This window comes from Pseudomonas sp. Pseu.R1 (genome assembly GCF_045764065.1).
GTDB lineage: Bacteria > Pseudomonadota > Gammaproteobacteria > Pseudomonadales > Pseudomonadaceae > Aquipseudomonas.
In genome coordinates this window covers 1,249,324-1,306,142 of record NZ_JBJGEE020000001.1, presented here as the reverse complement: position 1 = coordinate 1,306,142, position 56,819 = coordinate 1,249,324, and the positions used below count along the sequence as shown (strand labels likewise).

Below are 56,819 nucleotides of genomic sequence, written 5' to 3'. Positions count from 1 at the left end.
GCCGCGCTCAAGGTCGTCGAGTACGGTGAACACGCCGATACGCGCCAGCCCGGCACCTAATCTGGCCATTTGCGCCAACGCCTCGCCGCTGTTGCACTCCAGGGTGCCTGAAACCTTGAGGGCGAAATCCTGACCATAGCGGCGAAACGGCCAGTCCGGGTTGGCCCGACGAAAGTTGAAGCGCAAGCAGTTGTGTTGGGCCAGATCTTCAGGTGTTTGCGGCGTACCGTGGCGCTCCAGGTACTCGGGCGAGGCCACGATGACCTGGCCTGTTTCGCCGATGCAGCGCGCGGTCAGTGGGCTGTCTGGCAAGTAGCCAAAGCGTATGGCGACATCGGCCTGACCGCCGAGAATGTCGACGAGTTCATCGCCCAATGTCAGGTCCACCAGAATTTCCGGGTAGCGGGCACTGAACGCCGCCACCAGCGGCACAATGGCCAGTCGTCCATGGGCCACCGAGGCGCTGACCCGCAGCCGGCCCCGTGGCACGCCTTGATTGGTGATGGCCTCTTCGACTTCGTCCATGTCCGCGAGGATGCGCCGGGCCGCGCGTAAGTAGGCTTCGCCTTCTGCGGTGAGGGTGATTGCCCGGGTTGTGCGCAGCAACAGGCGGGTGCCGATGCGCTGTTCGGTACGGGCGATGATGCGGCTGACCGCCGACGGCGTCAGGCCCAGTGTGCGGGCCGCCGCTGACAGGCTGCCCGCTTTCGCCACGCTGGCGAACACCTCCATTTCTCCCGATCTGCCGTTGAAGTCCATTTGTGCCTCGAACGCAAAGGTGCTTGTACCGAAAGCGGTCTACCGCTCTGTTGGACCGGATCGTAGCATTTGCGGCATAGATAAGGAGCCTCTCATGCGAATCAATCCACCCCTTGTTGCACTCTCCATCGGCGCCTTTGGCATCGGTGTGACCGAGTTCGCGCCCATGGGCATGTTGCCCAGTATTGCGGCGGACCTCGGCGTTTCCATTCCCTCCGCCGGACTGCTGGTCAGCGCCTATGCGCTGGGCGTGCTGATCGGCGCACCGTTAATGACCCTGGCCACCGGGAAGATTCCGCGGCGTTACCTGTTGATCGGCCTGATGGCGATTTTCACCCTCGGCAACCTGATGTCCGCGATGGCGACCAGTTACGAAAGCCTGCTCATCGCCCGGATCGTGACCTCCCTCAACCACGGGGCGTTTTTCGGCATCGGTTCGATTGTCGCGGCCAGTGTCGTACCGCCCGAGAAACGGGCAGGGGCGGTGGCGGCGATGTTCATGGGGTTGACGCTGGCGACCATCGGCGGTGTGCCACTGGCCAGTTGGTTCGGCGAAATGCTCGGCTGGCGTACGGCATTCTGGGGCATTGCCGGGCTGGGCTTCGTGGCGATGGCCTCGCTGTGGTTCGCCTTGCCCAACTTGCCACTGCCCAAGAGTGACGGTGCGTTGGCGGAAATCCGCGTGCTGGGGCGCGGCCCGGTGTTGGCGGCGTTGTTGCTGACGGTGGTGGGTTCGGGGGCGATGTTTACCGTGTTCACTTACATCGCACCGATTCTGCAAAATGAAACCCACGCCTCGACGACCTTCATTACTGCGATGCTGGTGCTGTTTGGCATTGGCCTGACGCTGGGCAACATGTGGGGCGGCAAGGCGGCCGACCGTTCGGTGGACCGCACGCTGATTGTCTCGCTGTCGATTCTGATCGCGGTCTTGCTGGCGTTCTCGGTGCTCATGCAATGGCCGCTGCCCACGGCTCTGGGGATCCTGATCTGGGGCATAGCCAGCTTTGCCCTGGTGCCGCCCTTGCAGATGCGTGTAATGGAGGCCGCGAAGGAAGCGCCGAATCTGGCGTCGGCGGTGAACATCGGTGCGTTTAACTTCGGTAACGCCATCGGCGCGGCGTTGGGCGGTGCAGTGATCAATGCGGGGCTGGGTTATCCGGCGATCTCCCTGGCAGGCGCGGCGATGGCCGGTTTGGGACTGTTGATGGTGCTCGGCTTCGCGTGGCGTTCGCGGATGGGATCTGCACAGATGGACGTGGTTGCCGATCATTAAGCCAGTGAAGGCGCGCTCGCAAGCTCCAGTTGGCTTCTACAGAGACCGAGTCAATCTTGAAACGCCGACGCCGAGCTTTTGCTTTTGATCTTCTAACGCAATAGCCATTCCTCGCGTGCCCACGGAGCGGCGCCGAAGTGAGGGAACCCGGCGTAGCCGGGCCAAACCAGGCGCAAGTGGCTTTGCCTACTTTCCCCGTAAGGAAAGTAGGTCGCCCGAGGGGGGGAAACCCTCAGTCTCTACATTCCGAATAACGGATCTGCCCCGAGTTTCAGCGTCGCTGTCTTTGACAAGCATGGTCCTGAGTTCGGGGACTGATCCGTTCGCGAGGGTGACGCTGACTCACCTTCCGTTCAGCTTCGCGTTGCTTGTGATCGCAATGGTGTTGTCGCTGGTTCTCGGGCGCTACGGTATTTCCATTGGCGAGTTGATCCGGTTCGCCGCGACAGGGCCGGGCGGTGCGGCGACGTCGACATGGTGCTCAAGACCCAAGCGTTTTATCACCGGTTTTTCGATTATTCGCTGACGACGGCTGACGCTCAACGCATCCTCGCCGGCCTGCCACCCGGCTAGCAGGCGACTTGATTGATGAACACGCCTCACTACTTCATGCGCTGAATCGTTTCAATGCCACGGTTTCTTTTTGTATAAGATCGCTCGCGATTGTATCGAAAAGGAAACAATGGGTTGAATCATGCGAGTGACGTGCGCTTCGAGTGCAACGGGTGTGGCCGCTGTTGCCAGAACCATCACATACCGCTGACCCTCGACGAGTCTGAACGTTGGGTCAGTGACGGTGGGCAGATCGTCATTCTGGTCGACGGGTTTCTCGAAGACAGTCATGGCTTCGACAGCGTGCAGGGCACTCACCTGATGAGGCGTTCACGGGCTGTTCACAGTGGCACGTTACGCCCCAGAGTGATGGTGACGTTCGCAGCGCACAATCCGGGGCGTTGTCGCTACCTTCAAGATGACAACCGCTGCGGGCAATACGAAAGCCGTCCGCTGGTGTGCCGGATCTATCCCGCTGAAATCAATCCGTCCATTGCCTTGAACCCTGCTGGCAAGGACTGTCCTCCTGAGGTGTGGGGGGATGGCCCTCTGCTGATCCATCGTGAGCGTGGCGTTGACCCCTCGGTGAACGCATTGATCGAACAATCCCGTCAGGCGGATCGCGATGACATCGCTCTCAAGGTCGCGATCTGCGAACGGCTGGGTATCCACGTCAGTGCCATTCGCGGCAATGGTTTCACCGCTTGGCTGCCGGATGGCCAACAGTGGTTGCAGGCGCTCGCCAGCGTGGGCGAGGAGGCCGAACCTCAGGTTCAGTGGGCGTTCGAGGTCTCGGGTGAGCACCTGGCCGGAGCGTTGAGCGGACTCGGCCTGCGTCTCGGCGACAGCGCCAGCCATTCAGGTGCGTTTATCGGGCTGGCCTGAATTCGGCAAGTTGACGTATCGCGATGTCATCATTTGGACACTTTTGGCGCGTACCACTGTCACTGGCTTATCGAATTCGAAACAAGGACATGATTGGCGCATGAAGGTAATGGACGCCCAGACGGCAAAGCGTAAAGGAATGAAACGTCGCGCAACCGTCATCTACCGACAGGAAGGTCAGATTCTGTTCGTGCGCAAGCGACGGTCGAAATGGAACCTGCCTGGCGGTCGTATCGAACGCGATGAAACGCCGTTGCAGGCCGCTCTGCGCGAGATGTCCGAAGAGACCGGGATTTCGCTCGGTGAACTGGTGTATGTCACCGAATACCGTGAAAACGACGTCATTCATTTTCTGTTCGAGGCACAGGCCAACGCGCAGAAGAAGCCCCGCCCGTGTAACGAAATCGACCGATGCCGATGGATCAAGCCCAAGGACGTCGCCAAGCGCAATGTCCGAAGTCCCATCAAGACCATCCTGAAACGCTGCGCCTGACTCGATACACATTTCGTTTCATGAGCCAGATCGTTAACATGCCTTCGCGGTTGTATGATGACGCCGCTCTTTTCCCCTGACATGGTATTTCGGCGTGACCACGTACCGGTCAACACCCCAGACAAGGACGTTTTCGATGCCCTCATCACTCGACGTGCTGCGTAACCAGATTCTGGATGCAGGCCCTGTGCTCAAGACCCTCGATACCGAGATGGAAAAGATCGAGTTCGACCCCCTTGTTCCCGCCAGCGTCGATGCGGCCAATCGCAAGGTGGGGCAGATGATCGAGGCGTTGCTGTCGGACTTCAAAGGCAATCCGATCCTCGAACCGCTGGCCGTAGAATTGAAATCACAGTATCTGGAAGGTATCGAAGAGCAAGTCGCGGCGGCCCGAGCGGCCGCCTGACCCTGATGCGGTCACGTCATGAGGTGGCGTGACCGTTTCACTGCACTGGAATTACATGAGGGGCTTCAAGCCTTGCTTTTAGCCGATCAGCAAAGGCGATTGCCTCTTGCATGCAGCGAAACGCTACCGGGTAGTCGTTAAGCATCACCAGCCAGTCCGAGCCGCACACCGCTTTTTCGATTTTGATGACCATGATCGCCCTCCGTCCAATCAGTCGATATTCACCGAAGAAAATCTGACCACTCAACGATGGTGGACTGTCGCCACGCGAAACAGCGTAGCGCGGTTGTCCAGTTTTCTCTGGCTGAAGTGACGATAGGCCCTCGTCGAACGCGAGTTGATCCGCATCAGGTAATTCCAACACCCGGCGTGCACGCCACGATCATTAAGTTGTCACTTAGGGTCATTGAGCGTGACCGTTGGGGTGTTTAATGTCTGCGTCATGAACGGGACTATGCTTGTAGTCCCTGATGAATCGACGGGCACCCAAGAGTGCTCGCGCCTTCCGTGATGACGTTCGATGGAGTGTTTATGGCCGCCGCTCACTACCCGCATTTGCTGGCTCCGCTGGATCTGGGATTTACCACGCTGCGTAACCGTACCCTGATGGGGTCGATGCACACCGGTCTTGAAGAAAAACCGGGTGGCTTCGAGCGCATGGCCGCGTATTTCGCCGAGCGGGCGCGCGGTGGGGTAGGGCTTATGGTCACGGGCGGCATCGCGCCTAACGCCGAAGGCGGTGTGTATTCCGGAGCGGCCAAGCTCACCACGCCGGAGGAAGCGGACAACCATCGTATCGTGACCAAGGCCGTGCATGAGGCTGGTGGCAAAATCTGCATGCAGATCCTTCACGCCGGTCGTTATGCCTACAGCCCCAAGCAGGTCGCGCCGAGCGCCATTCAGGCGCCGATCAACCCGTTCAAGCCCAAGGAGTTGGACGAGGAAGGCATCGAGAAGCAGATTCAGGATTTCGTGACCTGCGCCACCCTGGCCCAGACCGCCGAATACGACGGCGTGGAAATCATGGGGTCCGAAGGCTATTTCATTAACCAGTTTCTGGTCGCGCACACCAACCACCGCACCGACCGTTGGGGCGGCAGCTACGAAAATCGCATGCGCCTGCCGGTGGAGATCGTGCGTCGAGTGCGCGAAGCCGTGGGGCCGAATTTCATCATCATCTATCGCTTGTCGATGCTTGATCTGGTCGAGGGCGGCAGCACCTGGGAAGAAGTGGTGCAACTGGCCAAGGCCATCGAACAAGCGGGCGCGACGATCATCAACACCGGCATCGGCTGGCACGAAGCCCGAATTCCGACCATTGCCACCAAAGTCCCGCGCGCGGCGTTTGCCAAGGTTACGGCGAAGATGCGCGGCTCGGTGTCGATTCCGCTGATTACCACCAACCGCATCAATACTCCGGAAGTGGCCGAACAGGTGCTGGCCGAAGGCGACGCCGACATGGTGTCCATGGCGCGTCCGTTCCTGGCCGATGCCGATTTCGTCAATAAGGCTGCGGCCGGTCGTGCCGATGAAATCAACACCTGCATCGGCTGCAACCAGGCCTGTCTGGACCATACCTTCGGCGGCAAGCTCACCAGTTGCCTGGTCAATCCACGCGCTTGTCATGAGACGGAGCTGAATTACCTGCCGGTCAAACAGATCAAGAAAATCGCCGTGGTCGGCGCAGGCCCGGCCGGTCTGGCGGCGGCAACCGTGGCCGCCGAGCGTGGGCATGAGGTGACGCTGTTCGATTCGGCCAGTGAAATCGGCGGGCAGTTCAACGTCGCCAAGCGCGTTCCGGGCAAGGAGGAGTTTTACGAGACCCTGCGTTACTTCGGCCGCAAGGTGCAGACCACGGGGGTCGACCTGCGTTTGAACACCCGCGTGAGCGTCGAGGATCTGGCAGGCAAGGGCTATGACGAAGTGATTCTGGCCACCGGCATTGCGCCTCGGGTTCCCGCGATTCCGGGGATCGAAAACCCCAAGGTGCTGAGCTATCTGGACGTGATTCTGCAACGTAAGCCGGTGGGCAAGTCGGTGGCGGTGATTGGCGCGGGCGGGATCGGTTTTGACGTGTCCGAGCTCCTCGTTCATCAGGGCGTGGCCACCAGTCTGGATCGCGATGCGTTCTGGGAGGAATGGGGCATCGACGGCGCTCTGATCGCTCGCGGAGGGGTAGCGGGGGTAAAACCTCATCCTCACGCCCCGGCGCGTCAGGTGTTCCTGTTGCAGCGCAAAACCTCCAAAGTGGGCGACGGGCTGGGCAAGACCACCGGCTGGATCCATCGCACGGGGCTGAAAAACAAACACGTGCAAATGCTCAACAGCGTTGAATACCTGAAGATCGACGACGCCGGGCTGCACATTCGCATTGGCGCCGAGGGTGAAGAGAAAGTGCTGCCGGTGGACAACGTGGTGATTTGCGCAGGTCAGGATCCGTTGCGCGAACTGTACGATGGCTTGCAAGCGGCGGGGCAGAGTGTGCACCTGATCGGCGGTGCCGACGTGGCCGCCGAACTGGACGCCAAGCGCGCGATCAACCAAGGCTCGCGGCTGGCGGCGGAGTTGTAAGCTGCCCCAGCGACGACAATACCCCCGTTTGTGGGAGCGAATTCATTCGCGATGCGTCGGTACATTCGATAAAGATGTGTCGTTCGTGCCGCCGCTTCGCGAATGAATTCGCTCCCACAGAGTAGACGCCACGCATGCAGCAGCGATTTCGAAGACGCCACCGCCTGTAGCCGTCCGGCGGTGGTAAGCTTCGCCCCTCCTGCGGTCTGTGACTGATTCATGCTCCCCCCAGCCCCCCTCCAACTCCTCAACCTTCCCTGGCTCACCGCGTCGGCCATCGACGTCGCCGTCCTGCGTCTGGACCTCATCGACCCGCTGATCAGCGGCAACAAATGGTTCAAGCTCTCTCATCATCTCGATCAGGCCAAGCGAATCGGCGCCCAGGGTGTGATCAGTCTGGGCGGTACGCACTCCAATCACCTGCACGCGCTGGCCGCGGCGGGGCAGCGCTTTGGTTTTGAGACGGTCGGCCTGCTACGCGGCAACCCCGTGCAAACCCCGACCGTGCGCGACCTCGACGCCTTTGGCATGGAACTGCACTGGCTCGGTTACGCGGGGTATCGCGCGCGCCATGAAGCGGATTTCTGGAGGCCGTGGCAGACGCGTTATCCCCATCTGTACCCGATCCCCGAGGGCGGTGGCGGGCTGGACGGGGCGTTGGGCTGCGCCGACATCGTGCGTCAGGCTCAAGCACAGCTTGGCGCATTGGGATGGGATGACTATCACGGCTGGTGGCTGGCCTGCGGAACGGGCACCACGCTGGCCGGGCTGGTGCTGGCAGAGGAGGGGCGGCGCAAGGTATTTGGAGCGATGGCTGTGCCGCAAGGGCATGGGGTGGCCGAAAATGTGTCAGGCATCCTGAGGGCCGGGGTTGATGAGCGCTATGAGTTACTCGACGCCAGTCGCGGCGGTTTTGCGAAAACCGACGCTCAATTGCTTGAGTTCATAGCGGCCAGTGAAACGCAAAGCGGAATCCCCCTTGAGCCTCTCTACACCGGCAAGGCGTTGCTGGCGTTGAAGCAGGCGGTTGCGTCAGGCCGGATTAACTCAGGTACCCGGCTGATCTTCGTGCACACGGGTGGGCTTCAGGGGAGACGGGCCGTCTCTCCTCGTAACAGAACGGCTTGATCGCCGCGTTGATCTTCCGTAGCAGTCCGGCTTGCCAACGGTGGCGGATTTGAAGTCGCTGCCGACGGCAAGCCGGACTGCTAAAGACGCTGTGTGCGCCATCCTTTTTTCTTTGGCACGAATCCTGCGGACCCGACGCCCCGACAGGTCGGTCCTGAGTATGTCGACGACACTTCTGGAGTAAGGCAGCTCAGGCGCTGTACCGATAATCGGATCCTTCATACGCGCGCCGAGGTTTGCATGACCACTCCAGCCATTGAGCAGGTTGACCCTGCCACATTGAGAAAAGTCATCGTTGCGGCCAGCATCGGCAATTTCGTCGAGTGGTTTGACTTCGCGGTGTACGGCTTTCTTGCCACCACCATCGCCCAAGAGTTTTTCCCCAGCGGCGATGCCAGCGCGGCGCTTCTGAAAACGTTCGCGGTCTTCGCGGTGGCTTTCGCCTTTCGCCCGTTGGGCGGTCTGTTTTTCGGCATGCTGGGTGACAAGATCGGGCGCAAGCGCACGCTGGCCTTCACCATTCTGCTGATGGCAGGGGCGACCACCCTCATCGGCCTGCTACCGGCCTACGCCGCGATTGGCGTGACTGCACCGATCCTGCTCACCATCATCCGCTGTGCTCAGGGTTTCTCGGCAGGCGGAGAGTACGCCGGGGCCTGCGCCTATCTGATGGAGCATGCGCCCAGGGGCAAACGTGCGTGGTATGGCAGTTTCGTGCCGGTGTCGACCTTTGCGGCCTTCGCTTCGGCGGCGATTTTCGCCTATGCGCTGGAGTCTCCATTGTCAGCCGAGGCCATGAGCACCTGGGGCTGGCGCTTGCCGTTCCTGGTCGCCGCGCCGTTGGGGCTGGTCGGGCTTTACCTGCGGTGGAAACTGGACGAAACCCCGGCCTTTCAGGCAGTGGAAGAAGACCACGCTGTTGCCCATTCGCCACTGAAGGACACGCTTCGTCACCACGGCGGCGCGATCCTGGCGCTGGGTGCGTTCATCTCGCTGACGGCCTTGTCGTTCTATATGTTCACCACTTACTTCGCGACGTACCTGCAAGTGGCGGGGGGGCTGAACCGCGCAACGGCGCTATTGGTGTCGCTGATCGCGTTGCTGTTCGCTGCGGCGATGTGTCCGGTGGCGGGTGCGTTTTCCGACAAGGTCGGGCGTCGGGCGACAGTGATCACGGCCTGCGTCCTGCTGGCCGTAATGGTCTATCCCTCGTTTCTCATGGCCAGCTCTGGGTCGTTCACCGGTTCCATCATCGGCGTGATGTTGCTGGCAACCGGCGCGGTGCTGTGCAACGTGGTGACCGCCGCCCTGTTGTCCGAGACCTTTCCGACCCGCACTCGTTACACCGCGTCGGCAATCACCTACAACATGGCGTACACCATTTTTGGCGGGACCGCGCCGTTGATGGCGACCTGGCTGATCGGTTTGACCGGCAGCAACCTGGCCCCGGCGTTCTACCTGATTGCCATTGCTCTATTGGGGTTGGTCGGTGGGCTGGCGCTGCGCGAAACGTCGAAAGTGTCGCTCGATGAGGTGGATGGCACGTTGGGGCAGCGCCAGGCGATGCACCCTGCCGCGTAATACCGATAACTGTGGGAGCCGCCTTGGTGGCGAATGCGGAGTATCAATCACGTTGTAATCGGCTGGCACACCGCATTCGCCACCAAGGCGGTTCCCACGGGTCACGTAAAACTCGATAGCAACCTCACTATTTTGTATCAGGCCATGGCAAACCTGCCCCAAAAAATGGCACATTGACGACCCCCGTGTGTCGCCGACATTTCTTGTAACTAACTCGTGCGCGGCACATCAATTGTTCGATGGAAGAACCTGATGGCCGTCACCAGCCCTTCGACCGCGACCTCCGCGGCCCCTCAAACCAGTCCGCTGGTCATGCGCATCATCGGCGCCGTGGCGTTGGCGCACCTGCTCAATGACATGATCCAGTCGATCCTGCCGTCGATCTATCCGATGCTCAAAGCCGCTTACGGCCTGAGCTTCACGCAGGTTGGCCTGATCACGCTGACGTTCCAGATCACCGCCTCGCTGCTCCAGCCCTGGGTCGGTTACTACACGGATCGCCACCCTAATCCGCTGGTGTTGCCGGTCGGCTCGTTGTGCATTCTGGCGGGCGTCGTGATGCTGGCTACAGTGGGCAGCTTTCCGCTGATCCTGCTGGCAGCCGGTCTGATCGGAATTGGCTCCTCGACCTTTCACCCGGAGGCTTCGCGTATCGCGCGGCTGGCCTCTGGCGGTCGCTTTGGGTTGGCGCAATCGAGCTTTCAGGTGGGCGGCAACAGCGGTTCGGCCATTGGGCCGTTGCTGGCGGCCGCGATCATCATCCCGTTCGGTCAAGGCCATATCGCTTATTTCGCCCTTGTCGCGCTGTTTTCGTCCGGCCTGCTGTACGCCATCAGCCGCTGGTACAAAACGCACCTGGCGCTGTTCAAACTCAAAGCGGGCAAAGCCGCGACCCACGGTCTGTCCAAAGGCCGGGTGACGAGCGCCCTGGTGGTGCTGGCCTTGCTGGTGTTCTCCAAATATTTCTACATGGCCAGCTTCACCAGCTATTTCACCTTCTTCCTGATCGACAAATTCCAGTTGAGCGTGGCCAGCTCGCAACTGCACCTGTTCATGTTCTTGGCAGCCGTCGCGGCGGGCACGTTCTTTGGCGGCCCGATTGGCGACAAGATCGGACGCAAGGCGGTGATCTGGTTCTCGATCCTCGGTGTGGCGCCGTTCACCATCGCGCTGCCCTACGCTGACCTGTTCTGGACCAGCGTGCTGAGCGTGATCATCGGCTTCATTCTCGCCTCGGCGTTTTCCGCCATTGTGGTTTACGCGCAAGAGTTGGTGCCGGGCAACGTGGGCATGATCGCCGGGATCTTCTTCGGCCTGATGTTCGGCTTCGGTGGTATTGGCGCTGCATTGTTGGGTCATCTCGCGGATCTTCACGGCATCGTGTTTGTCTACACCCTGTGTTCCTACCTCCCGCTGCTGGGCATATTGGCGATTCTACTTCCCAAGACAAAACATTGATGCTGACAGCGGTACTCATCTTTCTGGTCACCATTACGTTGGTGATCTGGCAACCCAAGGGGCTGGGCGTCGGCTGGAGTGCGACGTTCGGCGCGGTGCTGGCGCTGATATTCGGGGTCGTGCATTTAGCCGACATCCCGCAGGTCTGGCACATCATCTGGAATGCCACGGGCACCTTCATCGCGCTGATCATCATCAGCCTGTTGCTGGATGAGGCCGGTTTCTTCAACTGGGCTGCGCTGCACGTGGCACGTTGGGGCAAGGGGAGAGGGCGCCGACTGTTCGCGTTCATCGTGCTGCTCGGGGCGTTAGTGTCGGCGCTGTTCGCCAACGATGGCGCGGCGCTGATCCTCACGCCCATCGTCATGTCGATGCTGCTGGCGCTGCGTTTTTCCCCCGCGACCACCCTTGCGTTCGTCATGGCCGCAGGCTTCATCGCTGACACCGCGAGCCTGCCGCTGGTGGTGTCGAACCTGGTCAACATCGTCTCGGCGGACTATTTCGGCATTGGCTTCAATCGTTACGCGTCAGTGATGGTGCCGGTCAATCTGGTGAGCGTCGCCGCAACACTGGCCGTGCTGATGCTGTTCTTCCGTCGTGACATTCCCAAGACGTTCGATGCCGCGCAACTGGCCGATCCAGCCTCGGCCATTCACGACCGCGCGACGTTCATGGCCGGTTGGTGGGTGTTGGTCATTCTGTTGATCGGCTGCTTTGCGCTGGAGCCGCTGGGGATTCCGATCAGCGCGATTTCGGCGGTGTGCGCGGCGATCCTGCTGGGCATCGCTGCCAAAGGTCACAAAATATCGACGCGCAAGGTGATGAAAGAGGCGCCCTGGCAGATCGTGATTTTCTCGTTGGGCATGTATCTGGTGGTCTACGGACTGCGCAACGAAGGCATGACCACGTATCTGGCCGGATGGCTGAACCATTTCGCCGAGTACGGCCTGTGGGGCGCGGCGATGGGCACGGGAGTGCTGACCGCGCTGTTGTCATCGGTGATGAACAACCTGCCGACGGTGTTGATCGGGCTGCTCTCCATCGACGCCAGCCAGGCCCACGGACCGCTTCAGGAAGCGATGATCTACGCCAACGTCATCGGCAGCGATCTGGGGCCGAAGATCACTCCGATTGGCAGTCTGGCCACCTTGCTGTGGCTTCACGTGCTGGCGCGCAAGGGCGTGAGCATCGGTTGGGGTTACTACTTCCGCGTCGGCATCGTGCTGACCTTGCCGGTGCTCTTGATCACGCTGGCGGCGTTAGTGTTGCGATTGAGCTTCTGACTTCGTCGGTGTTCACCCACTCGGGCCAGCGATCCGACACCAGAAACACCCGCTCGGCCTCTTCCCAATCGCCATCACGGGTTTCAGTCAGCCGAACCAGCAACTGCGCGCGTTCTGCCGGATCAAGCTGCGTCAGCCAGCCTTGCAGGGTCTCCCGGCTCCACGGTGTGTCGACGCGAGCCGGCCCCAGCCATTGGGTGCGAGGCACCCACTGCCAGTGCTCGTTCGGGCGCTCGGCGATGAATGCGGGCCAGTCCTTTTGCGCCAGCCATTGCCCTTTCGGATGATCTGAATGCGTCCCTGTCGGCGAGGTCTGCGGGCCACGAAATGGGTAGAGCAGGTAGCCGCCGAGCCAGACATGGGCCTGAACCTCTTCTATTCCCAAGGCTGCCAGCGCCTGACGGGTTTCGGGGCGCGCGGACATCGGCAACTGATGCTCATTGAGGTGAGCCAACTTTGAACCCAGTGTGTCCTGTGACCCAGGTCCCAACCAATTCAGCGGGTCATGACCGTCAGCCTCCAACGGCCCCAGATAGAACTTGATCGCCAGCTCCAGATGATGAACGCCATCCTTGTCCCGAAGCAGCATGTCCAGTTCGCCCAGCGTGTGATTTTCAACCCGAATCGGCAGATTGGCGGCGATGAGTTCGACCCCTGGGGCGTGGTGGATTGCGAACTGCCACAAGCGCTCGTAATACAGGCCCAGACGGCGAATTGAACTGCGCGCCAGCCATTCGCTGAGCGGGTCGGAATCTTGATCCAGTTGACGAAGAAAGCTTTCCAGCGCGTGAGGATTGTCCACCCAGTCACTGGCGCTCAGGGGATGACGCTGTTGCCATTGGGTCTCAGCCAGCATCGGCGGCGAAAGCATGACCCACGCCAGATCCCGCACCCGGGGGGTGTGAAGTTGGCGGGGAAGGGCGGCGAGGGTCGGGAAAGGAGTCATGAGCGCAGGATAGCAGCGCAGTCGGATATGCATGCAATCCCCCTGTAGCAGTCCGGCTTGCCGGCGGCAGCGATTGTACTGTCCCTGCCGTCGGCAAGCCGGACTGCTACAGGGAGGGGGGCGTCTACAGGTTCATTTGCCGCTATCGACCCCATCGCCCATAATCGCGTTCTTTACCGGCACGAACCCCGCAGGAGCCTCATGGAGCAGTTTCGCAATATCGGCATCATTGGTCGTCTGGGCAGCTCCCAAGTGCTCGAGACCGTCCGCCGACTCAAGAAATTCCTGATCTCGCGGCACCTGCATGTGATCCTCGAAGAAGCCATCGCCGAGGTCCTGCCCGGCCACGGTCTGCAAACCTCCTCGCGCAAGATGCTGGGCGAGGTCTGCGATCTGGTCATCGTGGTCGGTGGCGACGGCAGCCTGTTGGGCGCGGCCCGTGCGCTGGCCAAACACCATGTGCCGGTGCTGGGGATCAACCGTGGCAGCCTCGGCTTTCTGACCGACATCCGCCCTGACGAGCTGGAAGTGAAGGTCGCCGAGGTGCTCGACGGCCACTACCTGGTGGAAAACCGCTTCCTGTTGCAAGCCGAAGTGCGTCGTCACGGCGAGGCCATTGGTCAGGGCGATGCCCTGAACGACGTGGTGCTGCACCCCGGCAAGTCCACGCGGATGATCGAATTCGAGATCTACATCGACGGCCAGTTCGTCTGCAGCCAGAAGGCCGACGGCCTGATCGTCGCGACCCCGACCGGCTCCACGGCCTATGCGCTATCGGCGGGTGGCCCGATCATGCACCCCAAACTGGACGCCATCGTCATCGTGCCGATGTACCCGCACACGCTGTCGGGTCGTCCGATTGTCGTCGACGGAAACAGTGAGCTGAAAATCGTTGTCTCAAAGGACATGACGATTTACCCACAGGTCTCCTGCGATGGACAAAACCACTTCACCTGCGCGCCGGGTGACACCGTGACCGTGAAGAAGAAACCGCAAAAACTGCGTCTGATTCACCCCCTCGATCACAACTATTACGAAGTCTGCCGGACCAAACTCGGTTGGGGCAGTCGGCTCGGCGGCGGGGGCGACTGATGCTCGATCCCGCGCGTGGCTACGATTTGATCGGTGACGTGCATGGTTGTGCCCAGACCCTTGAGCACTTGCTCGACGCCCTTGGTTACCGGTTTCAGGCGGGCGTGTGGCGCCACCCCGAGCGCATTGCCCTGTTTCTGGGCGACATCATCGACCGCGGCCCGCGTATTCGCGAGGCGCTGCACATCGTGCATGACATGGTGGTGGCCGGTCAGGCGTTCTGCATCATGGGCAACCATGAATTCAACGCACTGGGCTGGGCCACCCCGGCGCCACCGGAAAGTGGCAAGCAATTCGTGCGCGAACACACGCCACGTCATGCGCGCTTGCTGGGTGAAACCCTGGCGCAGTTCGAGCAGCATCCCGGTGACTGGAACGACTTTCTCAAGTGGTTCTACGAGCTGCCGCTGTTCATTGACGCCGAGCGTTTTCGTCTGGTGCACGCCTGCTGGGATGCCAGCCTGATCGAACCGCTGCGCAGCGCCCATGGTGACGGCCGCGTCGATCAGCATTTCGTGCAGGCCTCGGCAGTGCCGGGCAGCTTCGCCAGTGCCGTGTTCGACCGCCTCCTGCGCGGCACCGACATGCGCCTGCCCCATGGCATGACGCTGACCGGCGGTGACGGCCTGACCCGCGCCTCGTTCCGCACCAAGTTCTGGGAAGACGACCCGCAGACCTACGGCGATGTGGTGTTCCAGCCCGACGCCTTGCCGGAGCCGGTGGCCAAGCGGCCCCTGTCGGATTCCGAAAAAAACGCCTTGTTGCGCTATGGCGCCGACCAGCCGCTGCTGTTTGTCGGCCATTACTGGCGCAGCGGCGTTCCCGCGCCGATTCGTCCGAACCTGGCCTGTCTGGATTACAGCGCGGTGCTCTACGGCAAACTCGTGGCCTACCGGCTGGATCAGGAAACCATCATCGACCCGGCCAAGTTCGTCTGGGTCGACGTCAAGCGGCCGGACGTGCGGACGTGATGCGCATGACAGCACCGTATTTTTTGATGTTGAGGAACCCCCATGGATGATTCGACGTTCGACCAACTGGAGGCCGCGCTGCAAGCGGCCCCCGGCAACGTCGCACTGCTGACACTGTTGCTCGACGCCAGCGTCGAGCGCGCTGAACACGAGCGCGGCTTGAAGTTGCTGCCCGACGATCTGGAACAATGGCCATCGGCCCCGGCGCTCAAGCTGGCTGCCGCCAAACTGTGCCTGGCGGCGGGCGATGCAGCGCGGGCTTTGCAACTGGCCGAGGGAAGCGATGCGCAAACACGGCTGTTCAAGGCGCGTATTCTGGCCGATCTGGATCGCTTGAAAGAGGCGCAGGTCGAGTACCGCGCCGCCATCGAAGCCAATCCGGCACTGGAAGACGTGGTGTTCTGGCGTCGCCTCAACGTGTCGGTGGCCGAGGTGCCTCGGGCCGACGGGCGCCCGCGTTTGCGGGTGATCTCCAACGACGACACCGATCAGACCGAAGTGACGCGGCTGTTGGAACCGAACAACGAGACCGTGACCTTCAGCGACATCGGCGGTCTGGAAGACCTGAAAAAGACCATTCACAAGAAAATCATCCTGCCGTACCAGAAGCCCGGCCTGTTCCAGCGCTTTCGCAAGAAGGTCGGTGGCGGCGTGCTGCTCTACGGGCCGCCCGGCTGTGGCAAGACCCTACTGGCCCGCGCGACGGCAGGGGAGTGCAACGCCACGTTCTTCAACATCGCCATCTCCGACGTGCTGGACATGTACATCGGCGAATCCGAACGCAAACTCCATGCGCTGTTCGAGCAGGCGCGGGCGAAGGCGCCTGCGGTGATGTTTTTCGACGAAGTCGAGGCGTTGGGCGGCAAGCGGTCCAACACCCGTGAATCGACGTCGTCCAAGCTGGTCAGCCAGTTCCTCTCGGAAATGGACGGCTTCACGCAGGACAACAAAGGTGTGCTGATCCTGGCGGCGACCAACGTGCCGTGGTCGGTGGATTCGGCGTTTCGTCGTCCCGGCCGTTTCGACCGCGTGCTGTTCGTGCCGCCACCGGATCGCGAAGCGCGGGAAAGCATGCTGCGCATGATGATGAAGGACCGGCCCATGGCTGACGACATCGACTTCGGCTATCTGGCGAAAAACACCTCGGGTTTTTCCGGCGCCGACCTTGGCGAACTGGTGGACACCGCTGCGGACGAGGCCATCGAGGAGTCGCTGACCAGTGGCAGTGAACGGGTGATCTGTGATGCCCATTTCAAAGCCGCGTTGAAAGAAGTGCGGGCGACCACCCTGGAATGGCTCACCACGGCGCGCAACTACGCGCGCTACGCCAACGAAGGCAATCAGTACGATGAAGTACTGGCCTTCCTCGACAAGCACGGGAAGGGGCGCTGATGGCGCGTTATGGCGGATACCGCATCGAAGATGAGCCACGCCCCGGTCCTTTGGCCAAATGGGCGGTGTCTCCGTTCTGGCCGCTGCTGGGCATGATGCTCGGCGGCGCCTGGTTGGGCCTGCCCTGGTTCGTGTTCAATTCCATTGCTGTCGGCAGCCCGACCCGCGTGCGCGAATGGTGCCTGGCAGGCGCGGCGCTGGTGGGCAGCGTGATCATCGGCTGGGCACTGATGCAATTGGCGGGCTCGGGCTACCTGGCCACTCAGGCGCAGGTGCAGTACGCCCTGTTGGTGCTGGTGGTGTGGAAGCTGACCATCGGCTACCTGCTGTATATGCAGCAAAACCAGACCATCGAGATTTATCAGTATTACGGTGGCGAACTGAACCGCTTCGGTCTGCCGTTGGCACTGATCGGTGGCTTCGTGCTCAAGGGCGCGGTCGTGAAGTTTTTGCCTTACACCCTCTGGTATCTGGTGGTGAGCTGATGAATACCGACTATCTGCTGCAACTGGCTTACCAGCGTCTACAGGCCGATCACAACGACGGGGCCATCGACGCCCTGCGCCAATTGCTGGCCAACGACCCTGACTCGGCGGAGGCCCACGCACTGCTGGCCATCTGTTTGATGAACATGCGTCGCGTCCACGCCGCGCGCCGAGAGGTGCAGCTCGCGCTGGCAACTGACGCCCAACTGCCGCTGGCTCACTACGCGGCGGCGCAAGTGGCCATCGCCCAGCGTAAGTTCAAACTGGCGGAGGAACATTTGGCGCAGTTGCTCGATCTGGAACCCCTCAACCCGCTGAACCATCGTTGCAAGGCCGAGCTGTATCAGTTGACCGGGCGTTTATCTCAAAGCCGCGAGCCGCTGGAAAAGGCACTGGAACTGGCGCCAGACGACGCTGCCAATCTGGTGGCCATGGCGCAATTTCACCGCGCCAGCGGCAACTGGGGGCAAGCGCATGCGTTTGCCCGTCAGGCGTTGCAGGCATCCCCCGGTCATCCCGGTGCGGTCATCGTGATGGGGCATCTGCTGTTGCGCGAAGGGGACATCAGCGGCGCCCGGGAACACGCGATCTGGGCGTTGCAGGAAAATGCCAACAACGTTGCAGCGCTGCACCTGCTGACGGCGGTGAAAGCCCGCAGCAACCTGTTTCTCGGTGCCTGGTGGCGGTTCAATAGCTGGATGAACGAGCGCAGCGCGACCCGTGCGATCATTTTGCTGCTGGTCATGTTCGTGACCTACCGCGTGGTGGTCATCACCCTCACGGCTCAGGGGCATCCGCAATTGGCGCAACTGATCGACTGGCTGTGGCTGGCCTTCGCCGCCTATACCTTCGCCGCCCCCCAGATATTCCGGCGTTTGCTGGAAAAAGAACTGGTGCAGGTCAAACTGTCGAAGGAATTCTGACGAACTGGCATCCTGCCCAGTTTCGAATGGTCATAATTGCGCTCATTGAATCAGCGACATTTATCAGAGGTTGTTCACATGGCATCTTTTTCGGACATGATCGAAAACATCACACCGGACATCTACGAAAGCCTGAAGCTGGCTGTGGAAATCGGCAAATGGTCCGATGGCCGTAAGCTGACCCAGGAGCAACGCGAGCTGTCCTTGCAGGCGCTGATTGCCTGGGAAGTGCGCAACGTGCCGGAAGAGCAGCGCATCGGCTACATGGGGCCGCAGGAATGCGCGTCCAAATCGGCGCCGATCCCCAATATCCTGTTCAAGTCGGATGCCATCCATTGATCGAGATTGGCCGAGGCTCCGTTAATAAAATGTCTGCGCGGCTCGATGCGGCGCAGGTGCAATATGCGTTTCGTCTGGGTGAGTCGGAAATTCCGGTCAACCCGCTGATCGGCAAGACCGTGCGCCTGGAGTACCTGGGTGCGATCCATTGCAGCCACTGCGGGCGACGCACCAAGACCAGCTTCAGTCAGGGCTATTGCTACCCGTGCATGCAGAAACTGGCGCAGTGCGACGTGTGCATCATGAGCCCGGAGAAATGCCATCACGACGAGGGCACCTGCCGTGAACCGGCGTGGGGCGAGCAGTTCTGCATGACGGATCATGTGGTCTACCTGGCCAACTCGTCGGGCGTGAAAGTGGGCATTACTCGCGCCACGCAATTGCCGACCCGCTGGCTCGATCAGGGTGCCAGTCAGGCGCTGCCGATCGTGCGGGTCGCCACGCGCCAGCAGTCCGGGTTCGTCGAAGACCTGTTTCGCAGTCAGGTGGCCGACCGCACCAACTGGCGCGCGCTGCTTAAAGGCGATGCGCCAGCGGTTGACCTGAGCGCCATTCGTCAGCAATTGTTCGCGTCTTGCGCCGACGGCCTGGTCGCGTTGCAGCAGCGCTTCGGCTTGCAGGCCATTCAGTTGCTCAATGACGTCGAACCGATCGAGATCCGTTATCCAGTCGAGGCGTATCCGACCAAGGTCGTCAGCTTCAACCTGGACAAGGACCCCATTGCCGAGGGCACGTTGCTGGGCATCAAGGGCCAGTACCTGATCTTCGACACTGGCGTGATCAATATTCGTAAGTACACGGCGTATCAGCTCGCCGTGCATCACTAAGGACAGCATCATGCGCACCGAACAGCCGAAAATGATCTACCTGAAGGATTACCAGGCGCCTGAGTACCTCATCGACGAGACGCACCTGACCTTCGAATTGTTCGACGACCACACCCTGGTGCACGCGCAATTGGTCATGCGTCGCAACCCTGAGCGTGGAGCTGGTTTGCCACCGCTGGTGCTCGACGGCCAGTTGCTGGAGCTGCTGTCGGTCAAACTGGCCGACGTGGACCTGACCCCGGGTGACTATGAACTGACCCCGGACAGCCTGACCGTCCAGCCCAAGTCCGAGAGCTTCACCCTCGATACCAGCGTGAAGATCCACCCGGAAACCAACACCGCGCTGGAAGGCCTGTACAAATCCAGCGGCATGTTCTGCACCCAGTGCGAGGCCGAGGGCTTCCGCAAGATCACCTATTACCTCGACCGCCCGGACGTGATGAGCAGCTTCACCACGACCGTGATTGCCGACAAGCAGGACTTCCCGATCCTGCTGTCCAACGGCAACCCGGTTGACCACGGCCCTGAAGGCGAAGACCGCCACTGGATCACCTGGGAGGACCCGTTCAAGAAGCCTGCCTACCTCTTCGCATTGGTGGCCGGTGACCTGTGGTGCATCGAAGACACCTTCATCACCATGACAGAGCGCAAGGTGACCCTGCGCATCTACGTCGAGCAGGAAAACATCGACAAATGCCAGCACGCCATGGACAGCCTGAAGAAATCCATGCGCTGGGATGAAGAGGTCTACGGTCGTGAGTACGACCTGGACATCTTCATGATCGTGGCGGTCAACGACTTCAACATGGGCGCCATGGAGAACAAAGGCCTCAACATCTTCAACTCCAGCGCTGTGCTGGCTCGCGCCGAAACCGCGACCGACGCCGCGCATCAGCGGGTCGAGGCCATCGTCGCCCACGAATACTTCCACAACTGGTCGGGCAACCGCGTGACCTGCCGCGACTGGTTCCAGCTGTCGCTCAAGGAAGGCTTCACGGTATTCCGCGACGCCGGTTTCTCCGCTGACATGAACTCGGCCACGGTCAAGCGCATTCAGGATGTGGCCTACCTGCGTACCCACCAGTTCGCCGAAGACGCTGGCCCCATGGCCCATGCCGTGCGCCCGGACAGCTTCATCGAGATCTCCAACTTCTACACCCTGACCGTGTACGAAAAGGGCTCGGAAGTGGTCGGCATGATCCACACCCTGCTGGGGGCCGAGGGCTTCCGCAAGGGTAGTGACCTGTATTTCGAGCGCCACGATGGCCAGGCCGTGACCTGCGACGACTTCGTCAAAGCCATGGAGGACGCCAACGGCGTTGACCTGACCCAGTTCAAGCGCTGGTACTCGCAGGCCGGTACGCCGCGTCTGGCGGTGACCGAGTCTTACGACGCCGCTGCCAATACCTACAGCCTGACCTTCCGCCAGACCGCGCCGACCACGCCGGGCCAGCCGGGGGACGAGAAAAAGCCGTTCGTGATCCCGGTGGCGCTGGGCCTGTTGAACCAACAGGGTCAGGAAATGCCGCTGCGCTTGCAGGGCGAATCTGCTGCTGTGGGCACTTCCCGCGTCATCGCCGTGAACGAAGCCGAGCAGACCTTCACCTTCGTGGACGTGGCCGAACAGCCGCTGCCGTCGCTGCTGCGGGGCTTCTCGGCGCCGGTCAAGCTGAGCTTCCCGTACAACCGCGACCAACTGATGTTCCTGATGCAGCACGACAGCGATGGCTTCAATCGCTGGGATGCCGGTCAGCAACTGTCGGTTCAGGTGTTGCAGGAACTGATTGCTCAACACCAGAAGGGCGAGCCATTGGTGCTGGATCAGCGTCTGATCACCGCATTGGGCACCGTGCTGGCCGACGACAGTCTGGATCAGGCCATGGTCGCCGAAATGCTCTCGCTGCCGGGTGAGGCTTACCTCACTGAAATCAGCGAAGTGGCCGATGTCGATGCCATCCATGCCGCTCGCGAGTTCGCCCGTCTGCAACTGGCCAACAGCCTGAGCGACGCGCTGTGGAAGCGTTATCAGGCCAACCGCGACGTGTCGAAGAACACAGCTTACGTGGCCGAGTCCGAGCACTTCGCCCGCCGTGCGCTGCAAAACATCGCGCTGTCTTACCTGATGCTCACCGGCAAGCCGGAAGTCTTGGCGGCGGCCATCGAACAATTCGACAGCGCCGACAACATGACCGAGCGCCTGACCGCGCTGGCGGTCCTGGTCAACTCGCCGTTCGAGGATGAGAAGGCCAAGGCCTTGGCGGTGTTCGCCGAACACTTCAAAGACAACGCGCTGGTCATGGATCAGTGGTTCAGCGTGCAGGCCGGCAGCACCTTGCCGGGCGGCCTTGAGCGCGTGAAGGCGTTGATGCAGCATCCGGCGTTCACGATGAAGAACCCGAATAAGGTGCGTGCGCTGATCGGTGCCTTCGCCGGGCAGAACCTGATCAACTTCCATGCGGCGGACGGCTCGGGCTATCGCTTCCTGGCGGACCTGGTCATCGAACTGAACGGCTTCAACCCGCAGATCGCCTCTCGCCAACTGGCCCCGCTGACCCGCTGGCGCAAGTACGACGACAAGCGCCAGGGCCTGATGAAAGGCGAGCTGGAGCGCATTCGTGCGTCCGGCCAACTGTCGCCGGACGTGTATGAAGTGGTGAGCAAAAGCCTGGCGTAATCACTGTCGGGCTTTAAAGAAGGGCCGTCCGTGCGAGCGGGCGGCCCTTTTTTGTGCCCCGCATGTCCCCGAGGGAGAGGGTGGTCGATACACCAATCCTTGTAGGAGCGCACGAGCCGATCGCGGCCTCGCGGGGCTCGTTCGCTCCTACGGAGAGCCTTCGTCTAATTGCAGTCCGGACTGTCGTAGGCCATTTCCCATGTCTCGCGTTTAGCTTTCACGCAGGATCATGGGATCCGACTGGCAGAAGCGTCCCGCCTCAACATTCATCCTTTCTCCGCTTGCTGAGTCGGCAAGTATCTCCTCAAACGAAAGGTGTGAAATTGCTCATGAAGGGACGGATAACGCTGGTGCTGCTGGGAATGGTCGCGGTAGGGCAGGAAGCTGCGGCGCAGGCGCATCTGACAAACGAGCAACGATTTCAGGTGGGCAGTGTAGAGATGAGCCTGGGTGTAGGGCTGCTGAATGGCAAATCCCATGAGAAGGTGTACGACGAAGGCGAGAAGCTCAGTCAACTGAAGTGGGACCTCAAGCAGGTGCCCACCTTACATCTGGGGCTGGCGTACTACCCGCTGAACTGGCTGTCTCTGGAGGCGCGCGGCTGGACGCAAATCGCCAAGGGCAACGGGCATATGAAGGACTACGATTGGATGAATGGGGAGGACGAGGACTGGACTCACTATTCTGATCACCCCGATACCCGTGTGCAGAAAGCCTGGCAGGCGGAGGTCGGTGCAACCGCATGGGCGTTGAAGCTCGAGAACCTGGCGCTGGGCGTCATGCTGGGTTATCAACGCAGCGAGTTGGGCTGGCGGTCTCGTGGAGGACGGTTCAACTATTCCTCGGACGACGGATTTCGTGATCTTGTCGGTCAGTTTCCAGCCGGGTTGAAAACGATCACCTACGAACAGACCTACCAAACCCCGTACGTCGGGCTGGTGGCACTCTACACTTGGCGCGACTGGACCCTGGAAGGCCGGTTCAAACACAGCCAGTGGGTCAAGGCCAGCGATTACGACCAGCATCACCTGCGTAACCTGACGTTCGCCGGTAATAACGGCAACAGTGGACGCATGCAAAGCCTGGCGGTGGGCCTGGGCTGGCAAATCAATCCGGCTTTCTCCATCGAGGCCGACGTCGATTATCAGGTGTATGCCGAGGCCAAGGGGAGCATGCGGGTCAACGACTTAAGCAGCGGCGAAACGAGGTATTACAGTGGCGATGTGGGTTCGCAATCCTCCAGAACCGTGGTGTCGAGCTTGGCGGTGAATTACCGGTTTTGAATTCGCTCCCACAGGTTTCAACCGCTTAGGGCCTTGAGTACGATCGATCCGTCACTCACCGCGATACACACACCCACTGGTGCAGGTCTCGTGGATACGAATGGCCGACAGCTCAGGCAGCAGTGGCTTCAATTCATTCCAGATCCACTTCACCAAAACCTCGCTGGTCGGGTTTTCCAGACCGGGGATGTCGTTGAGGTAGTTGTGATCCAGACGCTCATACAGCGGCTTGAAAATGGTCTTGATTTCGGAGAAATCGCGGATCCAGCCGGTGTGCGGATCAGGTTCGCCCTGCAGGTAGATGGCCACTTTGAACGAGTGGCCATGCAGACGACCGCACTTGTGGCCTTCCGGGACGTGGGGCAGGCGGTGGGCGGATTCGAAGGTAAATTCTTTGAAGATTTCCACGGTATTCAGGGCCTTGAAAGGTGGCGATCGCCAGGGCGAAAAAATGCAGGTGGCGAGTTTATCAGCATTGGCCGCGCAACGGGCAGGCGGAACCTGACCGCTCGGTTAAAACACGCTGTTAGATCAGCGGTTCAAGACGGTCGGCCAGGCGGCCACTGTCGGCCAGCTCCAGAAATTCGTCGCCCATGCGTCGACTCTCTTCCATTGCGGTTCGCCAGTACTGTTGACGCGCGCTGTCCTGACCCATGAAGCGCTTGAAATCGCTGCGGTCCGGCAGCTTGCCGTGGGGCAGCGCAGCCAGATAATCCCGTGACGGGGCCAGCAGCAGGACGTCCTGCAAGCGACCCTGATCGCCGCGCCGCCAAGGCAGGGCCTTGTCGAACCAACCGGGGATGACTTTGTCGGTAAAGTGCGGGTAGAGCACGATGTCGCTGCCGCTGTAGGGCAGGTCCAGGTGGTAATCCAGCAGGCCGCCGTCGCGAAACGTGCCGGGGCCGACGCCAGGGATGTCCATGACGCCTTGCATCACCATCGGAATGGAACCTGAAGCCAGCAGCGACTGACGCAAGTTGGCGGTGTCCAGTGGCAGACAGCGGGAGGGAAAATCCGTCAACGCGGACAGCGGGGGCGCTTGCCGTGCGTCGTGCATGATCAGGCGCTCGAAATGCCGCGACAGGCGGGAGCGGCTCAGAAGGTTGTTGGCGATCACCGAGCCAAGGCCCAGGCCCAGCCCGCCGCGATGATCCCGCGCCAGCAGGCCGTGGCTTTTGACGATCATGATGTTGAGGCGATAAAGGGGGTGGCTGAGCACGCTGGCGTCGCGGCCTTGCAACAGGTCGTCGAGCATTTTCGTGCAGCTCTGGCTGACTTCAGCCATGGTCACGCCCTTGGCAAAACTCTGCTCGTTGTAGAGCCGCCCCAACAGCTCGATGCCGGCCACGGGATCGGGAAGGCAGGCGCTGGCGAAGCGCCAAGAGCCAATGGACGCGCCAATCAGCGCACGCTCGCGAGGCGCACGCGGCAGCCAGTCACCGAACAGCGCCAGGTCCAGCCCCTGAATCCCCAATGCTTTTGGCCCGCCTGCTGCACCGGGGATGATGCCGACATCGGCCGGTGACAGCCCGCGCTCGCGAATTCGCGTCATGGCGCGTTTGCCCGCCTTGAGGGTCAGGGCGGGGCGTTTGATCTGAATGGCGGTCATGAAAGCTCCGGGGATAAACGACGGCAGATTATAGCCGCAGACCAGAAAATGAAGCGGCGCCTGTGATGATGGCATCTAGCCAGAAAATTCAGCTTCAATTAAGTTCGAGCGTTTATCGTAAGTCCCGTCAACCCAACGAATGAAACGGAGACTTCCCATGAACACATTCACTGTCTTTTTTGCCGCTTCTGCCCTGCTCGCCACAGCCGGTTACGCTCAGGCCCGGGATCTTGGCCCCGATGAGGCGCTGCGTCTGCGAGATGCGGGTACTATTCAGTCTTTCGAGAAACTCAACGCAGCGGCGCTGGTCAAGCACCCGAATGCCACCATCACCGAAACGGAGCTGGAACAGGAATATGGCAAATACGTTTATCAGGTCGAGCTGCGCGATGCCAAGGGCGTCGAGTGGGACGTCGAACTGGACGCCGTTAACGGGCAAGTGCTCAAAGACCACCAGGACACCTGATGATCACGCCTAAACGTCCCGGCGAGCGCTTCGTCTATGGCCTGCTGGCCACGTCCGCTGTCTTGCTCTGCACCGTGTGTGTCGCGCGTGATCTGGATCAGGACGAAGCGCTCAAATTGCGTCAGCAAGGTGTGATTCTGCCGTTGGAGCAGTTCATCGAGCAGGCGCTGGGGCGTTACCCCGGCTCGAAGCTTCTGGAAGCCGAACTGGAAGAAAAACACGATGTGCTGGTCTACGAAATCGAGTTGCTGACCCACGATCACGTGGTTCGCGAATTGAAGTTCGATGCGAAGGACAGTCGCCTGCTCGAAGACAAGGAAGATGATTGATGCGGCTGTTATTGGTTGAAGACAACGTGCCCCTGGCGGACGAGCTGGTCAGTGCCTTGAGCCAGGGGTACGCCGTCGATTGGCTTGCGGATGGGCGCGACGCGATTCACCAGGGGGCGAGCGAGCCTTACGATCTCATCGTACTGGACCTCGGTTTGCCGGGGGTGCCCGGCCTTGAGGTGCTACAAAAGTGGCGTGCGGACGGCCTGTCGACTCCGGTTCTGGTGTTGACCGCCCGCGGTTCCTGGGCCGAACGGATCGAAGGCCTGAAGGCCGGTGCCGACGATTACCTGACCAAGCCCTTTCACCCGGAAGAACTGCAATTGCGCATTCAGGCGTTGTTGCGTCGCGCACGGGGGTTGGCCAACCAGCCGAAACTCGAAGCTGCCGGGCTGCATCTGGATGAGGGGCGGCAGTGCGTCACCCGTGATGGCGAAGACATTCAACTGACGGCCGCTGAATTCCGTCTGTTGCGCTACTTCATGTTGCACCCTGAGCAGATTCTCTCCAAAAGCCATCTGGCCGAGCATTTGTACGACGGCGAAAACGAGCGCGATTCCAACGTCATCGAAGTGCACGTGAACCACCTGCGGCGCAAGCTGGGGCGTGCCGTGGTGGAGACCCGTCGTGGTCAAGGTTATCGGTTTGGCGGGAGTGGCGGGTGAGGTCGATCCAGAGACGTTTGAGCCTGGGACTGATCAGCGTCTTGCTGATCATCGGTCTGGTGCTGGCACAGATCAGCCTGTGGCTGTTCGAAGTCGGCCTGCAACGCTATCTGGAATCCGGACTGCGCAATGACGCCGAATCGCTCTTGGTGGCCATCGTTCGCGGCCCGGCCGGGCTGCAACTGGACGAACGCCGGCTTTCGTCGGGCTATCAACGCCCTTATTCGGGTCATTATTTTCGAATTGATTTCGACGACGGTCACTGGCGTTCGCGTTCGTTATGGGATCTTGAACTGCCACAACCTGACGAAGCCGGCCTGCACGCCGATCTGAAACTGGCGAAAACCCGACAGTCGTTGTTGCTGCTGCATGCCGAGTACCGCAAGTTCGGTCAGACGATTGCCATCACCGTCGCACAGGATTACACACCCGTAAAAGCCAGCTTCGCTCTGGTGCAGCGCATCGGACTGGCGTTGGGGCTGGCGGGGTTGATTCTGATTCTGATACTGCAACGTGTCACGGTCCGGCGCGCCTTGCGCCCATTGGATCGGGCGCGGGAGCAGATTCAGCAATTGCAACAGGGCCAGCGTTCGCACCTCGATGAAGAGGTGCCGCTTGAGCTGGAACCGTTGGTGGCGCAGATCAACCATTTGCTGGCCCACACCGAAGACAGCCTCAAGCGCTCGCGCAACGCGTTGGGCAATTTGGGCCACGCGCTAAAGACCCCGCTCGCGGTGCTGATGAGTCTGGCTCAAGGTCAGAAGCTGGCGCAGCATCCACAACTTCAGGCCACGCTGCGTGACCAGTTGCAGCAGATTCAGCAGCGTCTGGAGCGTGAGTTGAATCGCGCGCGATTGTCAGGGGATGCCTTGCCTGGCGTGCGATTCGACTGCGACGCCGAGTTGCCGGTGTTGTTTTCCACTGTGCAGATGATCCATGGCGAACATCTGGAGCTGAACAATCATGTCGGTCAGGGCCTCGTCTTGCCGTGGGACCGCGAAGACCTGCTCGAACTGCTCGGCAACTTGCTGGATAACGCCTGTAAATGGGCCGACAGCGCGGTGTGCCTGAACATCTCTCAAACGCCTGAGGGCTATTGCCTGCTGATCGACGACGACGGCCCCGGTATTCCCGAGTCACAACGTGAAGACGTGCTCGGTCGCGGCAATCGGCTGGATGAACAGGTGACAGGTCATGGCCTTGGGCTGGGTATCGTCAAGGACATCGTCGAGTCCTGGGATGGGCGCATTCAACTGCTGGACAGTCCGCTGGGCGGGTTGCAGGTGCGTATCGATCTACCCGAAAGACAACGACCGCATTAATGACATCGGCCTTTTCTCTTTTCTTGTAGCCGTGCTGCTACGACCAGCGGCCAGGATTGTGATCGAACCCTCAACTTTCGCGCTGCCGCGCCGTTAACCGATAAGGAGCCCATCGAGGCAACGCACACAATAATAAAGGGTCACGATACCTATGCGGCTAAATCTGAAAGCCAAAGTCCTGTCGCTCGCCGTGCTACCGGTGTTGCTGTTCGCGCTGATCATCAGTGTCAGCACGGTCGTCATGCTGCGCCAGCAGGCGGATCGGGAAGTCGAAGAAACCCGCCAGCACCTGCTCTCGGAAGCCAAGGCCACGTTGCAAAGCTACGTCGCAGTGGCCATGGGCACCATCAAGCCGTTGTACGACGCGTCGGCACCGGGCGACATGGAGGCCCGCGCTCAGGTCATCAAAATGCTCTCGCAGGTCAAGTACGCCAAAGATGGCTACTTCTTCGGCTACGACTCCCAAGCCGTGCGGCTGTTCAAGGGCGACAGCCCGGACGGCATCGGCAAAAGCTTCAAGGATGCTCGTGACCCAAATGGCGTGTACGTCAACAGCGGTTTGGTCGAGGTCGCGAAAGCAGGCACCCATTACCTGGAATACTCCTCGCCATTACCCGGTTCCAACGAGCTGGTGCCCAAGCTCGGATACTCCGAATACCTCGCCAAATGGGACATGGCCGTCGGCTCTTCGGTGAATCTGGACAACATCGACGCCAAGGTGGCCGAGGTGCGCAAGGCGGTCGCCGAGCGCATGACGGACATGTTGATCAGCATCATCGGCATCGCATTGGTGGTGCTGGTGATCATCACGATCATCGGTGTCTGGATCGCAGGCAGCATTCTGCGTCCACTGCGCCTGATGAAAGCCAATCTGGATGACATCGCCGCAGGGGAGGGCGACTTGACCCGCCGCCTGACCGTGACCTCACAGGACGAACTGGGTGAACTGGCGGGTTCTTTCAACCGTTTCGTCGACAAGATCCACAGCCTTGTGCGGCAGATTGCGGACATGACCTCGCAACTGACGCGGCTGGTGGGCGAGGTGACAGACCAGGCACAACGCTCCGAGCAGGCCATGGAGCGTCAGCGTCACGAAACCGATCAAGTGGCGACGGCGATCAATCAGATGTCCGCCGCCGCTCAGGAAGTGGCCAAGAGCGCGCAGGGCGCTTCGATCGCCGCTCAGCAAACCGACGAAGAAGGTCAGGCTGCAAAACGGGTGGTCGATGGCAGCATTCAGCAGATTCATGCATTGGTGAACGACATCCGCCACAGCGGTTCCTCGCTGGACAGTTTGCAGAATGACGTGACGTCCATCGTTGGCGTGCTGGGGGTGATTCGTTCGATTGCCGAGCAGACCAACCTGCTCGCCCTCAACGCCGCCATTGAGGCCGCGCGGGCAGGGGAAGCCGGTCGCGGTTTTGCCGTGGTAGCCGATGAAGTTCGGGCGCTGGCCAGTCGCACCCAGCAAAGTACCCAGGAAATTCAGGGCATGATCGATCGCCTGCAACAGGGCACGCAGGGGGCGGTGGCTGCAATGCGTCGCTCCAGTGAGGCGGGTGATGGCACCTCGGCGCGGGCTAACGAGGCGGGCGCGTCGCTGGACACCATCGGCCATTTGATCGGCACCATCAACTCGATGAACGCGCAGATCGCCAGCGCCGCAGAAGAACAGACGGCTGTCGCTGAAGAGATCAACCGCAGCGTGCATCAGATCGCCGTCGCCGTGGAAAGCGTGGCCGACGAAACCCGACACAGCGCCACGACGTCCCGCAGCCTGACCGACCTCAACCATCGCCTCGGCCAACTGGTCGGGCAATTCCGCATCTGATGTGATAACGGCGGGCCGCAACGGCCCGCCATTCGTTTATCCCTCCCCTGTCTCACCCGCTTTACAGGCGGCACTCCTGCCACGATTGGCGGACTAACGTTCAGGCCGCGGCTTGGCGGCGCTCGATGACATGGAAGAGACATGAACGAAACCGCGCTGCAAAACAAAACCCTGATGCTGCTTCTGGTGTTGGTCACCGTTGCGTTCATCTGGATTCTCCTGCCGTTCTACGGCGCCGTGTTCTGGGCGGTGATCCTGGGGATCATCTTCGCCCCCCTGCAACGACGGTTTCTGGCGCGCTTTGGCTGGAAACGCAATGCAGTCTCGCTGTGCACGTTGCTGGTCTGCCTGCTGATCGCCATTTTGCCGGTGATCATCATTAGCATGCTGATGGTTCAAGAGGGCGCCGCGTTGTACCGCAATGTTGAAAGCGGCCAACTGGACATCCCCAAATACCTGGCCGAATTCAAGGCGGTCCTGCCTGTCTCGATGCAGCATTGGCTCGACCGTCTGGGTCTGGGCGACTTCAACGGGCTGCAAGACAAGATATCCAAAGCAGCGATGCAAGGCAGCCAATACCTGGCGACTCAAGCGTTCAGTTTCGGGCAGGGTACGTTCGATTTTGTGGTGAGCTTTTTCATCATGTTGTACCTGTTGTTTTTCTTCCTGCGCGACGGCCCGGAGCTGGTGCGGCGGATTCGCGCGGCGATTCCGCTGGCCGAGCCACAGAAGCGTCGCTTGCAATTGAAATTCACCCGTGTGGTGCGGGCGACGGTGAAGGGCAATGTGGTGGTAGCGGTCACGCAGGGGGCGTTGGGCGGTTTGATCTTCTGGGTGCTCGACATTCCCAGTGCGCTGCTGTGGGCAGTAGCGATGGCGTTTCTTTCATTGCTGCCAGCGGTGGGGGCGGGGATCGTCTGGGCGCCGGTGGCGGTGTACTTCCTGGTCAGCGGGATGGTCTGGCAGGGCGTGGTGCTGGGGCTGTTCGGGGTGTTTGTGATCGGGTTGGTGGATAACGTCTTGCGGCCGATTCTGGTGGGCAAGGACACGCGCATGCCGGATTACCTGATTTTGATTTCGACGCTGGGCGGGATGGCGGTATTCGGGCTGAACGGGTTCGTGATCGGGCCGATGATTGCGGCGTTGTTCATGTCGACGTGGGGATTGTTTACCAGCGCCAAGAAGGCAGTGCGGTTGCCGGGGTGAGCAAGCCTGCTCATCCTCTTGGGACGCGTCCGGCGGAGCTTGTGCAACCCTGTGGGAGCCGGCCGGGCGGCGCTCCGTTTGCTGGCGAATGAGGTGCATAAACACCCAAAACCAACCCATAAAAAAGCCCCGCTAAAAAGCGGGGCTCTTTACATCTCAGCCAACCATCACAGCCCGGCGTGCTGCACCAGAGTAAGCAACGGCTGTGGATACACACCGAGGAAGAACGCCAACAGCGTAATCCCCAACAGCATCACGCCACCTGCACGCTGCGCCCAGTTGAACGGGGCATCGTGGCGCTGGATCTTCGAGTCTTGCAGATACAGCGTCACCATCACGCGCAGATAGTAGAACACGCCAATGGCGCTACCCACGACCAGCGAACCGGTCAACCACCACAAGTGTGCTTCCACGCCGGTCGCGATGATGTAGAACTTGCCGATGAAGCCGGTGGTCAGCGGGATACCCGCCAGCGAGAGCATCATCACGGTCAGTACGGCGGTCAGGTACGGACGACGCCAGAACAGACCCCGGTACTCGAACATCGCATCCGCATCGCGACCGCTATATGGCGACGACATCAGGGTGATCACGCCGAACGCACCCAGGCTGGTCAGCACGTAGGTCACCAGATAGACGCTGATGGCCTCGACCGCCATGCCTTTGCTGGCAACCATCGCGATCATCATGTAACCGAAGTGGGCGATGGACGAGTAACCCAGCAGACGCTTGAGATTGTTCTGGGTCAGGGCCAGCAGGTTACCGATCAGGATCGACGCCACGGCGATGACCGACATGACATCGGTCAGCACGCCACTGGTAGCCGCCGGGGAGATCTGGAACAGGCGAACCAGCACACCGAACACCGCGACCTTGCTGGCGGTGGCGAGGAACGCCGCCACCGGGGCAGGGGCGCCTTCATACACGTCAGGGGTCCACAGGTGGAACGGTACCAGCGACAGCTTGAAGCCCAGGCCGATCAGCATCATGCCCAGACCCAGGCTGGCCATCTGGCTTGGCATGCCGGTCGCGGCGATGGCCTTGCCGATTTCGCCGAAGCCCAGGCTACCGGCATCGGCATACAACAGGGCCATACCGAACAGCAGGAACGCGGAACCTGCGGCGGACAGCACCATGTACTTGATACCGGCTTCCAGCGAACGCTTGTTGAAGAACGCGTAGGCGACCAGACCGTAGACCGGTACCGACAGCAGTTCCAGACCAATGAACAAGCCCGCCAGGTGTTGCGCGGCGACCAGCACCATGCCGCCGGCAGCGGCCATCAGGATCAGCAGGTAAAGCTCTTCACGGTTGCCCGGATAACCTGCCTTGCCTTCACCCATGTAGGCGTGTGCCAGCGTGACGCAGGCCAGGGTCGAGACCAGGATGATGCCGATGTAGAGCAGGGCGAAGCTGTCGATCTGCAGCAGGGGCGTGACCACCAGCGGCGCGACCTTCAAGGCCGGGTAAATCGACAACAGGGCCAGGTTGAGTCCCGCCACAGTGAGCAGGAACGATTGCGAGTGACTGCGACGCCATGCGATGCCCAGCATCACCACTACAACGGTGAGGCTGGTGATCAGCAGCGGCGCCAGCGCGATAAAGTGTTGAATCGTCAGGTCCATAGCGCTCTTACCGGGCCGAAGCGAGTTGAGTGAAGGCAGTGCCAAGCCATTGCTGCACGCCATGCATGGTCGCCGAGGAGGTGTCGAGGACCGGCTGCGGGTAGACACCCAGCAGGACCAGCAGCACCGCCAGGCCCAGCACCATGATCAGTTCACGACCTTCCATGCCACGGTAGATTTCTTCGGTTTTTGCAGGGCCGAAATAGGCACGGTGGATCATGATCAGCGAGTAGACCGAACCGAACACCAGACCGGAAGTGGCGATGGCGGTGATCCACGGAGCGCTGACGAAAGTACCGATCAGGATCAGGAACTCGCCGACGAAGTTACCGGTACCAGGCAAGCCCAACGAAGCGGCTGCAAAGAACAGGCTGATGGCCGGCAGGTAAGCGATCTTGTTCCACAGGCCGCCCATCTCGCGCATGTCACGGGTGTGCAGGCGCTCGTACAGTTGACCACTGAGGATAAACAGTGCAGCGGCGGACAGACCGTGAGCCAGCATCTGAACCACGACACCTTGCAAGGCTTGCTGGCTGCCGGAGTAGATACCGATCAGCACGAAGCCCATGTGCGAGACGCTGGAAAACGCGATCAGGCGCTTGATGTCGGTTTGAGCGAAAGCCAGGAAGGCACCGTAGAAGATGCCGATCAGGCCGAGGATCATCGCGATCGGTGCGAACTCTGCCGAGGCGTTCGGGAAGAGCGGCAGGGCAAAACGCAGCAGGCCATACGCAGCGGTTTTCAGCAGGATACCCGCCAGGTCCACGGAACCTGCAGTCGGTGCCTGAGCGTGAGCATCAGGCAACCAGGAGTGCAGCGGCACGATGGGCAGTTTCACCGCGAAGGCGATGAAGAAGCCCAGCATCAGGATGTACTCGGTGCCAGGGGCCAGTTTGGTCTTCAGCAGGTCGGCGTACGCGAAGGTGATCACGCCGGTCTGATTGAAGTGCACCAGCACCAGACCCAGGATCGCCACCAGCATGATCAGGCCGCTGGCCTGAGTGAAGATGAAGAACTTGGTCGCGGCATAGATACGGGTTTTCTTGCCATCTGCCGAGCTGTGACCCCAGAGCGCGATGAGGAAGTACATCGGCACCAGCATCATTTCCCAGAAGAAGAAGAACATGAACAGATCGATGGCGAGGAACACGCCAACGACACCGCCCAGGATCCACATCAGGTTCAGGTGGAAGAACCCGACGTTACGCTGGATCTCTTTCCATGAGCAGAGTACCGAGAGGATACCCAGCAGGCCGGTCAGCAGAATCATCAGCAGCGACAGGCCATCGAGGGCCAGGTGCACGCTGATACCGAAGCGCTGGATCCACTGGGCCTTGAATTCAAGGGCCCAGCTCGGGTCGGCGCCCGGGGTTGGTGCGTAGGTGTACGTACCGGTCAGCCACAGCCACAGGCCCAGGGCCGTCAGCAGAGACATAGTCAGCAGCGCAATCCAGCGCGGCAGGGTAGGGCCGAAGCGCTCACCTTGCCAGCACAGCAGGCCGCCGATGAAGGGGATCAGGATTAGCCAAGGCAGAATCATGACGGGCTCAATTCCTTTCGCAAAGTCGCAAGGTTCATGTCAGATCGACTCATCAGACCAGCACAATCGCGCCAAGCACCAGTACGGCACCTGCGGCGATGGAAGCGGCGTACCAGCGCAGCTGACCGGTTTCGGTTCGGCTCATCAGGCTGTTACCGGCCTTGGCCAGACGCGGGATCACACCGATGGTGTGGTCGAGCGGATCGCTACGCAGAATGCGGCTGATGGCCAGATAAGGCTTGACGAACAGCACGTCGTAAACCCAGTCGAAACCCCATGCCGCGAACCACCAGGCGGACAGGAAACGACCCGGACCGCTGTTGGCGATGGCCGTCACCAGACGACGCTTGCCAAGGAACAGCAGGGCGGACAGCAGGATACCGGCCAGGGCGATGGCGCCCGAGGCAATTTCCAGGCTGTGCTTGGCTTCGCCGCCTGCATGACCCGCGCTTTCCGGCAGCACGCCGGCCAGTGGCGGATGAATCCAGGCACCGATGAAGGTCGACAGCACGATCAGCACGCCCAACGGCAACCAGTGGGAAATCCCGTGGCCAGCGTGAGCTTCGGTCTTCGCTTCACCGTGGAAGGCGATGAAGATCAGGCGGAAGGTGTACAGCGAGGTCATGAACGCACCGACCAGACCTGCATAAAGCAGATATTGATGGCCGCTTGCGAAGGCTTCCCAAAGAATTTCGTCTTTGGAGTAGAAACCTGCAGTCAGGATCGGCAAGGCCGCCAACGCTGCGCCGCCGACGATGAAGCTGGTGTAGGCCAGAGGCAGCTTTTTCCACAGGCCGCCCATCTTGAAGATGTTCTGCTCGTGATGGCAGGCCACGATCACCGCACCGGAAGCCAGGAACAGCAGGGCCTTGAAGAATGCGTGGGTCATCAGGTGGAAAATCGCCCCTTCCCAGGCACCTACACCCAGCGCCAGGAACATGTAGCCGATCTGGCTCATGGTCGAGTAGGCAAGGATGCGTTTGATGTCGGTCTGGACCAGCGCTGCGAAACCGGCCAGCACCAGCGTGATACCGCCAACGATGCCGACCAGGTGCAGAATGTCCGGCGCCAGGGCGAACAGGCCGTGAGTACGGGCGATCAGGTAGACGCCCGCGGTCACCATGGTCGCGGCGTGGATCAGTGCCGAGACCGGGGTAGGACCGGCCATCGCGTCTGCCAGCCAGGTTTGCAGCGGCAGTTGCGCAGATTTACCGACCGCACCGCCCAGCAGCATCAGGGTCGCCAGCACGATCCAGAAATCGCCGACCTTGAAGTGTTGAGGTGCACGAACCAGCAGTTCCTGAATGTTCAGCGTGCCCAGTTGCTGGAACAGGATGAACAGGCCGATGGCCATGAACACGTCGCCGATGCGGGTCACGATGAAGGCTTTCAGTGCGGCGTTGCCGTTGGCGCGGTTGCTGTAATAGAAACCGATCAACAGGTACGAGCACAGGCCCACGCCTTCCCAACCGAAGTAGATGAACAGCAGGTTGTCGCCCAGGATCAGGAACAACATGCTGGCAATGAACAGGTTGGTGTAGGAGAAGAAACGTGAGTAGCCGTCTTCACCGCGCATGTACCACGAGGCGAACAGGTGAATCAGGAAGCCGACGCCGACCACCACACCGAGCATGGTGATGGACAGGCCATCGACATACAGGGCGAAGTTCGGATCGAAGCCGTCCACCGACATCCAGCGCCACAGCACCAGGGTCAGGTGGCCACCTTCCGGCGGCGCCACGTTGAATTGCCAGATCACGTAGGCAGCGACGATGGCCGACAGGCCAATGGAGCCGACGCCGACGAGGGCGGACAGGTTTTCCGACCACTTGCCGCGCGAGAACGACAGCAGCAGGAAGCCGATCAGAGGGAATACGAAAGTCAGAAAGAGTAGGTTCATCCGCGCATCTCGCTGGCAGCGTCGATATCGAGAGTGTGGAAGCGGCGATACAGTTGCAGCAGGATCGCCAGGCCAATACTGGCTTCGGCGGCGGCAAGACTGATCACCAGAATGAACATCACTTGCCCGTCAGGCTGCGCCCAGCGGCTGCCCGCGACCACGAAGGCCAGGGCGGCAGAGTTCATCATCACTTCCAGGCTCATCAACACGAACAGAATGTTGCGGCGTACCAACAGGCCCGCCAGGCCGAGGCAGAACAGGACACCGGCAACCGCCAGACCATGTTCAAGAGGGATAGCTGAGTGCATGGGTTTACTCCTTCGCCTCGTTGCGGCCGACGTGGAACGCGGTCACGGCTGCGGCGAGCAGCAGCATCGACGCGAGTTCGACAACCAGCAGGTAAGGGCCGAACAGGCTGACGCCAACGGCCTTGGCATCCACCGTGGTGTGGCCGATACCGGCACCGGTGGAGTGGGCGAACAGCATGTAGATCAGCTCGGCCAGCAACAGGCCGCACAACAGGATCGGACCCAGCCAGATGCCGGGTTTGAGCCAGGCACGTTCCTGCTGAACCGAGGCCGGGCCCAGGTTCAGCATCATCACCACGAACACGAACAGCACCATGATGGCGCCCGCGTAAGCGATCACTTCCAGGGCACCGGCGAACGGCGCGCCGAGGCTGAAGAAGGTCATGGCCACAGCGATCAGCGAGATGATCAGGTAGAGCAGGGCGTGCACCGGGTTCGTGTGCGTCACCACCCGCAGGGTGGAGACCACGGCGATACCGGATGCGAAATAGAAAGCGAATTCCATCTTTCTTCCTTTAAGGCAGCAAGCTCTTGACGTTGATTGGCTCGGCTTCGTTCTGTGCAGCGCCTTTCGGCTTGCCAGCGATGGCCATACCCGCAACGCGGTAGAAGTTGTAATCAGGGTTCTTGCCGGGGCCGGAGATCAGCAGATCTTCTTTCTCGTACACCAGATCCTGACGTTTGAACTCGGCCATTTCGAAATCCGGTGTGAGCTGGATCGCGGTGGTCGGGCAGGCTTCTTCACAGAGACCGCAGAAGATGCAACGCGAGAAGTTGATGCGGAAGAAGTCCGGGTACCAGCGACCGTCTTCGGTCTCGGCTTTCTGCAGCGAGATGCAACCGACCGGGCAGGCCACGGCGCACAGGTTGCAGGCCACGCAGCGCTCTTCGCCGTCGGGGTCACGGGTCAGGACGATGCGACCACGGTAGCGTGGCGGCAGGTAAACCGGTTCTTCCGGATATTGCAGGGTGTCACGCTTGCGGAAACCATGGCCGAAGATCATGACCAGGCTGCGCAGCTGGGTACCCGTACCCTTAACGATGTCACCAATATATTTGAACATGGGTCAGATCCTCACTGAGCCGCCAGGACGACCGCAGCGGTCACCAGCAAATTGATCAGGGTCAGTGGCAGGCAGAACTTCCAGCTGAAGTCCATCACCTGGTCATAACGCGGACGCGGGATGGAAGCGCGCAGCAGGATGAACAGCATGATGAAGAACGCGGTTTTCAGAACGAACCACATGAACGACAGTTGCGGCAGGATGTTGAACGGACCGTGCCAGCCACCGAAGAACAGGGTCACCAGCAACGCCGAAATCAGGATGATGCCGATGTACTCACCGACGAAGAACATGCCCCATTTCATGCCGGCGTATTCAATGTGGTAACCGTCGGCCAGTTCCTGTTCCGCTTCCGGCTGGTCGAACGGGTGACGGTGAGTCACGGCCACGCCAGCGATGAAGAAAGTACAGAAGCCGAAGAACTGCGGAATGATGAACCACAGGTGGTCGGCCTGGTACTGCACGATGTCGCCCATGTTGAACGAGCCAACCTGCACGATGATGCCCATCAGGGACAGGCCCAGGAACACTTCGTACGAGACGGTCTGCGCCGAGGCACGCAAGCTGCCCAACAGGGCGTACTTGTTGTTCGACGACCAGCCTGCGAACAACACCGCGTAGACCGACAGACCGGCCATGGCGAAGAAGAACAGCAGGCCGATGTTCAGGTCAGCGACCACCCAGGTCTGGGTGACCGGGATGATCGAGAACGAGATCAGCAATGCACTCATGGCCACGACCGGCGCCAGGGTGAAGATCATGCGATCGACGAAGGGCGGGTTCCAGTCTTCCTTGAAGAACATCTTCAGCATGTCGGCTGCGATCTGGAACATACCGAACGGGCCGACGCGGTTAGGACCGTAACGGTCCTGCCACCAGCCCAGCAGACGACGCTCGACGAAGCTGAGCAGTGCGCCGCAAACCACCACGGCGAGCAGCACCACGATGGCCTTGAGCACGGCAATGATCGAGTCGATCACTTCAGGGGTAAACCACGTCATTGCGCTGCCTCCTGCAGACCGTCAACGGTTTTCCCGGCCAGTGCCGGAGGAATGCCCGCCAGACCCGATGGCAGTGCCACCAGACCCGCGCCCAGCTCTTCGTTGATGCGCAGTGGCAGACGCAGGGTCTGACCGGCAACGTTCAGGCTGAGCAGGGCACCGTCGTTGACGCCCAGACGATCCGCTTCGGACTTGGCCAGCGAAACGTAGGCTTCAGGGATGCGCTCTTGCACCGGTGCGGCTTTAGAGGAGTTCTCCTCGCTGCCGAACAGGTGGAAGAACGGCACCACTTGCCAGGTCCCTTGAGCCGGGGAGAAGGCGCGCGGCACGCTGGCGAACCAGCCCAGTTTGTCGCCGCTGCTTTCGATCAGGCGCACGCCTGGATCGCCAGCGCGCAGGTGACCACCGACTTCGTCCTGGAACTTGTTCCACGCTTGTGGAGAGTTCCAGCCCGGCGACCAAGCGAACGGCACTTGAGAGCGCGGTTCGGCGGAGCCCGAGTAACCCTCCATCGAGAAGGCGAATGCCGAGTCTTTGTCTTGCGGGGTGCGCGGTTCGTGGACGCTGATGTTGGCGCGCATGGCGGTCCGGCCGCTGTAACGCAGTGGTTCGCGGGCCAGTTTCAGGCCTTTGATGCGGAACGCAGCAGAAGGCGCAGCGCCGACGATACCGGCCAGTTGTGCATTGCTCGCGGCACAGGCTTCGGTGACGTGGTCCAGTTGCGTCCAGTCCACCGGCTTGTTCAGCAGGGTGGCGCGCAGGGCGTGCAACCAGCGCCAGCCTTCATGGATCTGAATGCTCGCGTCCAGGTAGGTCGGGTCGTAGACCTGGAAGAAGCGCTGGGCGCGGCCTTCCTGGCTGACCAGCGTACCGTCGCCTTCCGCGAAGCTGGCGGCTGGCAGGACCAGATCAGCGCGATCAGTGGTCGCGGTCTTCTGATGGTCAGCCACGATCACCACTTTCGCGGCGTTCAGTGCAGCTTCCACCTTGGCGGCGTCGGTGCGGGTGAACAGGTCGTTTTCCAGCACGACGATGGCGTCGGCCTTGCCCGAGATCACTTGATCCAGCGCCGCATCCACCGAGTCGCCACCGAACAGGGTCAGGCCCATGCTGTTGGCTTCAGGGATGATCAGGCTGAGAGAGCCGTTCTTGTCGCGCAGCTTCAGGGCTTTGGCGATGTTGGCAGCGGCTTCGATCAGCGCCTTGGAACCCAGCGAGGCACCGGAGACGATCAACGGACGCTTGGCTTCCAGCAGGGCGGCGGCGATGCGCTGAGCCAGTTCCAGCGCTTCGCTGTCCAGACCGGTCACGGCCGGGGCGCTCGGGTCGATGGCATGAGCCACGGCGAAACCGATGCGGGCCAGATCATCCGGCGCGGCGTGTACGCATTCTTCGGCGATGTCGTCCAGACGGGTTTCCGCCAGGCTGGCGATGAACAGCGGGTTCAGCTCGTGCTGACCGATGTTCTTGACGGCGGCGTCGAGCCATGGCTGGACTTTCATCGCAGCGGCCATGTCTTCGGCCTTGTTCTTGACCGATTGACGCAGGCTCAGGGCCATGCGCGCGGCAGTCTGGGTGACGTCTTCGCCGAGGATGAACACGGCGTCATGCTCTTCGACTTCACGCAGGGTCGGGATCGGCAGCGGGCTGTCTTTCAGGACCTGAACCACCAGGCGCAGACGCTCCAGCTCACCGGCTTCGATACCGGAGTAGAAGTACTCGCTGCCCACCAGTTCGCGCAGGGCGAAGTTGCTTTCCAGGCTGGCACGCGGCGAACCGATACCAACGATGGTGCGGCCGCGCAGCAGGTCGGCGGCCTTGTCCAATGCTTCGTCCAGGCTCAGCTTGACGTTGCCCTGGGTCAGCAGTGGCTGACGTGGGCGATCGGCGCGGTTGACGTAGCCATAGCCAAAACGGCCACGGTCACACAGAAAATACTGGTTGACCGAACCGTTGTAGCGGTTCTCGATACGGCGGATTTCGCCATAACGCTCACCGGGGCTGATGTTGCAACCGCTTGAGCAGCCGTGGCAGATGCTCGGCGAGAACTGCATGTCCCATTTACGGTTGTAGCGCTCGGAGTGGGTCTTGTCGGTGAACACACCGGTCGGGCAGACCTCGGTGAGGTTGCCGGAGAACTCGCTTTCCAGCACGCCGTCTTCAACGCGACCGAAGTACACGTTGTCGTGAGCGCCGTACACGCCCAGGTCGGTACCACCGGCGTAGTCTTTATAGAAGCGCACGCAGCGATAGCAGGCGATGCAGCGGTTCATCTCGTGAGCGATGAACGGCCCAAGGTCCTGGTTCTGGTGGGTGCGTTTGGTGAAGCGATACCGGCGCTCGTTGTGGCCGGTCATCACGGTCATGTCCTGCAGGTGGCAGTGCCCGCCTTCCTCGCAGACCGGGCAGTCGTGAGGGTGGTTGGTCATCAGCCATTCGACGACGCTGGCGCGGAACGCCTTGGATTCTTCGTCGTCGATGGAAATCCAGGTGTTGTCCTGGGCAGGGGTCATGCAGGACATGACGATACGACCACGGGTGTCGTTCTCGTCGGTGTACTGCTTGACCGCGCACTGGCGACAGGCGCCGACGCTGCCAAGGGCTGGATGCCAGCAGAAATAAGGGATGTCGAGCCCCAGCGACAGACAGGCCTGTAACAGGTTGTCTGCGCCATCGACTTCGAGCGCTTTGCCGTCTACGTGGATAGTAGCCATGGTTCAAAGGTCTTCGTTGGCCCGGTGTCAGCGGGCGTGGCTAATGGAATCTCGGTTCTGCTCCGGTTCAAACAGCCGCTGAGGTGTGACATTCAGTGGCGCAACCGAGGCAAGGGTCGACAGGCTTTTGGCTTATCGACCGGTCAGTCTGTTTATGCGCCGACGATGGTCGGTGCCTTGCCCGCCGTCAATTCAAGCGCATGGCCTGCCGCACGTTGCGGTGCGACGCCTGCCTCGAATTCGGAGCGGAAATATTTGATCGCGCTGCCCAGAGGTTCCACGGCGCCCGGTGCGTGGGCGCAGAAGGTCTTGCCTGGGCCGAGGAAGTTGACCAACCCCAGCAGCGTCTCGATGTCGCCCGGTTGACCCTGGCCTTTTTCGAGGGCGCGCAACATTTTCACGCTCCACGGCAGGCCATCGCGGCAAGGGGTGCAGAAACCGCACGACTCTTGGGCGAAGAACTCTTCCATGTTGCGCAGCAGCGAGACCATGTTGACCTTGTCGTCCACCGCCATTGCCAGACCGGTACCCATCCGGGTGCCGACCTTGGCCACGCCACCGGCGTAGAACAGGCAGTCGAGGTGTTCAGGCAACAGGAAACCGGTACCGGCGCCGCCTGGCTGCCAGCACTTGAGCTTGTAGCCGTCGCGCATGCCGCCTGCGTAGTCTTCGAACAGCTCGCGAGCGGGCAGACCGAATGGCAGCTCCCAGATTCCCGGGTTCTTCACCTTGCCGGAGAAGCCCATCAGCTTGGTGCCGTGGTCTTCGCTGCCTTCGCGGGCCAGCGATTTGTACCAGTCATTGCCGTTGTTCACGATCGCCGGGACGTTGCACAGGGTTTCGACGTTGTTCACGCAGGTTGGCTTGCCCCACACGCCGACGGCGGCAGGGAAGGGCGGCTTGGAGCGCGGATTGGCGCGGCGGCCTTCCAGGGAGTTGATCAGTGCGGTTTCTTCACCGCAGATGTAACGCCCGGCGCCGGTGTGGACGAACAGCTCGAAATCGAAGCCGGTGCCCAGAATGTTCTTGCCCAGGAGGCCCGCGACCTTGGCTTCTTCCACGGCACGGTTCAGGTGCTTGGCGGCAGTGACGTATTCGCCACGCAGGAAGATGTAGCCACGGTAGGCTTTCAGTGCGCGGGCACTGATCAGCATGCCTTCCACCAGCAGATGGGGCAGTTGCTCCATCAGCATGCGGTCTTTCCAGGTGTTCGGTTCCATCTCGTCCGCGTTGCACAGCAGGTAGCGGATGTTGAGGGATTCGTCCTTGGGCATCAGGCCCCATTTCACACCGGTGGGGAAGCCCGCACCGCCGCGACCCTTGAGGCCGGAGTCTTTGACCGACTGGACGATTTCATCAGGCGATTGCTGGGTCAGCGCCTTGCGAGCTGCTGCATAGCCGTCTTTGGCCTGGTACTCGTCGAGCCATACCGGCTCGCCGTCGTCACGCAGGCGCCAGGTCAGCGGGTGGGTTTCCGGCGTACGCTTGATCAGGTTGGCCGGACCGAAGGAAGTGATGGTCATACGTAACCCTCCAGCAGTTGGGCAACGCCCGCAGGCTGCAGATTGCCGAACGTGTCGTCGTCGATCATGACCGCTGGCGCCTTGTCGCAGTTGCCCAGGCAGCAGGCAGGCAGCAGGGTGAAGCGGCCGTCGGCGGTGGTCTGACCCAGGCCGATGCCGAGCTTGTTCTGGATTTCGCCGACGATGTCTTCGTGACCGGCGATGTAGCAGACCATGCTGTTGCAGACGCGGATGATGTGGCGGCCTACTGGCTGACGGAAGATCTGGCTGTAGAACGTGGCCACGCCTTCAACGTCGCTGGCCGGGATGCCCAGCACTTCGCCGATGGCGTAGATGGCGCCGTCCGGCACCCAGCCGCGTTCTTTCTGAACGATCTTCAGGGCTTCGATGGACGCCGCGCGCGGGTCCTCGTAGTGATGCATTTCGTGCTCGATGGCCGAGCGCTCGGTTTCGCTCAGGGCGAAACGGTCTGTCTGGATGAGCGTGCTGTTCATGCTTAACGGTCCACGTCGGCCATAACGAAGTCGATACTACCCAGGTACGCGATCAAGTCCGCGACCATGCTGCCTTTGATCACTGAAGGGATCTGTTGCAGATGCGGGTAGCTTGGGGTGCGAATCCGGGTACGGTAGCTCATGGTGCCGCCGTCGCTCGTCAGGTAATAACTGTTGATGCCCTTGGTCGCCTCGATCATCTGGAAGGATTCGTTGGCCGGCATGACCGGGCCCCACGAAACTTGCAGGAAGTGCGTGATCAAGGTTTCGATGTGCTGCAGGGTGCGCTCTTTCGGTGGCGGCGTAGTCAGCGGGTGGTCCGCCTTGTACGGGCCTTCCGGCATATTGCGCAGGCACTGGTCGATGATCTTGATGCTCTGACGCATCTCTTCGACGCGGACCATGCAGCGATCATAAGCATCGCCGTTGTGGCCCAGCGGCACTTCGAATTCGAAGTTCTCGTAGCCCGAATACGGACGCGCCTTGCGCAGGTCGAAGTCGCAACCGGTGGAGCGCAGGCCAGCACCGGTGACACCCCATTCCAGGGCTTCTTTGGTGTTGTACTGGGCAACGCCGATGGTACGACCTTTGAGGATGCTGTTTTTCAGCGCAGCGGTGGTGTACTCGTCGAGGCGCTTTGGCAGCCATTCGACGAAGTCCTTGACCAGCTTGTCCCAGCCGCGTGGCAGGTCGTGAGCGACGCCACCGATGCGGTACCAGGCCGGGTGCAGACGGAAACCGGTGATCGCTTCGATCACGGTGTAAGCGCGCTGGCGGTCGGTAAAGGTGAAGAACACCGGGGTCATGGCGCCGACGTCCTGGATGTAAGTCCCCAGGAACAGCAGGTGGCTGGTGATGCGGAAGAACTCGGCCATCATGATGCGGATGACGTCGACCTTCTCCGGCACCTTGATGCCCGCCAGCTTCTCGACCGAGAGCACGTACGGCAGGTTGTTCATCACGCCGCCGAGGTAGTCGATACGGTCGGTGTAAGGAATGAAGCTGTGCCAGGACTGACGCTCGGCCATCTTCTCGGCACCACGGTGGTGGTAGCCGATGTCCGGCACGCAGTCGACGATCTCTTCGCCGTCCAGTTGGAGCACGATACGGAACGCGCCGTGCGCGGAAGGGTGGTTCGGACCCAGGTTGAGGAACATGTAGTCCTCGTTGGCGCCAGAACGCTTCATGCCCCAGTCTTCCGGACGGAAACGCGCAGCTTCCTCCTCCAGTTGCTGTTTGGCCAGCGTCAGGCTGTACGGGTCGAATTCGGTGGCGCGGGCAGGGTAGTCCTTGCGCAGCGGGTGACCTTCCCAGGTCGGCGGCATCATGATGCGGGAGAGGTGCGGGTGGCCCGGGAAGTCGATCCCGAACATGTCCCACACTTCACGCTCGTACCAGTTAGCGTTTGGCCAGATGCTGGTGACGGATGGCACGCTGAGGTCGCCCTCGGACAAGGCCACCTTGATCATCACGTCACTATTACGCTCTACCGACAGCAGGTGGTAGAACACGGTGAAATCGGCGTCGGGCAAGCCACGGCGCTTGGTACGCAGGCGCTCGTCCACACCGTGCAGGTCGTACAGCATCGAGTACGGCTTGGGCACATTGCGCAGGAACGTGAGGATTTCGAACAGTTTGGCGCGTGCCACCCACAGCACTGGCATGCCAGTGACGGTGGATTGGGCGGTGAACGCTTCGGCGCCAAAACGGTTATGCAGTTCAACGACGACGTCTTGGTCGTCAGCCTTGTAAGGCGGGATGTACAGAGCGGTGTCTGCAGTCATAGGTCTCGATCGCTATCGGTCAACGTACAGAATGAACCCAGGTTCAGGCTTCTTTTTGTAAAAGAAAACTGGATCAGACTTCGTCGGGGCTGCGCAGGTTGGTGACCTGAATACGCTGTTCGCGGCGCTGTTCCTTTTGCGACGGCATTTCGGCGCGATACACGCCTTGGTCACCGACGACCCAGGAAAGGGGGCGACGCTCCTGGCCAATGGATTCCTGCAACAGCATCAGGCCTTGCAGAAATGCCTCTGGACGGGGCGGGCAGCCGGGCACGTAAACATCCACAGGCAGGAACTTGTCCACGCCCTGTACCACAGAGTAGATGTCGTACATGCCACCGGAGTTGGCGCACGAACCCATGGAAATGACCCATTTAGGCTCAAGCATTTGCTCGTAGAGGCGCTGGATGATCGGAGCCATCTTCACGAAGCAGGTACCGGCAACGACCATGAAATCCGCCTGGCGCGGTGATGCCCGGATCACTTCGGCGCCGAAGCGCGCGATGTCGTGGGGCGCCGTGAAGGCGGTGGTCATTTCCACGTAGCAGCAGGACAGACCGAAGTTATACGGCCAAAGGGAGTTTTTACGCCCCCAGTTGACCGCATTGCTCAGGACGTCCGAGAGCTTGCCCATGAAGATGTTTTTGTGGACCTGATCCTCTAACGGATCGGCGACGGTTTCCCGCTCGCCGATGGGGTACTGCTCGTTAGGCGCATCCGGATCGATTCTGGTGAGATTGTATTGCATTGCCAAAGCCTCATTGTTTTAGCTTCGCCTGCCGATTACGACGACCAACGGGAGCCCAATCGAGCGCCCCTACCCGCCATAGGTAGACAAGACCTGCCAACAGAATTGCTATGAAAACGAGAGCTTCGGCGAAGCCGGTCCAGCCGCTTTCGCGGACGGACACAGACCAGGCGTACAGAAAGAGGGCTTCAATATCGAAAATCACGAACAGCATCGCGACCAGATAGAATTTCGCGGAGAGCCGCAGGCGGGCGCCGCCTGTAGGCAGCATGCCGGATTCGAACGGTTCGTTCTTGCTGCGGCCCCAGGCTTTGGAACCGAGCAGGCTGGAGAGGCCAAGCATGAAGGCACAGAGGCCGATGACGCCCAAAAGGAAAATGGCGAAGCCCCAGTTGTGGGCAATCAAACCTGTCGATTCGGACATGCTGGCAATCCTTAACAGAGAGCAACGGTCTCTGAGCTTGAAAAGAGAAAGAGGCAGTGACGATATGTCGCAGTGCGATCAATTCCGGGATTTTATGTGCAAAAACAGAGCAAGTAAATTTTCTACATCAAATTTATTCACGGGATTAATGAGCCAGGTCACGGTTTCGGTTACCTAGCCCGCATGGCACGGGGATTAGCGCCGATTTTGTTAATTATGTTTCCTGTAAAGGGTAATGAAAGTTGATAAGGGGAAATGATAATTAATATCATTTGAGGTGTCTTTGGGTGTGCTTTTGTGGAAATAGCGAAGTTGACATTAATGCGTTCGTCAAATGAAGGATTTCACCGCGTCGCATTTAATTAACTTTCGTAGGCCGATTTGCCGTGGCTATCGACTAATGACCTACTACTTAGGTAGGTCATTAAAATGCTCCAGACGACAGAGGCCGCCCATTGGGCGGCCTCTGTCGTTGCGGTGTCACTCAGTGAAACTGTTCTTCTTCGGTCGAGCCGGTCAGCGCGGTGACCGAGGACTGGCCACCCTGGATGACGGTGGTCATGTCATCGAAGTAGCCAGTGCCCACTTCCTGCTGGTGCGCAACGAAGGTGTAGCCCTTGGCGGCGTCAGCGAACTCCTGCTCTTGCAGCTTCACGTAGGCGGTCATGTCGTTGCGGGCGTAGTCATGCGCCAGGTTGAACATGCTGTGCCACATGTTGTGGATGCCCGCCAGCGTGATGAACTGATGCTTGTAGCCCATGGCCGATAGCTCGCGCTGGAATTTGGCGATGGTGGCGTCGTCCAGGTTCTTCTTCCAGTTGAAGGAAGGCGAGCAATTGTAGGACAGCAGTTGGTCCGGGTACTCCTTCTTGATCGCTTCAGCGAAGCGGCGGGCCTCGTCCAGATCGGGCTTGGCGGTTTCGCACCAGATCAGGTCCGCGTACGGCGCATACGCCAGGCCGCGAGCGATGGCCTGATCCAGACCGGCACGCACTTTATAGAATCCTTCAGGGGTGCGAGTGCCGGTCACGAACGGTTTGTCGTACGGGTCGCAATCCGAAGTCAGCAGGTCAGCGGCGTTGGCGTCAGTGCGGGCCAGGATGATGGTCGGCACACCGGCGACGTCCGCTGCCAGGCGCGCGGCGATCAGCTTCTGTACGGCTTCCTGGGTCGGAACCAGTACCTTGCCGCCCATGTGGCCGCATTTCTTCACTGAGGCCAGTTGGTCTTCGAAGTGCACACCGGCAGCGCCTGCCTCGATCATGCTTTTCATCAGTTCGTAGGCGTTCAGTACTCCACCGAAGCCGGCTTCGGCGTCGGCAACGATCGGCGCGAAGTAATCGATGTAGCCGTCGTCACCCGGGTTCTTGCCTGCTTTCCACTGGATCTGGTCCGCGCGGCGGAACGAGTTGTTGATGCGCTTGACCACGGTCGGAACCGAGTCCACCGGGTACAGCGACTGATCGGGGTACATCGACTCGGCAGAGTTGTTGTCCGCAGCCACTTGCCAGCCGGACAGGTAGATCGCCTGAATGCCCGCCTTGACTTGCTGCACGGCCTGGCCGCCGGTCAGGGCGCCCATGCAGTTGACGAAATCCTTGTCGGGACGAAAGGACGGCCTGGCGCCTTGAGTCACGAGATTCCACAGTTTTTCAGCGCCCAGTTTGGCGAATGTGTGCTCTGGCTGAATCGAGCCACGCAGGCGGACGACGTCAGCAGCGGAGTAGGTGCGGGTCACGCCTTTCCAGCGTGGATTCTCGGCCCAGTCTTTCTCGATGGCTGCAATTTGTTGTTCGCGTGTCAGTGCCATGGGGTAAACCTCGTCGCTTGGTTTTGTGGGTCTTGCCGGTCTTGTGGCGAAGCTCTGGGTTCTGCCAGCGCCTTTAAGGTTTCTTCAAGGCGCACTTAGGGGTGCTCACTGAATCGGGAAGCATGAGGTTGCGGGTCTGGATTGTTTTCGCCTTCACGGTGGTGAAGCGACGACGCTGCCTTTTGGGCGAAAAGACGTTAATTGACTTGATCTTGTAGATATCAAGCTCGATCCAGAGGCTTTCTGTGTTGCCCCTGATCAGTGAGTGCGAGGCCATCATGCCTCGGCATTTTTGCGCCGTCAAACACTTTGTAGTGATTATTTTATGGCACTACATCTTTTGTCTAATACGACTCATCAGTCAGTTTCGGGCCTAAGGGTGCTGGAACGGGGGAGTCCGCAGTAATACTGGGTGGTCACGGGGTAGGAGTGGGTATGTAGTGGATTTTTTGGCACTACATAATCATCAGGAGTGAGCGCAATCCGTGTAGGAGCGCACGAGCCGTGCGAGGCCGCGATCGGCTGCGCAGCAGTCGTAGATCGGGTGATGGTGATGGGTCAGAAGTATCGGGGATTCAGGATTTGCTGCCGCTTCGGTCGGGCGCGACACCGGGCCGATCGCGGCCTCGCGGGGCTCGTGCGCTCCTACGAGGCTGAGTGCGGTTGTCAGGTTGTCGTTAGGGTTGGGTTCAGTCCAGACTATCGACCTTCACCCGCAAGGTCATGTCATCACGCCCTTGTGTGGAATAGCGTCGGGTGACGCCTTGTTCATCGGCATGGGACTGATCGCTGACGCCCGCCAGGGTGATCCACTCACCCAATCGCCCGCTCACTTGGGTATCCGTGCTCTGCACCTTGATCGCATCGGCCTGTTGCTGGCTCATGCGGTCGTTGTTGGTGCTGATGCTCAGATGAACGATGTCGCCTGTGATATTGGCCGTGACGTAAAAACCCCGGGTCACGTTGCGGTACTGAGTGTTGGTCTGCGCATAGCCGTAGGAATCGGTCTGCACATTGGTGATCGGAATGCTTTGGCCCACCTGAATCAGCGCCGGAGTGCCCTCATTGGCCTGCACTTGCTGCGTGCCGCCGTCGCGACTGGCGGTACCGTAATTGATGATCCGGGTCTTGCCATCGGCGCTGATGCGCCCGTTTTGCGAACGAACGGTGCCGTTGACCGAATAGCCTTGGTCGCTCTGAATGGCATTGTCGCTGGTGTCGACCGTAATCAGCAGGCGTTTCGCCGCGACATCCAGTTGTGAAAGCAGGCCTTTGAGTTCGCTGATCTTGCCGGGTTCTGCGTTGACGATGAGTTTGTTGCCATACGCGTTGACATTGCCTTCGCTGCCCAGAAAGGCTTTGACAGTAGGCATCAAATCGTCGCTGGTTCGGTAATTCAGGGGGATGACTTCGGTGGCGGCAACGGCCGTGAAGCTGCAAGCCAACAGCGCAGAAGCAAGCAGGGTGCGTAACGACATCGGTGTGATCTCCGCGAAGGGGCGTATCAAGGGGCTCAGTTTGCCAGCATGTCAGGCCATTTTGTCGGCCTGGGCACGCGCAAATTGAATCGCAGACAGCAGAACGCCCCGAGTTTCCGTTCAGCATAGTCAACTGAAGGGTCAGCAACGGGGCGTTCGGTCACTCGGTGGTCTCAGCGCGAGCTGCGGACCATGTCGACGTGGGGCAGGCCGGCTTCGAGGAACTCTTCACTGACCACAGTGAAGCCCGAGCGCTCATAGAACGCTGTCGCATGCACCTGCGCGCTGAGCTTCTGCTCCTTCAGGTCGCGATTTTCCGCTTCGGTAATGACGGCTTTGAGCAGTGCATCGCCAACCTTCAACCCGCGCCAGTCCTTGAGCACCGACAGTCGGCCGATTTCGCCGTCCGGCAACAGGCGCGCCGTGCCGATTGGATAATCGCCTTCCAGTGCCAGGAAGTGCAGTGCGCCTGCATCTTCGGCGTCCCACTCCAGTTCGGGCGGCACCGATTGTTCAGTAATGAACACGGCTTCGCGAATGCGCCGGATGTCGGCGTTGTCTTTCTGCCAGTCGGCTACCCGTACGTGGATCTTATTCATCAGCAAACCCCAGACTTCCTTGTTTCACCAGTTCGCAGAGCAGGCTGCGGCCATCGTCATCGGCCAGCCATTTGCCCAGATTGTCCATATGCAGTGCATCGGCCGCACAGATCAGTTTCAACAGCTCGCGCAGACGACCGGGCAGCAGGCGGCTCTGGCCGCTGGCGAACAGCAGCAGGTCTTCATCGACTTCCGACCAGGCCAGGCGTGCGCTCGGGTTGCGAATCAGAATGGCGCCTTGTTCCATACTGTCGAGCAATTCGGCTTCATCCAACTCGGGGCCGGTGACCATTTCCGGGTAGCGCGGCTCGGTCATGAACTGGCCGAACCAGGTCAGCAGCAAGCGCTCGTCACCCATGTGCTCAGCCAACAGCGCCTTGAGGCGATCAAGGGCGTCGCGCTGGATCTGATGCGGATCGCTCACCGGCTGCGCGTCGGCGTCGGTGTAACGCTCTTCGTCCGAGATGAACTGGCTGAGGAAATCGGTGAAGTGGGTCAGCACTTCGGCTGCGCTCGGGGCGCGGAATCCGACCGAGTAGGTCAGGCAGTCATCGACGGCAACGCCCCAGTGGGCCAGGCGTGGCGGCAGATAAAGCATGTCGCCCGGCTCCAGCGTCCATTCGTCGCTGCCCTGGAAATCCGCGAGAATGCGCAGGTCGGCGTGCTCGATCAGCGGGCTGTCGCTGTCGCACATCTGGCCGATTTTCCAGTGGCGTTTGCCGTGACCTTGCAGCAGGAACACGTCGTAGTTGTCGAAGTGCGGACCGACGCTGCCGCCAGGTGCGGCGTAGCTGATCATCACGTCGTCAATGCGCCAGCTTGGCAGAAAGCGAAATTGCTCCAGCAGCTCGGCGACTTCCGGGACGAACTGGTCGACCGCCTGTACAAGCAGGGTCCATTCGGTTTCCGGCAGTTTGCTGAATTCATCTTCCTCGAAGGGGCCGCGACGCATTTCCCATGGGCGTACGCCGTTTTCGAGGATCAGGCGCGATTCGACTTCTTCTTCCAGCGCCAGGCCTGCCAGTTCGTCCGGATCGATCGGGCTTTCGAATTCCGGAATGGCCTGGCGAATGAGCAAGGGCTTTTTCTGCCAGTAGTCACGCAGAAATTCGCGCGCGGTGATGCCGCCAAGCAACTGAAGAGGAATATCAGGATTCATGTGTAACCTATTGAAAAAAGGTATTTTTCAGGCCGCAATAAAAACGCCCGGCTCGGCCGGGCGTTCAGAGCGGGTGCCGTCAGATCAGATGCGCCGGGCTTGTGCCGCAGCGTTGCCGATGTAGTTGGCCGGGGTGAGTTTCTTCAGCTCGGTCTTGGCTTCGACAGGCATGTCCAGACCATCGATGAAGGTCAGCAGCGCTTCCGGGCTGATGCCTTTGCCGCGCGTCAGCTCCTTGAGCTTCTCGTACGGGTTCTCGATGTCATAACGGCGCATGACGGTCTGGATCGGCTCGGCCAGGACTTCCCAGCAAGCGTCCAGATCAGCCGCGATGCGTTGCTCGTTCAGCTCCAGTTTGCCGATGCCTTTGAGGCTGGCTTCGTAGGCAATCACGCTGTGAGCGAAGCCCACGCCGAGGTTGCGCAATACGGTGGAGTCGGTCAGGTCGCGCTGCCAGCGGGAGATTGGCAGTTTGCTCGCCAGGTGCTGGAACAGTGCGTTGGCGATGCCCAGGTTGCCTTCGGAGTTTTCGAAGTCGATCGGGTTGACCTTGTGCGGCATGGTCGAGGAGCCGATTTCGCCCGCGACGGTCTTCTGCTTGAAATAGCCCAGGGAGATGTAGCCCCAGATATCGCGGTCGAAGTCGATCAGGATGGTGTTGAAGCGTGCGATCGCGTCGAACAGCTCGGCGATGTAGTCGTGCGGTTCGATCTGCGTGGTGTACGGGTTGAACGTCAGGCCCAGTTCGTCTTCGATCAAGGCGCGGGCGTTGGCTTCCCAGTCGATGTCCGGGTAGGCCGACAGGTGTGCGTTGTAGTTGCCGACGGCGCCGTTGATCTTGCCCAGCAGCGGAACGGCGGCCACTTGAGCGATCTGACGCTCCAGTCGGTAAACGACGTTGGCCAGTTCTTTGCCCAGGGTGGTTGGCGATGCAGGCTGGCCGTGGGTGCGGGACAGCATCGGCACGGCGGCGAAACGGATCGCCAGCTCGCGGATCGATTCGGCGATCTGGCGCATCAGTGGCAGCAGCACGGTGTCGCGGCCTTCGCGCAGCATCAGGGCGTGGGACAGGTTGTTGATGTCCTCGCTGGTGCAGGCGAAATGGATGAATTCGCTGACCTTGGCCAGTTCCGGCAATTTGGCCGCCTGCTCTTTGAGCAGGTATTCGATCGCCTTGACGTCGTGGTTGGTGGTGCGTTCGATTTCTTTCACGCGCTCGGCGTGTTCCAGCGCGAAGTCATCGGCCAGTGCGTTCAGGATCGCGTTGGCTTCGGCGGAGAACGCCGGGACTTCGGAGATTTGCGGGTGAGCCGCCAGGCGCTGAAGCCAGCGAACCTCGACGAGGGCGCGGAAACGGATCAGGCCGTATTCGCTGAAAATCGGGCGCAGGGCCTGGGTTTTACCGGCGTAGCGGCCGTCTACTGGGGAAACCGCAGTGAGCGAAGAAAGCTGCATGGGGTGCTCTCGGACAGTCGGGCTTTGAGAAGGGCGCGTATCATACATGAAAAAACGGCGCCGCCGAGGCTGGATCGCCGTTGTGAATCGCGCAATGGGTATAACGAAGGTCGTTTGCGCAGCGCTGGCAGTCAGCCGTGCATCAACGGATACAATTCTTTCAATAACTTGCGACGGCTGATGACCAGTTGCCAGCGGTGACCGCCCACTTGTCGCCAAAGTCGCGCGCAGCGAATACCGGCCAGCAGCAGGGCGCGAATTTTCGAGGCGTTGTTGGGTTGTTGCAGGTTACGCATGTCGCCGTGAACCTGAATTCGCTGGCGCAACGTGCTGAGGGTGTCCTGATACAGCGCACCGCTCGCGGCGATCACGTTTTCGTGAACGATGCCGAAGTGCTCGACCTGAGACTTGATTTGCGGCAGGCGCTTGCCAATGGTGTCGAGCATGTCGTCACGCTTGGACAGTTGGCGCTCCAGACCCAGCATCGCCAGGGCGTAGCGCAAGGGTTCGCGTTGCAGGGTGCCGGGGTCGCGTTCAAGAGCGCTGGCGAGGGCGCGATAGCCCTCGCGCAGATTCAGGTCATCACCCCCAAACACGTCCAGCGTGTCCTTGGGGTCCATCACCAGCAGACCGCCCAGCAGGCAGCCGACAGCCGCTTCGCTGGCCTGGCCGGTCTTGGCGATCCGGTCTACCAGCACGGCGGCCTGAAACACACCGCCCAAGGCGGTCAATTGCTCTTGAATCGGACTCATCAACGAGGGTCCTTGCTGTGCCAGGGTTCGGCGATTTCGATCACGCCACCGCCCAGGCAGACTTCGCCATCGTAGAACACCACGGACTGGCCGGGTGTCACGGCGCGTTGCGGTTCATCGAAGGTGGCGCGGTAGCCGGTGGCGGTGCGTTCCAGCGTGCAGCTCTGATCACTTTGGCGGTAGCGGACCTTGGCGGTCAGTTTGCGCGGAGTGCTCAGATCGATCGGGTTGACCCAATAGATATCCGAGGCGAGCAGGGCGCGGGAGAACAGCCACGGATGATCATTGCCCTGGCCGACGATCAAGTGGTTGTTGATCAGATCCTTCTCCAGCACGTACCACGGTTCATCGCCGGCATCTTTCAGACCGCCGATCCCCAGGCCCTGACGCTGGCCGATGGTGTGGTACATCAGGCCCGCGTGGCGGCCGATGGTCTCGCCTTCAGTGGTCTTGATCTCACCCGGCTGTGCGGGCAGGTACTGTTTGAGGAAGTCGGTGAAGCGACGTTCGCCAATGAAGCAGATTCCGGTGGAGTCTTTCTTCTTGGCGGTCGCCAGCTCGTACTTCTCGGCAATGGCGCGCACTTCCGGCTTTTCCAGCTCGCCGACCGGGAACAGGGTCTTGGCGATCTGCTCGCCTGCCACCGCGTGCAGGAAGTAGCTCTGGTCCTTGTTCGGGTCCAAGCCTTTGAGCAGTTCGGTGCGGCCATCGATGTCGCGACGACGCACGTAATGACCGGTGGCGATCAGGTCGGCGCCGAGCATGAAGGCGTAATCGAGGAAGGCCTTGAACTTGATCTCTCGGTTGCACAGGATGTCCGGGTTCGGCGTGCGGCCAGCCTTGTACTCTTCAAGGAAGTGCTCGAAGACGTTGTCCCAGTATTCGGCGGCGAAATTCACCGTGTGCAGCTTGATACCAATGCGGTCGCACACGGCCTGGGCGTCCGCGAGGTCGTCCATGGCGGTGCAGTATTCCGTTCCGTCGTCTTCTTCCCAGTTCTTCATGAACAGGCCTTCCACCTGATACCCCTGCTCCATGAGCAGAAGGGCGGAGACCGAAGAATCCACGCCGCCGGACATGCCGACGATGACGCGTTTCTTTTCTGGATTGGAAAAGGCTGAATCAGACATAGGGTTTCGATGGGTAGTCTGGAAAAGGACGCGATTCTATCAGGGAGTCGGCGCCAAGGCTAAAAGCTATTCAGTTGCGTATTACATCGAGGCTGTGGAGCTGGCCTGCGAGGTAGTCGTCCACGCACTCCAGTACCAGATGGCTGCGCCAGCGTTCGGGTTGGCTGGCCACTTCCTCACGCGTGAACCATGGCGCGCCGACAATGCCGGTGTCCAGTGGGCGGTCAGGGTGATGTCGGACGGTTTTGGCGGCGAAGCAGACGCGCTGGTACGTCACGCCATTGCTGGGCGCGGTGTACAGGTAAATGCCGACTACACCGGTCAGTTCAACGTCCCAGCCAGTTTCTTCCAGTGTTTCGCGAACGGCCGCTTCGCGCAGGGTTTCGTTGGCTTCCAGATGGCCGGCGGGCTGGTTGAGTACGAGTTTGTTGTTTTTCGATTCTTCGACGAAGAGAAAGCGGCCGTTGTCTTCGACGATGGTGGCGACAGTGATGTGGGGTTGCCAGGTCATGAGTGGATCTCCTGTCCGCACGACCCTCTGTAGGAGCACGGCTTGCCTGCGGTAGCGATCTTGAATACGCCGCCGCCGGCAAGCCGGACTGCTCTAGGGGAAGTCGAGCGACTGATAAAGAAAACCCCGGCACATGGCCGGGGCTCTTCTGTTGCGTTCAGCGCGCTAACGCCGATCCGGCAAGCCTTACTTCAGCGAATTGATCGCGTCGTTCAGGGTCTTGCTCGGGCGCATGGCTTTGCTGGCCAGCTCTGGCGTGGCGAAGTAGTAACCGCCGATGTCCAGAGGCTTGCCTTGCACGCCGTTCAGCTCGGCGACGATGGTCGCTTCGTTATCGGCCAGCGCTTTGGCCAGTGGGGCGAACTTGGCTGCCAGGGCTGCGTCTTCGGTCTGGGCTGCCAGGGCTTGTGCCCAGTAAGTGGCCAGATAGAAGTGGCTGCCGCGGTTGTCGATGCCGCCCACTTTGCGCGATGGCGACTTGTTGTTGTCCAGGAACTGGCCGGTGGCCTTGTCCAGGGCAGTCGCCAGGACCAGCGCTTTCGGGTTGTTGTAGACGTTGCCCAGGTGTTCCAGGGAGGCGGCCAGTGCCAGGAATTCACCCAGCGAGTCCCAGCGCAGGAAGTTTTCTTCGTTGAGCTGTTGAACGTGCTTCGGTGCCGAACCGCCAGCGCCGGTTTCGAACAGACCACCGCCGTTCATCAGTGGAACGATCGACAGCATCTTCGCGCTGGTGCCCAGTTCCATGATCGGGAACAGGTCGGTCAGGTAGTCACGCAGTACGTTGCCGGTGACCGAGATGGTGTCCTTGCCAGCGCGAATGCGCTCCAGGGAAACCTTCATCGCTTCGACTGGCGACTTGATGGTGATGTCCAGGCCGGTGGTGTCGTGATCTTTCAGGTACTGCTCGACCTTCTTGATCATCACCGCGTCGTGGGCGCGTTTCGGGTCCAGCCAGAAGATGGCCGGGGTGTTGCTCAGGCGCGAACGGTTGACGGCCAGTTTGACCCAGTCCTGGATCGGCGCGTCTTTGGTCTGGCACATGCGCCAGATATCGCCGACTTCAACGTTCTGCTCCATCAGGACCTGACCCTTGTCGTCGGTGACGCGAACGACGCCGTCGGTTTCGATCTGGAAGGTCTTGTTGTGCGAACCGTACTCTTCGGCTTTCTGCGCCATCAGGCCAACGTTCGGTACGCTGCCCATAGTGGTCGGGTCGAAGGCGCCGTGTTTCTTGCAGTCTTCGATGACCGCCTGATAGATGGTGGCGTAGCAACGGTCCGGGATCAACGCCTTGGCGTCTTGCAGCACGCCATCGTTGTTCCACATCTTGCCGGAATCACGAATCATCGCAGGCATCGAGGCGTCGACGATGACGTCGCTCGGCACGTGCAGGTTGGTGATGCCCTTGTCGGAGTTGACCATCGCCAGAGGAGGGCGGGTCGCGTAAACGGCTTTGACGTCCGCTTCGATCTGCGCTTGCTGGTCGGCTGGCAGGTCTTTGATGCGGGCGTACAGGTCGCCGATGCCGTTGTTCAGGTTGAAGCCGATTTCTTTCAGGACTTCAGCGTGTTTCTTCAGCGCGTCCTGGTAGTACTCGGCAACGATCTCGCCGAACATGATCGGGTCGGAGACCTTCATCATGGTGGCTTTCAGGTGGACGGAGAACAGCACGCCCAGTTTCTTGGCGTCTTCGATCTCTTTGGCCACGAAGGCGCGCAGGGCTTTCTTGCTCATGACCGCGCAGTCGATGACTTCACCGGCCAGGACCGAAGTCTTGTCTTTCAGTACGGTGGTGCTGCCGTCTTTGCCGATCAGCTCGATCTTCACGGCGCCCGCCGCAGCGATCAGTGCCGATTTCTCGCTGCCGTAGAAGTCGCCGCTGTCCATGTGTGCCACGTGGGACTTGGAGTCGGCTGCCCAGGCGCCCATTTTGTGCGGGTGCTTGCGCGCGTAGTTCTTGACCGAGAGTGGAGCGCGACGATCGGAGTTACCTTCACGCAGAACCGGGTTCACGGCGCTGCCCTTGACCTTGTCGTAGGCGGCACGGG

At 60.6% G+C, this 56,819-nt stretch carries 51 protein-coding genes and 1 pseudogene (2 of these 52 only partly in view); 25 read left to right on the top strand and 27 right to left on the bottom strand.

Features of this window, described 5'->3' with window-relative positions:
* A protein-coding gene (locus tag ACI5GA_RS06200; RefSeq protein WP_404631105.1) for a LysR family transcriptional regulator crosses the window boundary here: on the bottom strand, nt 1-759 show its 5' portion. It extends 162 nt beyond the left edge of the window; the window shows 759 of its 921 coding nt (coding positions 1-759); it begins with the start codon at nt 757-759; the stop codon falls past the left edge of the window.
* Nucleotides 760-853: 94 nt separating this feature from the next.
* Between ACI5GA_RS06200 and ACI5GA_RS06195 the strand changes: the two genes are divergently transcribed.
* The 4 genes from ACI5GA_RS06195 to ACI5GA_RS06180 all read left to right on the top strand — a co-directional run bounded on the left by ACI5GA_RS06195 (nt 854) and on the right by ACI5GA_RS06180 (nt 4,371).
* The gene (locus ACI5GA_RS06195; RefSeq protein WP_421422210.1) at nt 854-2,035 is read left to right on the top strand and encodes an MFS transporter; all 1,182 of its coding nucleotides are present in this window, start codon (nt 854-856) and stop codon (nt 2,033-2,035) included.
* Between the two features lie 687 nt (nt 2,036-2,722).
* A complete protein-coding gene (locus ACI5GA_RS06190) occupies nt 2,723-3,472 on the top strand; it encodes a YkgJ family cysteine cluster protein (RefSeq protein WP_404631101.1) in 750 nt (249 codons plus the stop codon).
* Between the two features lie 139 nt (nt 3,473-3,611).
* Nucleotides 3,612-3,965 carry an NUDIX hydrolase gene (locus ACI5GA_RS06185; RefSeq protein WP_421422208.1) on the top strand — a complete coding sequence of 118 codons (354 nt, stop codon included), beginning with the start codon at nt 3,612-3,614 and terminating at the stop codon, nt 3,963-3,965.
* Between the two features lie 136 nt (nt 3,966-4,101).
* Complete coding sequence (locus tag ACI5GA_RS06180; protein ID WP_404631098.1) at nt 4,102-4,371, top strand: hypothetical protein; 270 nt, start codon at nt 4,102-4,104, stop codon at nt 4,369-4,371.
* A 37-nt stretch (nt 4,372-4,408) separates the two neighbouring features.
* Here the strand turns inward: ACI5GA_RS06180 and ACI5GA_RS06175 are convergent, their stop codons facing one another.
* Nucleotides 4,409-4,564: a hypothetical protein gene (locus tag ACI5GA_RS06175; RefSeq protein WP_404631096.1), complete on the bottom strand. Its 156-nt coding sequence runs from the start codon at nt 4,562-4,564 to the stop codon at nt 4,409-4,411.
* A 338-nt stretch (nt 4,565-4,902) separates the two neighbouring features.
* Here ACI5GA_RS06175 and ACI5GA_RS06170 point away from each other — a divergent pair, with 338 nt between their 5' ends.
* The 5 genes from ACI5GA_RS06170 to ACI5GA_RS06150 all read left to right on the top strand — a co-directional run bounded on the left by ACI5GA_RS06170 (nt 4,903) and on the right by ACI5GA_RS06150 (nt 12,392).
* Nucleotides 4,903-6,942 carry an FAD-dependent oxidoreductase gene (locus tag ACI5GA_RS06170; protein ID WP_421422205.1) on the top strand — a complete coding sequence of 680 codons (2,040 nt, stop codon included), beginning with the start codon at nt 4,903-4,905 and terminating at the stop codon, nt 6,940-6,942.
* 219 nt (nt 6,943-7,161) lie between these two features.
* Nucleotides 7,162-8,070 carry a 1-aminocyclopropane-1-carboxylate deaminase/D-cysteine desulfhydrase gene (locus tag ACI5GA_RS06165; protein ID WP_421422204.1) on the top strand — a complete coding sequence of 303 codons (909 nt, stop codon included), beginning with the start codon at nt 7,162-7,164 and terminating at the stop codon, nt 8,068-8,070.
* Between the two features lie 240 nt (nt 8,071-8,310).
* Nucleotides 8,311-9,651: an MFS transporter gene (locus tag ACI5GA_RS06160; RefSeq protein WP_421422202.1), complete on the top strand. Its 1,341-nt coding sequence runs from the start codon at nt 8,311-8,313 to the stop codon at nt 9,649-9,651.
* A gap of 252 nt (nt 9,652-9,903) precedes the next feature.
* A complete protein-coding gene (locus ACI5GA_RS06155; RefSeq protein WP_404631088.1) occupies nt 9,904-11,109 on the top strand; it encodes an MFS transporter in 1,206 nt (401 codons plus the stop codon).
* Entirely contained in the window at nt 11,109-12,392 is a 1,284-nt protein-coding gene (locus ACI5GA_RS06150) for an arsenic transporter (RefSeq protein ID WP_404631086.1), read from the top strand. Before ACI5GA_RS06155 ends, ACI5GA_RS06150 begins: the two co-directional genes overlap by 1 nt.
* Here ACI5GA_RS06150 and ACI5GA_RS06145 read toward each other — a convergent pair.
* Nucleotides 12,355-13,338, bottom strand: a complete 984-nt coding sequence (locus tag ACI5GA_RS06145) for a DUF1853 family protein (protein ID WP_404631723.1) — start codon at nt 13,336-13,338, stop codon at nt 12,355-12,357. The genes ACI5GA_RS06150 and ACI5GA_RS06145 overlap by 38 nt on opposite strands.
* Nucleotides 13,339-13,539: 201 nt before the next feature.
* On the opposite strand from ACI5GA_RS06145, the gene ACI5GA_RS06140 reads away from it, so the two are divergent.
* From ACI5GA_RS06140 to ACI5GA_RS06100, 9 genes are all read left to right on the top strand, one after another.
* Nucleotides 13,540-14,430 carry an NAD(+) kinase gene (locus ACI5GA_RS06140; protein ID WP_421422199.1) on the top strand — a complete coding sequence of 297 codons (891 nt, stop codon included), beginning with the start codon at nt 13,540-13,542 and terminating at the stop codon, nt 14,428-14,430.
* Complete coding sequence (locus ACI5GA_RS06135) at nt 14,430-15,401, top strand: metallophosphoesterase (protein ID WP_404631082.1); 972 nt, start codon at nt 14,430-14,432, stop codon at nt 15,399-15,401. The genes ACI5GA_RS06140 and ACI5GA_RS06135 overlap by 1 nt, the downstream gene beginning before the upstream one ends.
* A gap of 42 nt (nt 15,402-15,443) precedes the next feature.
* Nucleotides 15,444-16,793, top strand: coding sequence for an ATP-binding protein (locus ACI5GA_RS06130; RefSeq protein ID WP_421422197.1), 1,350 nt, complete (start codon nt 15,444-15,446; stop codon nt 16,791-16,793).
* Complete coding sequence (locus ACI5GA_RS06125) at nt 16,793-17,278, top strand: hypothetical protein (RefSeq protein ID WP_404631078.1); 486 nt, start codon at nt 16,793-16,795, stop codon at nt 17,276-17,278. Before ACI5GA_RS06130 ends, ACI5GA_RS06125 begins: the two co-directional genes overlap by 1 nt.
* Complete coding sequence (locus ACI5GA_RS06120) at nt 17,278-18,201, top strand: tetratricopeptide repeat protein (RefSeq protein WP_404631076.1); 924 nt, start codon at nt 17,278-17,280, stop codon at nt 18,199-18,201. The genes ACI5GA_RS06125 and ACI5GA_RS06120 overlap by 1 nt, the downstream gene beginning before the upstream one ends.
* Before the next feature lie 78 nt (nt 18,202-18,279).
* Entirely contained in the window at nt 18,280-18,540 is a 261-nt protein-coding gene (locus ACI5GA_RS06115; protein ID WP_404631074.1) for a YeaC family protein, read from the top strand.
* Nucleotides 18,537-19,367: a DUF2797 domain-containing protein gene (locus ACI5GA_RS06110; RefSeq protein WP_421422195.1), complete on the top strand. Its 831-nt coding sequence runs from the start codon at nt 18,537-18,539 to the stop codon at nt 19,365-19,367. The genes ACI5GA_RS06115 and ACI5GA_RS06110 overlap by 4 nt, the downstream gene beginning before the upstream one ends.
* Before the next feature lie 10 nt (nt 19,368-19,377).
* Complete coding sequence (gene pepN, locus ACI5GA_RS06105; protein WP_421422193.1) at nt 19,378-22,041, top strand: aminopeptidase N; 2,664 nt, start codon at nt 19,378-19,380, stop codon at nt 22,039-22,041.
* 329 nt (nt 22,042-22,370) lie between these two features.
* Nucleotides 22,371-23,324, top strand: coding sequence for an omptin family outer membrane protease (locus ACI5GA_RS06100; protein ID WP_421422191.1), 954 nt, complete (start codon nt 22,371-22,373; stop codon nt 23,322-23,324).
* Nucleotides 23,325-23,375: 51 nt separating this feature from the next.
* Here the strand turns inward: ACI5GA_RS06100 and queD are convergent, their stop codons facing one another.
* Nucleotides 23,376-23,732 (bottom strand): 6-carboxytetrahydropterin synthase QueD, encoded by a 357-nt coding sequence (queD, locus tag ACI5GA_RS06095; RefSeq protein ID WP_404631066.1) that lies wholly within the window; start codon nt 23,730-23,732, stop codon nt 23,376-23,378.
* A 118-nt stretch (nt 23,733-23,850) separates the two neighbouring features.
* On the bottom strand, nt 23,851-24,933 hold the full coding sequence (locus ACI5GA_RS06090; RefSeq protein ID WP_404631064.1) for a patatin-like phospholipase family protein: 1,083 nt from the start codon (nt 24,931-24,933) through the stop codon (nt 23,851-23,853).
* A gap of 157 nt (nt 24,934-25,090) precedes the next feature.
* Here ACI5GA_RS06090 and ACI5GA_RS06085 point away from each other — a divergent pair, with 157 nt between their 5' ends.
* From ACI5GA_RS06085 to ACI5GA_RS06055, 7 genes and pseudogenes are all read left to right on the top strand, one after another.
* Nucleotides 25,091-25,399, top strand: coding sequence for a PepSY domain-containing protein (locus ACI5GA_RS06085; protein ID WP_404631062.1), 309 nt, complete (start codon nt 25,091-25,093; stop codon nt 25,397-25,399).
* On the top strand, nt 25,399-25,728 hold the full coding sequence (locus ACI5GA_RS06080) for a PepSY domain-containing protein (protein WP_404631060.1): 330 nt from the start codon (nt 25,399-25,401) through the stop codon (nt 25,726-25,728). The genes ACI5GA_RS06085 and ACI5GA_RS06080 overlap by 1 nt, the downstream gene beginning before the upstream one ends.
* Nucleotides 25,728-26,393, top strand: coding sequence for a response regulator transcription factor (locus ACI5GA_RS06075; RefSeq protein WP_404631058.1), 666 nt, complete (start codon nt 25,728-25,730; stop codon nt 26,391-26,393). Before ACI5GA_RS06080 ends, ACI5GA_RS06075 begins: the two co-directional genes overlap by 1 nt.
* On the top strand, nt 26,390-27,715 hold the full coding sequence (locus ACI5GA_RS06070; RefSeq protein WP_421422188.1) for a sensor histidine kinase: 1,326 nt from the start codon (nt 26,390-26,392) through the stop codon (nt 27,713-27,715). Before ACI5GA_RS06075 ends, ACI5GA_RS06070 begins: the two co-directional genes overlap by 4 nt.
* 151 nt (nt 27,716-27,866) lie before the next feature.
* Nucleotides 27,867-28,688, top strand: a pseudogene (locus ACI5GA_RS06065) (cache domain-containing protein); the annotation flags it as partial.
* 36 nt (nt 28,689-28,724) lie between these two features.
* Nucleotides 28,725-29,546 (top strand): methyl-accepting chemotaxis protein, encoded by an 822-nt coding sequence (locus ACI5GA_RS06060; RefSeq protein ID WP_404631721.1) that lies wholly within the window; start codon nt 28,725-28,727, stop codon nt 29,544-29,546.
* Nucleotides 29,547-29,687: 141 nt separating this feature from the next.
* Nucleotides 29,688-30,752, top strand: coding sequence for an AI-2E family transporter (locus tag ACI5GA_RS06055; RefSeq protein ID WP_404631054.1), 1,065 nt, complete (start codon nt 29,688-29,690; stop codon nt 30,750-30,752).
* 167 nt (nt 30,753-30,919) lie between these two features.
* Here ACI5GA_RS06055 and nuoN read toward each other — a convergent pair whose 3' ends face one another.
* The 22 genes from nuoN to ACI5GA_RS05945 form a co-directional block, all read right to left on the bottom strand.
* On the bottom strand, nt 30,920-32,377 hold the full coding sequence (gene nuoN, locus ACI5GA_RS06050) for an NADH-quinone oxidoreductase subunit NuoN (protein WP_404631052.1): 1,458 nt from the start codon (nt 32,375-32,377) through the stop codon (nt 30,920-30,922).
* A gap of 7 nt (nt 32,378-32,384) precedes the next feature.
* Entirely contained in the window at nt 32,385-33,917 is a 1,533-nt protein-coding gene (gene nuoM / locus ACI5GA_RS06045; RefSeq protein WP_108239293.1) for an NADH-quinone oxidoreductase subunit M, read from the bottom strand.
* Between the two features lie 52 nt (nt 33,918-33,969).
* Nucleotides 33,970-35,817, bottom strand: a complete 1,848-nt coding sequence (nuoL, locus tag ACI5GA_RS06040; RefSeq protein ID WP_404631050.1) for an NADH-quinone oxidoreductase subunit L — start codon at nt 35,815-35,817, stop codon at nt 33,970-33,972.
* On the bottom strand, nt 35,814-36,125 hold the full coding sequence (gene nuoK / locus ACI5GA_RS06035) for an NADH-quinone oxidoreductase subunit NuoK (protein WP_404631048.1): 312 nt from the start codon (nt 36,123-36,125) through the stop codon (nt 35,814-35,816). Before nuoK ends, nuoL begins: the two co-directional genes overlap by 4 nt.
* Nucleotides 36,126-36,129: 4 nt before the next feature.
* On the bottom strand, nt 36,130-36,630 hold the full coding sequence (gene nuoJ / locus ACI5GA_RS06030) for an NADH-quinone oxidoreductase subunit J (protein ID WP_279890552.1): 501 nt from the start codon (nt 36,628-36,630) through the stop codon (nt 36,130-36,132).
* A gap of 10 nt (nt 36,631-36,640) precedes the next feature.
* Complete coding sequence (gene nuoI, locus ACI5GA_RS06025) at nt 36,641-37,189, bottom strand: NADH-quinone oxidoreductase subunit NuoI (protein ID WP_108239289.1); 549 nt, start codon at nt 37,187-37,189, stop codon at nt 36,641-36,643.
* Between the two features lie 11 nt (nt 37,190-37,200).
* Nucleotides 37,201-38,190, bottom strand: a complete 990-nt coding sequence (gene nuoH, locus ACI5GA_RS06020; protein ID WP_404631045.1) for an NADH-quinone oxidoreductase subunit NuoH — start codon at nt 38,188-38,190, stop codon at nt 37,201-37,203.
* Nucleotides 38,187-40,904, bottom strand: coding sequence for an NADH-quinone oxidoreductase subunit NuoG (gene nuoG / locus ACI5GA_RS06015; RefSeq protein WP_404631043.1), 2,718 nt, complete (start codon nt 40,902-40,904; stop codon nt 38,187-38,189). Before nuoG ends, nuoH begins: the two co-directional genes overlap by 4 nt.
* A gap of 152 nt (nt 40,905-41,056) precedes the next feature.
* Nucleotides 41,057-42,427 (bottom strand): NADH-quinone oxidoreductase subunit NuoF, encoded by a 1,371-nt coding sequence (nuoF, locus tag ACI5GA_RS06010; protein ID WP_421422184.1) that lies wholly within the window; start codon nt 42,425-42,427, stop codon nt 41,057-41,059.
* Entirely contained in the window at nt 42,424-42,921 is a 498-nt protein-coding gene (gene nuoE / locus ACI5GA_RS06005) for an NADH-quinone oxidoreductase subunit NuoE (protein ID WP_421422182.1), read from the bottom strand. Before nuoE ends, nuoF begins: the two co-directional genes overlap by 4 nt.
* Nucleotides 42,922-42,923: 2 nt before the next feature.
* Nucleotides 42,924-44,705, bottom strand: a complete 1,782-nt coding sequence (gene nuoC / locus ACI5GA_RS06000) for an NADH-quinone oxidoreductase subunit C/D (RefSeq protein ID WP_421422180.1) — start codon at nt 44,703-44,705, stop codon at nt 42,924-42,926.
* Between the two features lie 73 nt (nt 44,706-44,778).
* Nucleotides 44,779-45,453, bottom strand: coding sequence for a NuoB/complex I 20 kDa subunit family protein (locus ACI5GA_RS05995; RefSeq protein WP_404631037.1), 675 nt, complete (start codon nt 45,451-45,453; stop codon nt 44,779-44,781).
* Between the two features lie 10 nt (nt 45,454-45,463).
* Complete coding sequence (locus tag ACI5GA_RS05990) at nt 45,464-45,877, bottom strand: NADH-quinone oxidoreductase subunit A (protein WP_108239282.1); 414 nt, start codon at nt 45,875-45,877, stop codon at nt 45,464-45,466.
* Nucleotides 45,878-46,361: 484 nt separating this feature from the next.
* A complete protein-coding gene (aceA, locus tag ACI5GA_RS05985; RefSeq protein WP_404631035.1) occupies nt 46,362-47,687 on the bottom strand; it encodes an isocitrate lyase in 1,326 nt (441 codons plus the stop codon).
* A gap of 689 nt (nt 47,688-48,376) precedes the next feature.
* Nucleotides 48,377-49,165, bottom strand: a complete 789-nt coding sequence (locus ACI5GA_RS05980) for a secretin N-terminal domain-containing protein (RefSeq protein ID WP_404631033.1) — start codon at nt 49,163-49,165, stop codon at nt 48,377-48,379.
* A gap of 173 nt (nt 49,166-49,338) precedes the next feature.
* Entirely contained in the window at nt 49,339-49,764 is a 426-nt protein-coding gene (locus tag ACI5GA_RS05975) for a GNAT family N-acetyltransferase (protein WP_421422178.1), read from the bottom strand.
* Nucleotides 49,757-50,923: a JmjC domain-containing protein gene (locus ACI5GA_RS05970; RefSeq protein ID WP_404631029.1), complete on the bottom strand. Its 1,167-nt coding sequence runs from the start codon at nt 50,921-50,923 to the stop codon at nt 49,757-49,759. The genes ACI5GA_RS05975 and ACI5GA_RS05970 overlap by 8 nt, the downstream gene beginning before the upstream one ends.
* A gap of 84 nt (nt 50,924-51,007) precedes the next feature.
* Nucleotides 51,008-52,378 carry an adenylosuccinate lyase gene (gene purB / locus ACI5GA_RS05965; RefSeq protein WP_421422175.1) on the bottom strand — a complete coding sequence of 457 codons (1,371 nt, stop codon included), beginning with the start codon at nt 52,376-52,378 and terminating at the stop codon, nt 51,008-51,010.
* Between the two features lie 131 nt (nt 52,379-52,509).
* The gene (gene hflD / locus ACI5GA_RS05960; protein ID WP_421422173.1) at nt 52,510-53,130 is read right to left on the bottom strand and encodes a high frequency lysogenization protein HflD; all 621 of its coding nucleotides are present in this window, start codon (nt 53,128-53,130) and stop codon (nt 52,510-52,512) included.
* Nucleotides 53,130-54,260 carry a tRNA 2-thiouridine(34) synthase MnmA gene (mnmA, locus tag ACI5GA_RS05955; RefSeq protein WP_404631023.1) on the bottom strand — a complete coding sequence of 377 codons (1,131 nt, stop codon included), beginning with the start codon at nt 54,258-54,260 and terminating at the stop codon, nt 53,130-53,132. The genes hflD and mnmA overlap by 1 nt, the downstream gene beginning before the upstream one ends.
* A gap of 70 nt (nt 54,261-54,330) precedes the next feature.
* On the bottom strand, nt 54,331-54,771 hold the full coding sequence (locus ACI5GA_RS05950) for an NUDIX hydrolase (protein ID WP_421422171.1): 441 nt from the start codon (nt 54,769-54,771) through the stop codon (nt 54,331-54,333).
* Between the two features lie 186 nt (nt 54,772-54,957).
* Nucleotides 54,958-56,819, bottom strand: the 3' portion of a protein-coding gene (locus ACI5GA_RS05945) for an NADP-dependent isocitrate dehydrogenase (RefSeq protein ID WP_404631019.1). It continues 364 nt past the right edge of the window; the window shows 1,862 of its 2,226 coding nt (coding positions 365-2,226); its start codon lies beyond the right edge, outside the window — the gene reads right to left on this strand; its stop codon occupies nt 54,958-54,960.

Bases quoted from the DNA above. Each gene is read 5' to 3' on its own strand.
- ACI5GA_RS06195 (WP_421422210.1), top strand. From the start codon at position 854: ATGCGAATCAATCCACCCCTTGTTGCACTCTCCATCGGCGCCTTTGGC.
- ACI5GA_RS06185 (WP_421422208.1), top strand. From the start codon at position 3,612: ATGAAACGTCGCGCAACCGTCATCTACCGACAGGAAGGTCAGATTCTG.
- ACI5GA_RS06180 (WP_404631098.1), top strand. From the start codon at position 4,102: ATGCCCTCATCACTCGACGTGCTGCGTAACCAGATTCTGGATGCAGGC.
- ACI5GA_RS06175 (WP_404631096.1), bottom strand. From the start codon at position 4,564: ATGGTCATCAAAATCGAAAAAGCGGTGTGCGGCTCGGACTGGCTGGTG.
- ACI5GA_RS06170 (WP_421422205.1), top strand. From the start codon at position 4,903: ATGGCCGCCGCTCACTACCCGCATTTGCTGGCTCCGCTGGATCTGGGA.
- ACI5GA_RS06165 (WP_421422204.1), top strand. From the start codon at position 7,162: ATGCTCCCCCCAGCCCCCCTCCAACTCCTCAACCTTCCCTGGCTCACC.
- ACI5GA_RS06160 (WP_421422202.1), top strand. From the start codon at position 8,311: ATGACCACTCCAGCCATTGAGCAGGTTGACCCTGCCACATTGAGAAAA.
- ACI5GA_RS06155 (WP_404631088.1), top strand. From the start codon at position 9,904: ATGGCCGTCACCAGCCCTTCGACCGCGACCTCCGCGGCCCCTCAAACC.
- ACI5GA_RS06150 (WP_404631086.1), top strand. From the start codon at position 11,109: ATGCTGACAGCGGTACTCATCTTTCTGGTCACCATTACGTTGGTGATC.
- ACI5GA_RS06145 (WP_404631723.1), bottom strand. From the start codon at position 13,338: ATGACTCCTTTCCCGACCCTCGCCGCCCTTCCCCGCCAACTTCACACC.
- ACI5GA_RS06140 (WP_421422199.1), top strand. From the start codon at position 13,540: ATGGAGCAGTTTCGCAATATCGGCATCATTGGTCGTCTGGGCAGCTCC.
- ACI5GA_RS06135 (WP_404631082.1), top strand. From the start codon at position 14,430: ATGCTCGATCCCGCGCGTGGCTACGATTTGATCGGTGACGTGCATGGT.
- ACI5GA_RS06130 (WP_421422197.1), top strand. From the start codon at position 15,444: ATGGATGATTCGACGTTCGACCAACTGGAGGCCGCGCTGCAAGCGGCC.
- ACI5GA_RS06125 (WP_404631078.1), top strand. From the start codon at position 16,793: ATGGCGCGTTATGGCGGATACCGCATCGAAGATGAGCCACGCCCCGGT.
- ACI5GA_RS06120 (WP_404631076.1), top strand. From the start codon at position 17,278: ATGAATACCGACTATCTGCTGCAACTGGCTTACCAGCGTCTACAGGCC.
- ACI5GA_RS06115 (WP_404631074.1), top strand. From the start codon at position 18,280: ATGGCATCTTTTTCGGACATGATCGAAAACATCACACCGGACATCTAC.
- pepN (WP_421422193.1), top strand. From the start codon at position 19,378: ATGCGCACCGAACAGCCGAAAATGATCTACCTGAAGGATTACCAGGCG.
- ACI5GA_RS06100 (WP_421422191.1), top strand. From the start codon at position 22,371: ATGAAGGGACGGATAACGCTGGTGCTGCTGGGAATGGTCGCGGTAGGG.
- ACI5GA_RS06090 (WP_404631064.1), bottom strand. From the start codon at position 24,933: ATGACCGCCATTCAGATCAAACGCCCCGCCCTGACCCTCAAGGCGGGC.
- ACI5GA_RS06085 (WP_404631062.1), top strand. From the start codon at position 25,091: ATGAACACATTCACTGTCTTTTTTGCCGCTTCTGCCCTGCTCGCCACA.
- ACI5GA_RS06080 (WP_404631060.1), top strand. From the start codon at position 25,399: ATGATCACGCCTAAACGTCCCGGCGAGCGCTTCGTCTATGGCCTGCTG.
- ACI5GA_RS06075 (WP_404631058.1), top strand. From the start codon at position 25,728: ATGCGGCTGTTATTGGTTGAAGACAACGTGCCCCTGGCGGACGAGCTG.
- ACI5GA_RS06060 (WP_404631721.1), top strand. From the start codon at position 28,725: ATGACCTCGCAACTGACGCGGCTGGTGGGCGAGGTGACAGACCAGGCA.
- ACI5GA_RS06055 (WP_404631054.1), top strand. From the start codon at position 29,688: ATGAACGAAACCGCGCTGCAAAACAAAACCCTGATGCTGCTTCTGGTG.
- nuoN (WP_404631052.1), bottom strand. From the start codon at position 32,377: ATGGACCTGACGATTCAACACTTTATCGCGCTGGCGCCGCTGCTGATC.
- nuoM (WP_108239293.1), bottom strand. From the start codon at position 33,917: ATGATTCTGCCTTGGCTAATCCTGATCCCCTTCATCGGCGGCCTGCTG.
- nuoL (WP_404631050.1), bottom strand. From the start codon at position 35,817: ATGAACCTACTCTTTCTGACTTTCGTATTCCCTCTGATCGGCTTCCTG.
- nuoK (WP_404631048.1), bottom strand. From the start codon at position 36,125: ATGCACTCAGCTATCCCTCTTGAACATGGTCTGGCGGTTGCCGGTGTC.
- nuoJ (WP_279890552.1), bottom strand. From the start codon at position 36,630: ATGGAATTCGCTTTCTATTTCGCATCCGGTATCGCCGTGGTCTCCACC.
- nuoI (WP_108239289.1), bottom strand. From the start codon at position 37,189: ATGTTCAAATATATTGGTGACATCGTTAAGGGTACGGGTACCCAGCTG.
- nuoH (WP_404631045.1), bottom strand. From the start codon at position 38,190: ATGACGTGGTTTACCCCTGAAGTGATCGACTCGATCATTGCCGTGCTC.
- nuoG (WP_404631043.1), bottom strand. From the start codon at position 40,904: ATGGCTACTATCCACGTAGACGGCAAAGCGCTCGAAGTCGATGGCGCA.
- nuoF (WP_421422184.1), bottom strand. From the start codon at position 42,427: ATGACCATCACTTCCTTCGGTCCGGCCAACCTGATCAAGCGTACGCCG.
- nuoE (WP_421422182.1), bottom strand. From the start codon at position 42,921: ATGAACAGCACGCTCATCCAGACAGACCGTTTCGCCCTGAGCGAAACC.
- nuoC (WP_421422180.1), bottom strand. From the start codon at position 44,705: ATGACTGCAGACACCGCTCTGTACATCCCGCCTTACAAGGCTGACGAC.
- ACI5GA_RS05995 (WP_404631037.1), bottom strand. From the start codon at position 45,453: ATGCAATACAATCTCACCAGAATCGATCCGGATGCGCCTAACGAGCAG.
- ACI5GA_RS05990 (WP_108239282.1), bottom strand. From the start codon at position 45,877: ATGTCCGAATCGACAGGTTTGATTGCCCACAACTGGGGCTTCGCCATT.
- aceA (WP_404631035.1), bottom strand. From the start codon at position 47,687: ATGGCACTGACACGCGAACAACAAATTGCAGCCATCGAGAAAGACTGG.
- ACI5GA_RS05980 (WP_404631033.1), bottom strand. From the start codon at position 49,165: ATGTCGTTACGCACCCTGCTTGCTTCTGCGCTGTTGGCTTGCAGCTTC.
- ACI5GA_RS05975 (WP_421422178.1), bottom strand. From the start codon at position 49,764: ATGAATAAGATCCACGTACGGGTAGCCGACTGGCAGAAAGACAACGCC.
- ACI5GA_RS05970 (WP_404631029.1), bottom strand. From the start codon at position 50,923: ATGAATCCTGATATTCCTCTTCAGTTGCTTGGCGGCATCACCGCGCGC.
- purB (WP_421422175.1), bottom strand. From the start codon at position 52,378: ATGCAGCTTTCTTCGCTCACTGCGGTTTCCCCAGTAGACGGCCGCTAC.
- hflD (WP_421422173.1), bottom strand. From the start codon at position 53,130: ATGAGTCCGATTCAAGAGCAATTGACCGCCTTGGGCGGTGTGTTTCAG.
- mnmA (WP_404631023.1), bottom strand. From the start codon at position 54,260: ATGTCTGATTCAGCCTTTTCCAATCCAGAAAAGAAACGCGTCATCGTC.
- ACI5GA_RS05950 (WP_421422171.1), bottom strand. From the start codon at position 54,771: ATGACCTGGCAACCCCACATCACTGTCGCCACCATCGTCGAAGACAAC.